Source organism: Kitasatospora sp. CB01950 (genome assembly GCF_001905465.1).
Lineage (GTDB): Bacteria > Actinomycetota > Actinomycetes > Streptomycetales > Streptomycetaceae > Kitasatospora.
On sequence record NZ_LISX01000003.1, the window covers coordinates 459,556 to 516,835 of the forward strand.

The following is a 57,280-nucleotide window of genomic DNA, read 5'->3' on the forward strand; positions in this document are numbered from 1 at the left end:
GCGTCGTCAACTCCGTTGAAGCGCGCCCGAGGTGGCGGACCGCTCGGCTAGGGTGGGGGGACGCGGGGTGGGGAGGGGCGACGGTGGTTCCGAGTACGGTGCAGCAGTTGGCCGTCCTGGTGGCGCTGGTGCTGCCGGGGATCTTCTACCAGGCCGTCTCCGACCGGCTGCGCGGGCCGCAGGCCGCCGAGCAGGAGCCGCAGAACCGGGCGCTGCGGGCGATCGCGATCAGCGGGCTGCTGGACGCCGTGTACGCGGTGGCCGCGGGGCCGTGGCTGGCGCGGCTGCTGGACGGCGGCGAGGGCGGACCGCTCGCCGGGGTGCTGCGGCACCCGCGGCAGGCGGGGCTGGCGGTGCTGCTGCTGGTCGTCGTGGTCCCGTCCTGGGCGGCGTGGGCGGCGGCGGTGGTGCGCCGTCGCCGGGAGCGGGCGCACTACGAGCCGACGCCGACGGCGTGGGACTTCCTGTTCGCCGACCGCGAGCCGTGCTTCGTCCGGATCAGGCTCAAGGGCGGCCTGTGGGTGGGCGGTTGGCTGGGATCGCGGTCGGCGGTGTCGGCGTTCCCGCAGCCGCAGGACATCTATCTGGAATCGCAGTGGCGCCTCGGCAGCGACGGGGCGTTCCTCGGCCGGATGCCGGGCACCTCCGGCGTGTACGTCAAGGGCAGCGAGATCGAGGTGCTGGAACTGCTGGCGGCGCCGGCGCCGGTGCCGGTGGCACGGAGGGAGCGGGACGATGACAGCACGGAGCGGTCGGAACGAGAAGGACGGTAGGGACAGCGATGACGGGCTGTCGCTGGAGAGCCTGATCGAGGAGCACCGCCCCCGGCGGATCTTCCGGATCGGCGGCGGAGCGTCCGAGCCCGAACAGGGCCCCGAGGGCGGATCCGGCACCGCGCAGAGCGAACCCGACACCTCGGCGGCCCCCGAGAACGGCGGCCCGGAAGGCCGTTAGGGCTGTCCGGATCAGGGCCCGATGTGGACGTGCGCCGCCCACAAGTGCGGTGCGGGCAGCAGGCGTTCGCGCAGTGGGCGGACGGCGTGGTGCAGGGCCAGTGCCGGGTCGAACGGTAGGCCCCGGGCGGCGTCCTCGCTCAGCGCGGTGTAGAACTCGCCGGTGACGTGGCGGGCGATCCGGTCGGAGACGCTCCACAGCGTGCCGATGACGTGGCGGAACCCGGCGAGCTGGAACGACGGCGCGAGGTGCACCGCCTCGTCCGGCAGGTCGAGGCCGCCCTGCGAGGTCGAACAGGCCGACAGGTAGGCGAGTTCGGCGTCGACCGGGCGGCGCGCCGACAGGTCGAGGGCGCTGAGCCGGCCGTCGTGGAGGATCAGCCCGCTGTTCGACGGACTGTCCGGGTCGGTGACGCCGTGGCAGCTGAAGTGCACCCACGCGTGGCCGTACAGCGCCCGGCGCACGCGTTCGACGGTGGCCTGTTCCCCGTCCAGCCGCAGCCCGTCCGGGAACAGCCCGGCCACCAGGTCGGCCTCCGGGCCCGCGCCGGGCAGCGGCGGGCCGCCCGGCGTGTGCGCGAGCGCCACCACCAGCGGCGCGGGCCGCCGGCGCGGCGTGTCGGGCGCGGCCGTGCGGCGGCGGGAGCGCAGCAGCGAACGCACGGTCGGCGTGTACGAGGAGACCACCCGGTCCATCACCCACGTGCCGGGAAGGGCCTGGCCCTTGCCCGCGGCGTGCAGCGGCAGGAACGCCAGCCGGCCGGTCGGGCACCACCACAGCCGCGGCCACTCCTCGCCGTCCAGCGGGGTGTGGCGCAGGCCCAGCCGGTCCAGCACGGGCGCGGCCACGACCTCCCACAGCCACGCCAGGAAGCCCTTGTGCGCGTCCATGACCTGCCTGGCCCGCGCCAGGCCCTCGTCCCCGTAGGCGAGATCGACCCATTTCTCGGTGAACGCCTGCGCGGCCACCGCCACCTCGGACGGCGTGAGGTCCGGCAGCGGCAGCACCTCGATGCGCGGCCCGCGGCCGGTCCGGTCGGCCAGCAGCAGCGCGTGCGAACCGAATTCGCTGACGTTGACCACCACCACCGGCCCGCGCTCCGCCACCGACAGCAGCTGCTCCGTGGTCGGCGGCCGCAGGAAGTCGTCCAGCTCCGGCAACGTGCGGATCTCGTCCAGGAGTTCGTCCCAGCGGCGGGACAGCGCATGGCGCTCCTCGGCGTCCCGCAGCGCACCCGCGGTCGCGCCCGCCGCGCCCTGCGCGAAGAACGCGTCGGACGCCGCCGACGACGCGAGCGGATGTTCCCGGCTCAGCCGGTCCCGGATCCGCTCGAACTCCGCCGCCCGCGCCGGGTCCAGCTCCCGCAGCCGCGACAGGTCGCCCCGGTTGTCCAGGCCCTGCGCCAGCAGCACGCCCCGGCCCTGCTCCAGCAGGGCCAGCGCCCGCGCCGGATCGCCCGCCCGGAGCGCCAGCGCCGCCGCCGCACTCGCCAACCCCTGGCCGAAACTCAGCCGGTCCTCCTGGTCCAGCCGCGCCAGGTGACGCGGCGCCACCACCGGCAGCAGACCCACCGCGTGCGAGAAACCCTCCAGCGCCTCCGCGTACCGGCCGGTGCGCGCCGCGATGGCGCCCCACAACCGGGCCGCCTCCAGCCGGTTGTGCGGCGGGAAGGCCGGATCCTCGGCGGTGCGCCGGATCAGCCGGACCGCCTCCGCCAGATCGACCTGCTCGCCGTCCGCGGCCCGCCGAAGCTGCACCGTCGCGAGCGTCCGCCGGGCCAGCGCATGCACCGGGTCCGAGCTGAGCGCCTCGACGGCCAGCGCCTCCCGGGCGGCCGCGGCGGCCTGCCGCAACGCCCACTGCGCCGACCGCGCGGACCGCACCGCCCGCACCGGACGCCCGGTCGGCAGCTCGGCCAGCCGCAGCGCCGCGTTGGCCAGCCGCGCCAGTGCGAGGGCGCGCAGCGGGTGCGGCGCGCGGAACTCGTCGGCCAGGTCCTCGAACCGGCGGAACGCCTCGGTCAGCGCGGCCGGGTCGCCGCTCTCGCGGGCCTGCCCGAACCGCAGCACCGCCAGGTTCAACGCGGCCCGCTCCCGCGCCAGCGACATCCCCGGGCCCGGGGCGGACGCCGTTTCGAGCAGGTCGAGCGCCTGCGCGCGCAGCGCGGGCTCGTTCGTGGTCGCGGCCAGGTCGATCAGGGCCGTCGCGAGGTTGTTCAGCACCACCGGGCGCTGTGCCGAGGACGGCCCGGTGTGGTCGAGGGCCGTGCGGAACACCGAGGTCGCCTGGATCTCCCAGCTGCGGTCGCCGGTCCGGCCCGCCCGGTCGAGCAGGGCGACGCCCAGGTTGGTCAGCGCCAGGCCCCGGTTGTCGTGGCCCTCCGGCGCGGCGTCCACGGCCGCCCACAACGTGCCCAGTGCGGCGTCCAGTTGCTCGGCCGAACCGGACTCGCCGGCCGCCGACCACTCCAGGTAGCCCAGGTCGGCCTGGAGCGAGGCGCGCTCGGGATGGTGCTTCGGCAGGCGGTCCAGCGCGGTGCGGCAGCACCGCATCGCCTCCTCGCGCAGCTGCCGGTCCGGCCGGAGGCCGTACAGGTTGGACAGGCAGGTGGCGAGGCCGCCGAGGGTCGCCGGGTCGGGCGTCGGTCCGGTCAGGTCGAGGGCCTCCTGGTGCCGGACGACGGCCTGCTCCAGGTGCGCCGGATCCCCGGTGAGGTGGTAGCGCAGCCGGAGGTTGCGGCCGAGGGACGCCAGGCACTCGGCCCGGTACGCGTCGTCCCCGCCGGGCACGGCCAGCGCCTCGGTGAGCAGGGCGGAGGCGCGGTCGAGGGCGGCGGTGTCGGAGCGCGCCCAGGCCGTCGAGTTGAGTGCACCGGCCAGCAGGCCGGCCGGGCCGAGCCGTCGCGGGTCGCCCGGCGGCAGCATGGCGAGGGCCTGTTCGAGGGGTGCGACCGCGTCGTCCACCAGGTCCTGCTCGCCGCTGTGATCGGACAGGCGCAGCACGGCGTCGCCCAGCAGCAGACGGTGGTCCACCCGGTCCGCGGACGCGCACCCCTGGTCCGCCGCGACGACCGCTGCCAGCAGCGCGACGCCCCTGCGGCAGGCCGCGGGATCGCCGGTCTCCTCGCCGCGCCGCACCCAGAGCGCGCCGATCCGGCACTCGACCTCCAACCGCCGCGGGTCGCCCGGCGGCAGCAGGTCGGCGGACCGGCCCAGCGAGGCGAGGGCCTGCTGCCAGCTGTCCCCGCCGGTCCGGCGGGCCAGCGCCGTTCCCAGGAGGGCGCGCACCTCGGCCTCGAACTCCGCTCCGGGGGACGGGAGTTCGAGGCACTCGCGGTAGCGCTCCAGGGCCTCGTCCGGCGCGGACCCGTGCAGGGCCTCGGCCAAGTGGCGCAGCGCCAGCGCGCGGTCGGGGGTGGGGTCCGGCAGCTCGTCGACCAGGCTCCGCAGCAGGGCGAGCGGCTCCGCCGACGGGTCGTCGCCGCCGGCGGCGCGCAGGCCCAGCAGGTTCGCCAGCGTGGCCCCCCGCTGGAGGCGGCGCGTCGGGAGGCCGGGCGGGGTCGCCTCGAAGCTCTCGGTGGCGCGGGCGATCGCCTCCGCGAGGTCCTCCGGGCGGCCGTCCGCGAGATAACGCCTGTTCAGCGCGAGGGCCAGCAGAATCCGGGCGTCGGCGAACAGCGCGCTGCCGGGCGGGGCGCCGTCGGCGGCCTCGCGGGCGGCGGCGAGCACGAGGGCCGTGGCCGCGGTGTCGTCGTCCGGCGAGTCGAGGAGGGCGACGCTCAGGTTGCAGAGGTACTGGAGCCGGGCCGCGGGGGTGGGTGCGGCCGCGACGGCCTGCCGGCACAGTGCGACGCCCTCGCCGTGCAGCGCGGGCCGGTCCTCCGCCCGGGCCTGGGCGATCAGCACCAGGCCCAGGTGGCAGAGCCGCTCGGCGTACCCGTCGGGGTCTGCGGGGTCGGCGGTGCGAACCGCCTCGCGGAGCAGCCCGGCGGCCTCGGGCGCCGCACGGAGATCGCCGAACAGGACGGCGGCCTGGGCCAGGTACATCCCCAACTCGACCGAGTACAACGCGTGTTGAGGGTCGCCCGGCGGGCCGATCCGCAACGCGGCGCGGGCCTCGGCGACGGCCTCCCGGTTCGCCTCGACGGACGCCGTCGTCTCCGCCCAGAACCGCAGCGCCTTCCCCAGGTTCGCGTGCCTGCGGGCCTGCTCGCCGTCCACGTCCGGCACGGCGGCGACGGCCTCCCGGCCGGCCCGCACGGACTCGGCGAGCGGGACCAGGTCGGTGCGGTCGAGATGGTCGGACAGCAACGCCACCCCGAGCGAGGACAACACCCTGCCCCGCAACGGCGATTCGGCCGGGCAGTCGGCCGCCGCCCGCCGCAGCAGCCGCACCGCGACGGCGGGCGCCCCGGTGTGCTCCCACCGCTGGAACGCCACCACCATCGCCTCCCCGGCCTGACACGCGTCCTGGACGGACAGGCCGTCGGGGGCCGGGCCTTGCGCCCTGGGTGGCCCGGTGGGGCCCTCGTCGGCCGGGGCCCGCTCGCCACGCGGGGCGTCCTCGCCCGCGGCCACCGCCAGCGCCGGGAGGAACCCCGGAGGGACCCGTTCCGGGAGGTCGCGGCGGACGACGAGCATGCAGAGCAGGGATTCGCCGAGGAGGGCCCGGTCCTGCCCGGCGCCGACGATGTAGGCGAACAGGTCGCTGTAGCCGAGGACGACGGCGTGGTCGACGGGGAGGTCGGTGGCGGGCGGGACGCCGCCGGCGCGGAGGACGGTGGCGGCGGCGGTGGCCTCGGGGGTGATGTACCAGGCCATCAGGGACGGGTCCTCGACCGCCGGGTCGAGGTGGGCGAGGAGCAGGTCGAGGGCCTCGTCGGGGGTCACAGGCGAGCGGTTTCGTCAGGGATGTCGTCGGCCAGCAGCAGGATCAGCTCCTCGCGGCTGGGCGTGCCGGAGCCGGCCAGCCGGGTGGCCTGGTGTTCGACCATCTCCTCCAGCAGCGTGCGGGCGTCGCGCGCGTTCGCCGGGTCGCCGCGCAGCTCGCGGCGGGTGAACCGTTCGAGGAGCCGGTCGGTGACGTCGGGCGCGAGTCGGTAGGTGTGGCGTTCGGCCTCGCGGGCGACGATCTCGGTGAGCTCGGCGGGCTCGTACGGGTCGAATTCGAGGATGCGGGAGAACCGGGAGCGCAGGCCGGGGTTGGAGTCGAGGAAGGCGCGCATCTCCTCGGTGTAGCCGGCCGCGATGACCACGATGTCGTCCCGGTGGTCCTCCATCAGCTTGGTGAGGACGTCGATGGCCTCCTGGCCGAAGTCGCTGTTCGCGCCGAAGCGCCGCGCCAGGCTGTACGCCTCGTCGATGAACAGCACGCCGCCGGAGGCGCGTTCGAAGGCCTGGCGGGTCTTCTGCGCGGTGTGGCCGAGGTACTCGCCGACCAGGTCGCCGCGCGCGACCTCCACCAGGTGGCCCTTCTTCAGCGCGCCGAGCGCCGCCAGGATCTGGCCGTACAACCGGGCGACGGTGGTCTTGCCGGTGCCGGGCGGGCCGGAGAAGACCAGGTGGTGGGCGCGCGGCGGCGGCGGGAGGCCGGTGTCGGAGCGCCAGCGGGCGAGCCGCAGCAGGTCGACCTGGACGTCGACCTGGCGCTTGGCCTCGGCGAGGCCGATCATGCGCTGGAGTTCGGTGATCGGGCCGGCCTCGGGCTGCAGGATGTCCTCGACGGTGGCGCCGGTGCGGACGTCCTCCAGCTGCACCCGGTCGTTGGAGACCACCGGCTCGCCCTCGCAGCCGGTGACCTCGCAGTCCGTCAGGCTGCCGTACACGTTGTCCTCGAAGCGGACGCCGTCGCTGCCCGCGCCGTGCACGCGGACCGCGGTGAGGACCACCTGGCTGTTGTTGCGCACCCACAGGGCCTTGTCGCGGCTGGCGGTGACCTCCAGCCGGTCGATCTCCACGCTGGTGCTGCCGATGGCCAGCAGCCCGGCCTCGCCGGCCTTCGTCACCGTGCAGTCGCGGGCCGTCAGCCGGCTGTCGTCGCGGCAGTTCAGGCCGAACAGGCCGGCCCGTTCGACGGTGACGTGCTCGACGGTGGCGCGCGCGGTGTTCTGCAGCAGCAGCCCGGACGCGACCATGTCGGCCATCACCGCGCCGACCAGCCGGATCGTCACCCCGGTGCCGCGGCCGCTCACCCCGTACTGGCAGCGTTCCAGGCGCAGTTCGGCGAGTTCCACCACCGAGCCCTCCTGCACCTCGACGGCGCTCTCGGCCTGGTCGTGGACCCGCAGCCGGGTGAAGTCGCCGCGCGCCTTGTGCACGGAGACGCCGGTGCCGCCGAACGCCACCGCGCAGTCCTCGACCACGGGGACGCCGCCGGAGGCGACGCCGATGCCGTGCCGGCCGGCGTTCTCGATCCGGCACTTCTCCAGCCGCCCGCGCCCCTGGTCCTCGACCAGCACGCCGGTGTCCCGGCAGTGCGCGAACAGGCAGTCCCGGACCTTGGGTTCGGCGCCGCGCGCCACGTACAGGCCGGTGGTGGCGCCGGAGACGGTGGTGTCCTGGACGGTGCCGTGCGCCTGCCGGTCGAAGGCCAGGCCGGTGGCGTGCACCTCGTCGATCCGGCAGCCCAGCACCTGCACCTCGGCGTGGTCGCCGGCCGCGACGGCGGCGTCGCCGGTGCCCCGGAACTCGCAGCCGCGGATCTCCGCCGTCGACGCGGTCACGTCGATGCCGCGCCCCCGGCTGTCCGTCACCGTGCAGTCGGTGACGACGACCTTCGCCCGTTCCCGCAGCACCAGCGCGTGCCCGCTCGCCCCGCGGAACGCGGTGCGCTCCAACGTGCCGGTCGCGCCGACGAGTTCGGTCCGGCCCGCGGTGATCTCGCAGTCCCGCACGATCAGTTCGGCGCCCTGCCCGGCGAGCAGCGCGTGCTCCCCGGGCCCGTCGATCCGGCACCGGCGCAGCTCCAGGCGGCCGGTGGCGAGGACGGCGACCGCGCCGCGGCCCTGCACCGTCAGCGAGTCGAGCGTGACGTCGCCCTCGCACTCCAGCGGGGACTGCTCGGGCGTCTCGATCACCACCTGTCCCTCGCCGCCCGCCGCCGCCAGCTCGACGGTGCCGGACAGCACCAGCGGCCCCGGCTCCCGGTAGCGGCCCGGCTCGATCAGCAGGCGCAGCGGCCGGTCGGGCGGCGCGGCGCGCAGCGCGGACGCCAGGCTCCGGTGCGCGGACCCCCGGCCCGGCCCCACCCGCAGAGTGACGGCCTCGCCCGCGACGGACTCGGCGCGCCGGGTGTGCCCGGCGAGCAGATCCGCGCCGTACGGGGCCAGCGCGTCCGCCAACTGGGCGGGGAACACGGTCAGTCCGTGCAGCAGGCCGTGCGCCGGGGAGTGCACCGGCAGCAGCTCGACGGTCTCCCCGTCGGCGCGGAACGGCCAGTGCGGCAGCGGCGCCGGGCGGCTCGCGCCCGCGTTGAGCCGGGCCAGCACCGTCACCACGTGGAAACGCTGCGCGGCGGCCGACACGGTGCGCTGCTCGACCCCGAGCGAGGCGACGTCCGACCAGGGCACCGTCCGCTCCAGGCCGCCGACCGTCACCACCACGCCCCGGCCCTCCACCCGCAGCTCGCAGGCCCGCGACAGCCCGAGGAGCGCCCGGCGGAAGCCGACCGTGCCGGACACGACCAGCGCGAGGACCACCAGCACCGGTTGGCCCGCGAACTCGTTGAAGAGGTGGATGGCGAACAGCGCGGCGACGGTCGTCACCAGCAGCAGGAAGCCGTGGATCCGCAGCAGCACCCGGCCCGGCCAGGACAGCAGCGCGCCAGAGGCGAACACCGAGGCCCCGCCCGGGCCGTCCGGCAACCGGTCGACGCCGCGCCAGCGGTCCGCCGCCCACGGCGCGAACACCTGGTCCAGGCGCTCCACCGAAGCCGCCAGCGGGGCCAGGTCCAGCAGGATGCCCTGCCAGGACGGCGACCAGCGCGGCGAGCCGCGCCCCGTCAACCCGGCGGGGCTGCCCTGCGAGGTCCGCACCAGCAGCGTGCCCCGGAACTGCGGCGCCCGGTAGGACGGCGGGCCGCCGCGCACCGGAAGCACGCACATCGCCTCGACCGCCTCCCACGGCAGCCGGACCCTGCGCAGACCGCCGCGCAGCTCCAGGAAACCGGGGTCGACCAGCACCGTCACCGGCGCGAACGCCGCCAGCGCCTGCTGGACCAGCACCACCGCCCACACCACGGCCGCCAGGCCCTCGATCAGCACCGACGCCGGCCGCGTCACCGCCCCGCCGAGCACCGGCAGCCCGCAGCCGACGAACGCGCCCGCCGCGAACACCGCGACGGACGCCCGCCGCCGCCGGAACTGCGGCGACGGCCGCAAACGCACCTGCCCACCCGCCTGCACCATCGCGCCCCCAAGCGACCCACGGCCGATTCCCCCAAGCTCCCATCAAATCAGCGAACTCACCGACCGGGCAGTCGGTTTGACGATATTCACGCGGGAGCCGCCGGATCGCCCGAACCCACCGCCCGCACCCGGCACCACCCCCACTTGGAGACTGGTCAACCTCCGCCCGAGTGGCCAGCATGGGTACCGCCCCGCACCGCCGCGCCCAGGAGGCCCCCGTGCCGCACGCCCCGAGCCAGCCGAGCCACGCCACCGGCCCGACCGACACCCCGCTGCTCGGCGACACCGTCGGAGCCAATCTCGTCCGGACCGTCCGGGCGTTCCCGGAACGCGAGGCCATGGTCGAGTGCACCACCGGCCGGCGCTGGACGTACGCCCAACTCCTCGCCGACGTCGACGCGGTGGCGCTCGGCCTGCGCGCCCGCGGCGTCGGCCGGGGCGACCGGGTCGGCATCTGGGCCCCCAACCGCGCCGAATGGACGCTCACCCAGTACGCCACCGCCCGGCTCGGCGCGATCCTGGTCACCGTCAACCCCGCCTACCGCTCGCACGAACTCGAGTACGTCCTCAACCAGGCAGGCGTCCGACTGCTGGTCGCCGCCCGGCAGTTCAAGAGCTCCGACTACGCGGCCATGATCGAGGAGGTCCGGCCGCGCTGCGCCGCGCTCACCGACGTGGTGCTGCTCGACGGCCCGGACTGGGACGGGCTGCTGACGGACGGCCGGCCGGGCGACCCGGCGGTGCTGGACGACATCGAGAGCGAGCTGGCCGCCGACGACCCGATCAACATCCAGTACACCTCCGGCACCACCGGGTTCCCCAAGGGCGCCACCCTCTCGCACCGCAACATCCTCAACAACGGTTATTTCGTCGGGGAGTTGTGCGGCTACACCGAGCAGGACCGGATCTGTCTGCCGGTGCCGTTCTACCACTGCTTCGGCATGGTGATGGGCAATCTCGCCGCCACCTCGCACGGCGCGTGCACCGTCATCCCCGCCCCCGCGTTCGACGCCGCCGCCACCCTGGCCGCCGTCGCCGCCGAGTCCTGCACCTCGCTGTACGGGGTGCCCACCATGTTCATCGCCGAACTCGCCGACCCGCGCTTCGACCAGTACGACCTGAGCAGCCTGCGCACCGGCATCATGGCGGGCGCTCCCTGCCCGATCGAGGTGATGAAGGACGTCATCGGCCGGATGGGCATGACCGAGGTGTCCATCTGCTACGGCATGACGGAGACCTCCCCGGTCTCCACCCAGACCCGCGCCGACGACTCGATCGAACGCCGCACCTCCACCGTCGGCCGGGTCGGCCCGCACCTGGAGGTCAAGGTCGTCGACCCGGCCACCGGCGCCACCGTCCCGCGCGGCGGGACCGGCGAACTGTGCACCCGCGGCTACTCGGTGATGATCGGCTACTGGGGGCAGCCCGAGCACACCGCGGAGGCGATCGACGCCGACGGCTGGATGCACACCGGCGACCTCGCCGTGATGGACCGGGACGGCTACCTGAGCATCACCGGCCGCAGCAAGGACATGGTGATCCGGGGCGGCGAGAACGTGTACCCCCGGGAGATCGAGGAGTTCCTGTACACCCACCCCGACGTGCTCGACGTCCAGGTGATCGGCGTCCCCGACGAGAAGTACGGCGAGGAGCTGATGGCCTGGGTCCGGATGCGCGAGGGCGCCCGCCCGCTCACCGTCGAGGCGGTGCGCGAGTACTGCGCCGGCCGGCTCGCCCACTTCAAGATCCCGCGCTACGTGCACGTGGTCGACGAGTTCCCGATGACCGTCACCGGCAAGATCCGCAAGGTCGAGATGCGCGAACAGGCCGCCGAACTGCTGAACACCGCGGACCGACACGCCGACCGACACACCGGCTGACGCGCCGTCCGACGCACCGGCGGCGGGGCAGCATGGGGGAGTGCCCGCCCTCGCCGTCCTGCTCGCCGTGCTCGGCGCCGCCTCCAACGCCGCCGGAACCGCCTTCCAGCGCAAGGCCGCCTCCGCCGTCCGCAGCGGCGGCGGCCTGCGCTTCCTGCTCACCCTGGCGCACGACCCGGCCTGGCTGGCCGGCATCGCCGGGGTGACCGGGGCGGCGCTGTTCCAGGCGCTGGCGCTGACCTTCGGTCCGCTCGCCCTGGTGCAGCCGGTGTTCGTCCTGGAACTGCCGTTCGCGCTGCTGATCGCCGCGCCGCTGCTGCACCGCCGCCTGCCCGCGGCCGGCTGGGCGGGGGTGGCGGCCGTGGTCGGCGGGCTGGCGCTGTTCCTCGGCAGCGCCGCGCCCACCGGGGCCACCGACCATGCCCCGATGAGCCGTTGGCTGCCCGTGCTGGTCGGCTGCCTCGGCGCGATGGCGGCCTGCGTGCTGGTCGCCCGACGTCGGCGCTCGTCGCTGTTCCGGGCCGCCGCGCTGGGCAGCGCCGCCGCCGTCGGCAACGCGCTGACGGCCGCTCTGCTGAAGTCCGCCACCGGCACCTTCGCCGACCACGGCCCCGCCGCGTTCTTCTCCGCCTGGCAGACCTACGGCTTCGCGCTCACCGGCATCGCCGCCGTCCTGCTGCTGGAGAACGCCCTGCAGGCCGGTTCGCTGGCCGCCTCGCAGCCCGCCCTCACCATCGGCGACGCCGGGGTGAGCCTGCTGCTCGGCGTGGTGCTGTTCGACGAGAGCGTGCGCACCGGCTGGTGGCTGCTGCCCGAACTGCTCGCCGTCGCCGTGGTGGTGGGCGGCGTGCTCACCCTGGTGCGGGCCGTCCCGCACGTCCAGGAGGTGATCCGGCCGGCGAAGTGAGCGGCGGTGGGCCCGGCCGAAACGTCCCGCACCCGGAAAGAGGTGATCCGGCCGGCGGAGGGAGTTCCCTCGCCGACCGGATCACCTCAGCGGTCAGTGCTCAGCGCCCAGTGTTCAGCGTTCGGCGCCCAGCGTGCCGGCGCTGTCAGAAGACGATCTTCCAGTTGTCGATGTAGCCGGTGTCGCCCCGGTACATGTCCTGGGCCCGGAGCCGCCAGAGGCCGTTCGCGGGCTGGGCGGAGGCGTCCACCGTGTAGGTCTCGATGATGTTGTCGGCCGAGTCGCCGAGGTTGGCCTTCTTCAGCGAGTACACCGTGCCGTCGGGGCCGACCAGGTCGAGGACGACGTCGCCGCGCCAGGTGTGCTTGATGTCCACGCCGACCTTGAGGTCGCTCGGCGCCTGGCCGGCCAGGCCGGTGACCTGGATGTCCGAGAAGATCGCGTCGCCCTTGTCGGGGATCGGCGTCTTGGTGGTGTTCGTCAGGATCGCCCGGGCGACCTTCCAGGTGAAGGTCGTGGTGACGCTGCTGTGGTGCGAGGCCTTCGCGAGGACGCTCACCGTGTAGGTGCCCGGCGTGGTCGGGGTGCCGGTGATGCGGCCGGTGACCGGGTGCAGCTTCAGGCCGTCGGGCAGGCCGGTCGCGTGGAAGGTGAGCTGGCCGGGGTTGAAGTTGGCGGCCTCCAACTGGAGTTCGGCCGGCGCGTTCACCGCGGTGAGCTGGTTGGCGATCGGGGTCACCATGATGCCGTCGACGACGCGGGCGCCGACGTTGATCGCGGCCCAGGCGTTGGCGGTGTTCATGTACGTCGCGCTGGTCTTCCCGTACAGGTCGGCGGCGGCCTGCAGGGTGGCGACCCGGGCGGCCGCGTAGTTCGTCGAGGAGGTCATGTAGGTGGTGAGGGCGCGGTACCAGATCTTGGCGGCGGCCTCCCGGCCGATCCCGGTGACCGGCAGGCCGTCGGAGGTCGGGGAGTCGTAGTTCACGCCGTTGACGGTCTTGGCGCCGCTGCCCTCGGAGGCCAGGTAGAACCAGTGGTTGGCCGGGCCGGAGGAGTAGTGGACGTCGATGCTCCCCAGGTCGGGCGACCAACTGTCCCTGGAACGAGTGTCCTTGGAGGGCTTGTCCATGTAGCGCAGCGGGGTGCCGTTGCTGTTGATGTCGATCTTCTCGCCGACCAGGTAGTCGCCCTTGTCCTCGGGGTTGTTCGCCCAGAACTCGATGGCGGCGGCCATGATGTCGGAGGTGGCCTCGTTCAGACCGCCCGACTCGCCGCTGTAGATCAGGTCGGCGGTGGCGGAGGTGACGCCGTGGGTCATCTCGTGCGCGCCGACGTCGATCGAGGTCAGCGGCTTGACGTTGCCCGCGCCGTCGCCGTACGTCATGCAGAAGCAGCTGTCGTCCCAGAAGGCGTTGACGTAGTTCTTGCCGTAGTGGACGCGGGTGTAGGCGCCGACGCCGTCGTCCTTGATGCCGTTGCGGCCGTGGACGGTCTTGTAGTAGTCCCAGGTCAACTGGGCGCCGTAGGCGGCGTCCACGGCGGCGGTCTGCCGGTTGCCGACGGTGCTGTCGCCCCAGGTGTCGGTCGGGTTGGTGAACAGCGACTTGGTGGAGCTGGTGCCGTTCAGGTCGTACGTGCTGTGGCCGCCACGCGTGGTGTCGGTCATCGCGAAGCCGCCGCCGGCGGCCGGCGAGGTGCCGATGGTGACCTGGCCGGAGTACCGGCTGTTGCCGACACCGGTCTCGATGCCCTGGTACTCGAAGATCTTCTTGCCGGTGTTGGCGTCGGTGATGACGTGCAGCTCGGACGGCGTGCCGTCCTCCTGCGTGCCGGTGACGATGGTCTCCCAGGCGAGGCGCGGGGCGCCGGACGCCGCCCAGACCACCTTGCGGGTGTTGTCGGCCGCGGGCTCCGCGACCTTCGCCTCCCCGGCGCTGTCCAGCGCGAGGCCCTTCGCCGCGTCCGAGCTCTCCTTGGCGCTGGTGTCGACGGCGATGTCCGCGTCGGTGGCCTTGGTGACGCCCTTCGCGGTGCCGTCCGCGGCAGTGTGCACGACCAGGTCGCCGCCCAGCACGGGCAGCCCGTCGAAGGTGCGCTCGTAGCGGGTGTGCAGGCTGCCGTCCGCGTCCTTGGTGACGGCCTTGACGACCAACTCCTCCTGCGAGCCCAGGTTCAGCGCCCTGGCGGTCTCCGCCTTGGTCGCGTCCGCGGCGGACAGCAGCTCGCCGCGCTGCGTCGCCGACAGCTCGACCGGCAGCGCGCCGGCGATGGCCCGGATCTCGGCGGGGGAGCCGGTGGGAGTGTCCTCGGCGGTGGCGACGCCGGACGTCAGAGCAGCCACGATCATTGCGGCGCTGGCGATCAACGCGCCTGCGGCGGTGGACTTTCGGGGGGATCGAGTCACACTGAACTCCTTCTGCGGCGGCCGCGTGGGTACGGCCGGAGTCAGCCGGGAGGGCAGGGATGGTGCCGCCCGGTAGAGCTGGTGGTTCGAGGGGTGGAACGGACTTCACGTGCACGCCGAAGCGGGTGGTGCGTGTGCGTCTGCAAGGACCTCTGCGGCGATGGGACGGTACAGTGCCAGCTTTGATAGGGACGCGTCACCTAGGCTGCGTCAACTTGGCCGAAATGATTCGTCGTCGATGAATAAACCGACCCATTACCAAAAAAAGGCGGGAGCCGGGGACGGCCCCACGCCGTCCCCGGCTCCTCTTCCGGCGCTCCCGGACGGACCCCCACGCCCGCCGAGAGCTCTTCCCGCCTCCGGCCAGACCCCCACGCCTGTTCCGGAGGCTCGCAACCGCTACGCGGCGGGCGTGATCAGCCCGTAGTGCCCGTCGTAGCGGTGGTACAGGACGTTGCCGCGGCCGGTCGCGGCATCGGTGTAGAACACGAACGGCAACCCGGTCAGATCCAGCCGCGCCCGGGCCTGAGCGGCCGTCAGGCACGGCACCGTCAGCCGGCTGGCCACCAGACCCGGCACCGGCGACGGGACCGGTCCGGTCGAGGCCAGGCGGTAGCCGCCCGCCGCGCCCCGGTACACCAGGCTGTCGCAGCCGGTCCCGGCGTCCGTGAACAACTGGAAGTCGTAGTCCATCGCCTCCAGTTCGAACACCGCGTCCAGCGCGCCCAGCCGCGCCCCGCTGTAGCTGCGGTGCCGCACCAGCCGACGGTCCTCCGGCGCGCGGTGGCGGCGCTGCGGTCGGTGCTCCGGGTCCAGGCCGTCCGCCCAGCCCAGCGGCGTCCGCGCCGGACGGCGGTGGTGGCGCAGCCGGGCGATGCGCGACACCAGTCGGTCCTGGAGCAGGTCGATCGCCTCGCGCATGGTCGCCGCGGCGACGTGCGCCCGCACCGGACGTCCGTTGACGTCCACGGTGACCTGGGCCATCGAGGGCCGCGCCACCGCGTGGTTGGGCTCCTGCACCAGCCGCACCCGGACCGCCAGCACCGGCTCCTCGAGCCGGTCCAGCACGGCCGCGATCTTCACCCGCGCATAGTCGGGGGCACCGGCCGAAACCTCGCCGCGGGTCTCGACCAGCACCTCGGCGTCCCTACGGGTCTGCAGACGATTCATCAGAAGCTCCTTTCCCGATGACTCCAGCCTGCTCCGGCAGCCCCGCCGAACCGAGGGCCGAACGGTCCACGTCCGAGGCCCGACGGGCCCTGCCGCGGTCGGGACGGTCGGCTCAGCCTGTGGTCGGGGCGGTCGGTTCAGCGCTCGGTCGGGGCGGTCGGCTCAGCCCGTGGCCGGGGCGGTCGGTTCAGCGCGCGCGGTCGGGGCGGTCGGCTCAGGCTGCGGACGGAGGCCCGCCGTTGTCGTCGTGCCGTTCACGGCGGCCGTCCCGGCGGCGGCTGCGGAAGTGCCACACCAGCAGGCCCACGACCACCAGCGCCGCCACCGCGATCGCCAGCGAACGCCCCACCGCCCCCTCCACCCGGGAGTACGCGGAGCCCGCGAAATACCCGAGCAGGGTGAACCCCACGCCCCACAGCACCCCGCCGACCGCGTTGAACAGCAGGAACCGCGGATACGGCATCCGCGACACCCCCGCCAGCGCCGGCATCAACGCCCGGAAGAACGCCACGAAACGCCCCAGCAGCACCGCCACCGGACCCCGACGGCGGATCAGATCCTGCGCCCCCTCGATCCGGTCCGCGTGCCGGCGCAACGCCTTCGTCCGCAGCACCGAAGGACCGAACCGCCGCCCCACCTCGTACCCCGTCGAGTCGCCGAGGATCGCCGCGGCCACCACCACCAGCACCATCAGGCCCAGCGACACCTTGCCCTGATGGGCCAGCAGCCCGCCCAACACCGCCGCCGTCTCGCCCGGCAGCACGAACCCGAAGAACAGCGCGTCCTCGGCGAACACCAAGGCCCCCACCACCGCGTACACCACCGGGCCGGACAGCCCGCGCAGCCAGTCGGTGACCGCGTGCACCCGGACCACCTCGCTCCCGGCTCGCCCGCGTCCGGCCCCCACCGTAGCGCCGGGCCCGCCGCCGCCCGCAGAACCCGCCCACAGGGGGGCGCGTCGCACGCCCCCGATGGGCCAGACTGTGGCAGTGACCGCGAGATCCCTGGCCAAAGGCAGCAACCTCCCGATCGACGTGCCCGCCGTGCACGCCGACCTCAGCTGGACACCCGCACCCGGCGTCCCCGACCTCACCGCGGCCGCACTGCTGCTGACCGCCGACGGACAGGCCCGCGACGCGCACGACCTGATCCGGGGTCACCGGCCGCCGCACCGCAGTGGCGCCGTCCTGCACCGCGGCCGCACCGGCGGGCCCGAGACGCCCGTCGAACGGGTCGAGGCCGACCTCGCGGCGCTCGACGTCCGCGACGACGCCGTGCACCGCATCCTGCTGCTCGCCCTCATCGACGGCGACGGCCTCTTCGCCCAGGTCCCCGACCTGACGCTGGTGATCTCCGACGCCCGCACCGGACTGCCGCTCGCCCGCTTCCCCGTCGAGGCCGGCCGCGAGACCGCGCTGATCGGCGGCGAGCTCTACCGCCGCAACGGCCAGTGGAAGTTCCGCGCCGTCGCCCAGGGCTGGGCCAATGGCCTCGCGGGACTGGCTGAGGCGTACGGGTTCGAGCCGCCGGCCGGGCCCGAGGCGGACGCCGCCGAGGAGCAGGGTGCGGCGGAGGCGGAGGCGGTGGCGGAGGTCGCGAGCGAGCCGGCCGCCGGGTTCCTGCCGGAGCCGAGGCGCGCCCAGGAGCCGGCGCCCGAGCCCGAGCTTGAGTCGGAGCCCGAGCCGGAGTCGCCGGCGGAGGCCGTGCTGCCGGACCTGCTGCAAGAGCCGCTGCCCGCAGGGGAGTTCCAGCCCGCGCAGGAAGCGCCTTTGCCTGCGCAGGAGTTGACGCCCGAGCCGGAACGTCCGGTGTCCGCAGCCGACTTCGCTCCTGCGCCGGAACAGCCGGTGTCCGCAGCCGACTTCGCTCCTGCGCCGGAACGTCCGGTGTCCGCAGCCGACTTCGCTCCTGCGCCGGAACAGCCGGTGTCCGCAGCCGACTTCGCGCCCGCGCCGCCGGAGCCGGTGTCCGCAGCCGACTTCGCGCCCGCGCCGCCGGAGCCGGTGTCCGCAGCCGACTTCGCGCCCGCGCCGCCGGAGCCGGTGTCCGCAGCCGACTTCGAGCTAACGCCGCAAGAGCCATTGCCCGCACCGGAGTTCACCCCCGCGCCGCCGGACGCCACCCGGGAGCTCCGGCTGCGGCTTCCGGCCGATCCGTCGCCGTCCTCGCAGTCCTCGCCGCCGTCGCCCGAGCCCGAGTACGAGCTGCGCCCGCCGTCCGCGCCCTCGCTCGAACCCGAACCCGGAGCCGACGCCACCCGTGAGCTGCGGCTGCGCCCGCTGCCCGGGCCGCCGCTCCCGGAGACCACTCACCTCCCGCTTCCCCCCATGCCGTTGGCCCCACCCCCGGTCCCGCCGCGGCCCGCCCACGCGCCCGGGGGATCCGCCGCCGAGCAGGCGCTGCCCGTCGACATGCGCAAGCGCCTCTCGCTGCGCAAGGAGCAGGTCGCCGTCAGCCTGCGCAAGCACGGCGCGCAGGGCGTGGTGGCGCGGATCCTGCTGGTGCTGGACGCGTCCGGGTCGATGACGAAGCTGTACGAGCGGGGCGTGGTCGCGGACGTGGTGGAGCGGATGGCCGCCGTCGCCGCGCAGTTGGACGACGACGGGGTGATGCAGGCGTGGACGTTCGCCACCCGCCCCGCCCGGCTGCCGGACCTCGGCCTGCCGCACTTGCCCGAGTGGCTGCGGCTGCACGTCCGGCCGGGCGAGGCGAACCTGTCGCTGTTCGGCCGCCGGAAGCTGCGGCCGCCGACGATGGACGGGCGGGTGGACATGAAGGCGGTGGGCATCCAGAACGAGGAGCAGAAGGTGATCGCCGAGGTGCGCGCCTTCGTCCACGCGTACCCGTCGCCGCTGCCCACCCTGGTGCTGTTCTTCTCCGACGGCGGCATCTACCGCAACTCCGAGATCGAGGCGCAGCTGCGGGCCTCCGTCGAGGAGCCGATCTTCTGGCAGTTCGTGGGCCTGGGCCGCTCCAACTACGGCGTGCTGGAACGCTTCGACCAACTGCCGGGCCGCCGGGTCGACAACGTCGGCTTCTTCGCGGTGGACGACATCAGCACCCTGCCCGACCCGGAGCTGTACGACCGCCTGCTGTCCGAGTTCCCGCAGTGGATCACAGCCGCCCGCCGCGCCGGAATCCTCCGCCAGGGCTGACGACGGCTCGGGCCCTCTCGTCCGGCGGATTCCGGAAGGGAGGGCCTAGGTCGTGTCTCATAATTGATCTTGTGGTGGGTCGTGGAGAGATAACGGATGCTGCGTGGGCCCGGATTGAGCCTTTGCTGCCGCAGCGTGATGGCGCCGGTCGTCCTTGGCGGGATCACCGGCAGGTGGTGAACGGGGTGTTGTGGCGGCTGCGCACGGGTGCCCCGTGGCGGGATCTTCCCGAACGCTACGGCCCGTGGCAGACCGTCTACCGGCGCTTCGCCCGGTGGGAGAAGGACGGCACCTGGGCCGCGCTCCTGCGCGAGGTCCAGGTCCGCAACGACGCCGTGGGGACCGTGGAGTGGACGGTGTCGATCGACTCCACCGTCGCGCGGGCTCACCAGCACGCCGCCGGGGCCCGCAAAAAGGGGATCGGTCCGAGGACGAATCGGATGATCCGGCAGCAGTTGCGCGCCGCGAGGCGCTCGGCCGCTCCCGGGGCGGACTGACCACCAAAATCCACCTCGCCGTCGACGGACGGGGCCTGCCACTGTCAATCGTCCTCAGCACCGGCAACACTGCCGACTGCACGATGCTGCCCGCCGTCCTCGACGCCATCCGCGTTCCGCGCGCCGGGAGCGGGCGGCCGAGGACCAGGCCCGACCGGGTCGTGGCCGACAAGGCCTACTCCTCCCGCAAGATCCGCCGCCTGCTGCGGCGCCGCGGCGTCAGGGCGACCATCCCCGAACGCCGCGACCAGATCGCCGGACGCATCCGCCGCGCGAGCCGGGGCGGCCGGCCGCCGGCCTTCGACAAGGCCGCCTACAAGGGGCGGAACGTCATCGAGCGGTGCTTCGCCAAACTGAAGCAATTCCGGGCAGTGGCAACCAGGTTCGACAAACTGGCCAACCGCTACCGGGCCGGCGTCGTCCTCGCCTCGCTGATCCTCTGGCTCCGAGCAGAGGAACAATGACCACAGCCAAGATCAATTACGAGACAGAGCCTAGACGGCGCGCGGAGTGCGCACATTTCGGAAGTCCGACCAGGTGGCCGACCATCGCGAACGGGGCAAGTGCGGTGGTCGACCACCCGGGATCGACAAGGGCCGGTGCAAGAAGCGCAATGTCATCGAGCGAGCGATCAACACGTTGAAGAACTATCGGGCTGTCGCGACACGCTCTGACAAGCGCGCCTCCGTCGTCCTCGGCACAGCCACGGCCGCCGCCCTCGTCATCCAGCTCCGCTCATGATCGGGCGGACAGAACTCATCAGACGCAGTTGTACCAGAGGCTGAAGGTGTTCGACCCGGGGGAGACCGGGGTGCCACCCCACCACCAGCAGCCGTTGCCCTTGGCGACCCAGCCGGTCGAGGCGTACTGGGAGTACCAGCCGTAATCCTTCGCCGCGTCGGGACCGCCGACCTGCTTCGTGATGACCGCCTGCGTCCAGGCATAGCCGCCGGTCTGGTTCCAGGTGTTGACGCAGAGGCTGTTGCCGTCGTAGGACCGGACCAGACGGGAGCTCATGCCGTTGTAGTTATTCGTGAGAAGAACGGTCCCATCGCAGTACCCGGCCGCGTGGGCTGCGGTCGGCAGACCCAGCAGCAGCGCAGAGCTCATCGCCGCCGCCGCACCGAGTCCGGCCAGGCGTCGTATCGTGGTCGTGGCCATAACCATTCCCCTTCGTCGAAAGTGGAGAACGGGGCAGCCCTGGCCGCTACTCGCCGGCCGAACACCCCCCCGTCGTCGCCCATTCACCCCCATTGGTGGGGCGTCCACCGCGTGGTGAGGAATCTAGTGGGCGGCGACCGCCCGGCAGGCCGCTCGAACCGGACGAACAGCTGCAACTTTCGTACACTCAGAAAGCGCTGTTCAAGGGGTAGTTGGCGATGCGGGGCGCTGTGTTTCGAATGTTTCCTTCGTGCAGATCCGATGCTGGCGGAGCGTTCGACCCCGGGCCGCGCGGGGGAGGGTGCGATGGCCGGTTCGGTGCTTGCCGGGCCGGGTGGGCGGCGTTAGGCCGTGTCGTGATCGACCGAGCTAAGCCGCGGCGCGCGTGGTGCGGTCGGTGACCGAGACCACGCCGTCGACGGCGGCGCAGAGGCGGCGCAGGGTGCCGGTGGGGCAGTGCGGGCCGGTGGTGCCGCTGAGGGTGACTTCGCCTTGGACGACGTCGACGGCGATGGATGCGGGGCTGGCGTCCTGGAGGGTGGTCAGGACGTCCTCGACGATTTCACGGCGGATCGCCAGGTCGTCGCGGAGGAAGACGCGGAGCAGGTCGCCGCGGCTGACGGTGCCGATCAGGCGGCCGTCCTCGAGGGAGACCACGGGCAGGCGTTTGACCCGGCGGCGGGTCATCAGGCGGGCGGCGGCGACCACGGTGGAGTCGGGGGTGGTGCACACCGCGGGCGAGGTCATCAGGTCGGCGGCGGTGGTGCCGGTGCCGCGCAGGTGTACGGGGGCGGGCAGCAGGGACGCCGGGTCGTACTGGGCGAGTTGGGTGCGCAGCAGGTCGGCCTCGGAGACCACGCCGAGCGGCCGGTGGTCGGTGTCGACCACCGGCACGGCGGTGATGTCGTACTCGGCGAGCAGGGCGACGATCTCGCGGAAGCCCGTGCCGGGGCTGACGGTGACCACTTGACGGGTCATCATCGCTCCGACGGTGCAGTGCCGCATCGCCCTTCGCCTCCTCGGTCCGCGCCGGTCCGGTGCCGGGTGCGGTCCCACTCTGCGGGGCGGGCGCCGTCGGGCGCGAGGGCCGGAGGTCCCGTTCGGCGGGGCCGCTCGGCGGGCCGGGGCGGCAGCAGCCGCAGGCCGGACACCCATTCGGGGCGGATCCGGACGGACACCGCGGGCGGCCCGGTCGCGGCGGCCGGGTGCACGGCGTCGGCGTGGCCGAGCACGGTGACCGTCCAGCCGCTGCCGTCGGCCGGGTCGACCTCGTCGGCCTGGAAGGCGACGACGGTGCCGGCGACGGCGCGCAGCAGTTCCTCGTCGGGCCGCTCGACCAGCACGTTGCCGTCGTCGACCAGGCGGTAGCGGACGGGCAGGACGGCGGGCAGCGCGTGCCGGGTGTAGACGAGTCGGCCCACCGAGTGACGGGCCATCAGGCGCAGGCACTGGTGGTGGTCGAGGCTGACGCCGTCGGCGGCGGGAACGGGTTCGATGGTCATGCTCCGATCCTGGGCGGTCCGGGCCGCGCGGCGGGAGGGCCTTTGGTCGTTCCCGCCCCGGTCGAGCGGCCCCCCGCACGGGTGGTTCCGGTCGCCGGGATACGAACAGGTCACGGTCATTAACTGTTCATAGAACTGTTTGTGTGTTCACCGTCAGGCTGTCAGTCGGCCAGCCCCCAGCTACCCGACTGGAGTCACGAGTGAGCCCCTCCTCCTCCGCCCGCCGCCGCACCCTCACCGCCGGCGCCCTCGCGGCGAGCGCCGCCCTGCTCGTCGCCGCCGTCCAGGTCGACACCGCCTCCGCCGCCCCGGGCCGCGACGCGGCGGTCGCCCGCGCGGAGGCCAACGTCTCCCGGCACGCCGACCTGTTCGGCTTCGGGCCCGGCCAGGGTCTGAAGGTCAAGGACGTGATCATCGACGCGAACGGCGCGCAGCACGTCCGCTTCGACCGCACCTACCGCGGACTGCCGGTGGTCGGCGGCGACCTGGTGGTCCACCAGGACGCCCGCGGCAAGCTCACCGACTCCTCGCGCGCCAAGGGCCACGACGCCGCGGTGGCGTCCGTGGTGCCCGCCGTGCCCGCGCAGCACGGCGCGGCCGCCGCGCTCGGCCAGGTGCAGGGCATGTCCGGCGCGGTCGCCACCCCCGAACTGGTCGTCTGGGCCGCCGACGGCACCCCCCGGCTGGCCTGGCAGACCACCGTCAGCGGCGAGGGCAAGCAGGGCCAGCCGGCCGGCCGGGTCGTCGTCACCGACGCCACCACCGGTGCGGCGATCGAGAGTTGGGACTCCGAGCAGTCCGTCGCCGGCACCGGCCACTCCGAGTACACCGGCGACGTCCGGATCGACACCACCCAGCAGTCCGACGGCAGCTACGCGCTGATCGACCCCGTCCGCGGCCACAGCACCCGGGACGCCAAGAACATCGGCGCGAGCAGCGTCAAGGCCACCTCCGGGACGCTGGTCACCGACGCCGACAACATCTGGGGCGACGGCAAGAAGTTCTCCAAGGACCGGGCCACCGCCGCCGTCGACGCGCACTCCAACACCGCCTGGACGTACGACTACTACAAGAACACCTTCGGCCGGAACGGCATCAAGAACGACGGCAAGGGCGCCACCGTCTTCGTCCACGTCGGCACCAACTGGGACAACGCCCAGTGGGTCGACAGCTGCTTCTGCATGATGACCGGCGACGGCAACGGCAGCACCGACCCCGAGCAGGTCGACCTCGACACCATGGGCCACGAGATGACCCACGGCGTCACCAGCGCCACCGCCAACCTGCGCTACAGCGGCGAGTCCGGCGGCCTCAACGAGGCCACCAGCGACATCTTCGGCACCATGGTCGAGTGGTACGCCAACAACGCCGTCGACACCCCCGACTACCTGTTCAGCGACCAGTCCACCCCGCCGTGGCTGCGCCGCTTCGACAAGCCCTCGCTGGACGGCGCCTCCGCCGACTGCTGGAGCAAGTCGGTCGGCAAGCTGGACGTGCACTACTCCTCGGGCGTCGCCAACCACTGGTTCTACCTGGCCAGTGAGGGCAGCGGCAGCAAGACGATCAACGGCTACACCTACAACAGCCCGACCTGCAACAACTCCACCGTCACCGGCATCGGCAACCAGAAGGTCGCCGCCGTCTGGTACCGGGCGCTGACCGTCTACATGACCTCCACCACCAACTACGCCGGCGCCCGCACCGCCTCGCTGAACGCGGCGAAGGACCTGTACGGCACGAGCTCCACCGAGTACAACGCGGTCGCCGCCGCGTGGAGCGCGGTCAGCGTCAGCTGATCACGCACGCGTTCGGAGGCCGATATCCTGGCGCAATGAGCGACAACCTGCCCCCCTGCCCCAGCTGCGCCGGCCAGTACACCTACGAGCTGGACGCCCTGATGGTCTGCCCCGAGTGCGGCCACGAGTGGGCCCCCGCCGAGGAGGCCCCGGCGCAGCAGGCGGGGGAGCGGGAGATCCGGGACGCCGTCGGCAACGTGCTGGCCGACGGCGACACCGTCACCGTGGTCAAGGCTCTGAAGGTGAAGGGCAGCGTCTCCGGCATCAAGGCCGGCACCAAGGTGCGCAACATCCGCCTGGTCGATGGCGTCGACGGCCACGACATCGACTGCCGGATCGAGGGATTCGGCGCCATGCAGCTCAAGTCGAGCGTGGTCAAGAAGGCCTGACCCGCGCCGTCCCGTACAGTGACGCGCCCGGATCGCTCGGGCGCCGTGCGAGTAGGAGACGTGTGCCCGTGGAGAGCTACCGGCCGTCGATGACGGCCGACCCCGTGCCCGCCCCGCGCCGGCCGAGGCGCGGGCCGGACCGCGAACTGGCGTCCGTGATCGGCGTGGTGGCCTTCGGCGGCGTGCTCGGCGCCTGCGCCCGGTACGCGATCACGCTGGCGTGGCCGCCGACCCCCGACGGCTTCCCCTGGGCGACGCTGCTGATCAACGTGGTCGGCTGCGCGGTCATCGGGGCGTTCATGACGGTGCTCACCGAGGCCTGGCGCGCCCACCGCCTGGTGCGCCCGTTCTTCGGCACCGGCGTGCTCGGCGGGTTCACCACCTTCTCCACCTACGCGGTCGACATCCAGCGCCTGGTGCTGGCCGGCCACGCCCCGGCGGCCCTCGGCTACCTGGCCGCCACCCTGTTCGCCGCGATGGTCGCGGTCTGGGCCGGCGCGGCCACCGCCCGCCGGGTGATCGGACGGAGGACGCGATGACCCCGCACACCGTACCCGCGCTGCGGCTGACGGCGCTGACCGGCGAGGACCAGCGCTGGCACCATCGCCCGCTGTACGCCGAGATCGTGCACCGCGCGCACGCCGCCGGGCTGGCCGGCGCCAGCGTGTTCCGCGGCATCGAGGGCTTCGGCGCGTCCGCGCTGGTGCACACTTCCCGGCTGCTGTCGGTCGGCGACGACCTGCCGGTCGCGATCGTGGTCGTCGACCGCGAGGACCGGATCCGGGCGTTTCTGCCGCAGCTGGACGAGCTGCTCGACCGCTGCCTGGTGACGCTGGACGCCTGCGAGGTGCTGCGGCCCGCCGACCCGCCGCAGGAGGAACGGTGAACTGGCTGCTGGTGATCGTCGGCGCGGCCGTCGGCGCGCCGCTGCGGTACCTGACGGACCGGGCGGTGCAGGCCAGGCACGACACGGTCTTCCCGTGGGGGACGTTCGCCGTCAACGTGGCCGGCTCCCTGGTGCTCGGCCTGCTGACCGGCGCGGTCGCCGCCGGCGTGGCCTCCTCGCAGCTCCAACTGCTGCTCGGCACCGGCTTCTGCGGCGCGCTGACCACGTACTCGACGTTCTCCTGGGAGACGCTGCGGCTGGCCGAGAGCGGGGCCCGGTTCTACGCGGTGATGAATGTGGCGGGCAGCGTGGTGGCCGGTCTCGGCTCGGCGTTCACCGGGTGGGCGATCGCCCAGGCGCTGTGGGTGTGAGGTCGTGGCCCGTTCTCGATCGGCCGTAAGGATGATCCCTCGACCCTGACGGGCATGGACATGGCTGGTGGGCGGGCCTGCCGACCCCCATGGGAACGCACGTGCGTCGCCGGAATCCGGACAGAATGCCCGCGCCGGGCCGGATCGCCTTTCCGTGGCCACGGACCGCGAGTTAGCGTGACGTTGAGTTAGTTGCCCGAGGCATTCAATTGCCCGGGCCGCGCGCAGTCGCAGGCCCACCCGCCGACGCCACCGCCGACGCCACCGCCGACGCCACCGCCGGCCCAGCTCCGGAAGGGAGCACCAGATGGCCACCGTCGCCGACACCTCCCCCAGCAGCCACCCCGCCCCGCGCGGGACCTGTCCCTTCGCCCCGCCGCCCGTCTACCAACAAGCCCGGCACGAAGAACCGATCAGCCGCATCGCCCTCTACGACGGCACCCCCGCCTGGCTGATCACCCGGCACGAGGACGTCCGCGCCGTCCTCGCCGACAACCGGTTCAGCTCCGACCCCGAGAACCCCGGCTTCCCGTTCCTCACCGAGGCCGCCCGCGAGTTCGTCACCGTCCGGCCCACCTTCATCCGGCTCGACGACCCCGAGCACGGCCGGCTGCGCCGCATGCTCACCGGCGACTTCACCGTCCGCCGCACCGCCACCATGCGCCCCGAGATCCAGCGGATCACCGACGAACTCATCGACAAGATGATCGACGGACGCCAACAGGCCGACCTGGTCAGCGAGTTCGCACTGCCGCTGCCCTCCCTGGTGATCTGCCTGCTGCTCGGCGTGCCCTACGAGGACCACGACTTCTTCCAGGAGTGCAGCCGCGTCCTGCTGCACCGCGGCTCCACCACCGAGGCCGTCGTCGACGCCAACGCCCGCCTCACCGAATACATCGACGCCCTGGCCGAGTCCAAGCGCGACAACCCCGACGACGGCATCCTCAGCCGCCTGGTCGCCCGCGGCGAACTCGACATCGAGGACATCGGCGCGATGGGCCGACTGCTGCTGATCGCCGGACACGAGACCACCGCCAACATGACCTCGCTGTCGGTGCTCGCCCTGCTGCGCAACCCCGAGCAGCTCGCCCACCTGCGCGCCCACCCCGAGGCCGTGCCCGCCGCCGTCGAGGAACTGCTGCGCTACCTCTCCATCGTCCAGACCGGCCTGGTCCGCACCGCCGTCGCCGACGCCGAGATCGGCGGCACCGAGATCCGGGCCGGCGAGGGCGTCGTCCTCCAGATCAACACCGCCAACTGGGACGACGACCGCTACCCCGGCGCCGACACCCTCGACCTCACCCGCGACACCCGCCAGCACCTCGCCTTCGGCTTCGGCGTCCACCAGTGCCTCGGCCAGCCGCTCGCCCGGATGGAACTGGAGATCGCCCTGGAGACCCTGCTGCGCCGGCTGCCGGACCTGAAGCTCGCCATGCCGTTCGAGGACGTGCCGTTCCGGGACGACATGCTGATCTACGGCGTCCACGAACTCCAGGTCGCCTGGTGACCGTCGCCCCGCCCGCCCGCGCCGGCGCCCCCGTGAAAGAAGGAACCGTGACCGTCACCGTCGACCAGGACCGCTGCTGCGGCGCCGGGCAGTGCGTCCGCAACGCCCCCGAGGTGTTCGACCAGCGCGAGGAGGACGGCATCGTCCTGCTGCTCGACCCCCGCCCGCCGGCCGAACTGCGCTCCGCCGTCGAGGACGCCGTGGTGGCCTGCCCCTCGGGCGCCGTCCGGATCGTCGAGGACTGACCCCGACACCCTTCGCTAGGCTGCCGAACCGTTCCGCCGTGACCCACGGCGGGACGGTTTCGCGTCGAGGAGGGGACATGGAGCTCGTCGCGCGCGGCGTGCACGACCTGCGCGGGCAGGACGGACCGCCGCTGACGGTCCGCTACGGGCCGGACGCCGCCGTGGTGGTGGCCGGACTGCCCGGCAGCGGCAAGAGCACCCTGCTGCACCGCTGGGACGGCCCCGCCCCCGTCCTCGACCCGCGCACCAGCCGACTCGCCGCCCGGGCAACCGTGCCCGACCGGCTCCCGTACCCCGTCTACCGGCCCGTCGTGCGCACCCTGCACCTGCTGCGCATCCGCGCCGCGCTGCGCCGGCCCGGGCCGCTGCTGGTGCACGACTGCGGCAGCCGCCGCTGGATGCGCCGCGCCCTCGCCCGCTGGGCCCGGCAGGGCGGGCGCGAGCTGCACGTGGTGCTGCTCGCAGTCCGCCCCGAACAGGCCCTGGCCGGCCAGCACGCCCGCGCCCGCACCGCCGCGCCCGGCGTCTTCCGCCACCACGTGCGCGGCCTGACCGCGCTGGTCGCGGCCGTCGAACGCGAGGGCCTCACGGCGTTCCCGGGTGCGGCGTCGGTGCTGCTCGCCGACGGAACCTCGCGCGGGCGGCTGGCCGGCGTCCGCTTTCAGTGACCGCGGGCGATCCACTCCGCCAGGTGCGGGGCCTCCGCGCCGATCGTGGTGGTGTCGCCGTGGCCGGTGCGCACCACCGTCTCCGCGGGGAGCGTCAGCAGCCGGTCGCGGATCGAGTCGACGATGGTCGGGAAGTCGGAGAACGACCGCCCGGTCGCGCCCGGACCGCCCGCGAACAGGGTGTCGCCGGTGAAGACGGTGCCCAGCGCCGGCGCGTACAGGCTGACCGCGCCCGGGCTGTGGCCCGGCGTGTGCAGCACCGTCAGCTCGACGCCCGCGACGGTCAGCCGCTGTCCGTCGGCGAGCGCCCCGTCGGGCTTGCGGTCCGGGTGGGTCTGCTGCCACAGCACCTGGTCGTCCGGGTGCAGCAGGATCGGGGCGCCGGTGCGGGCGGCCAGCTCCGGCGCGGCGTCGATGTGGTCGTTGTGCGCGTGCGTGGAGACGATCGCCACCAGCGTGCGCCCGGCCACCGCCGAGGCGATCGCGTCCGCGTCGTGCGCGGCGTCGATCACGACCACCTCGCGGTCGTCGCCGACCAGCCACACGTTGTTGTCGACCTGCCAGGTGCCGCCGTCCAGGCTGAACTCGCCCGAGGTGACCAGGAGTTCGATGCGGGCCGCCATCAGAACACCACCACCGAGCGGAGCACCTCGCCGCGGTGCATCCGGGCGAACGCCTCCTCGACGCCGTCCAGCGGGATGGTCTCGCTGACGAACGCGTCCAGGTCGAGCCGGCCCTGCCGGTACAGGTCGATCAGCATCGGGAAGTCCCGCTCCGGCAGGCAGTCGCCGTACCAGGAGGACTTCAGCGACCCGCCCCGGCCGAACACGTCCAGCAGCGGCAGTTCAATGGTCATCTCCGGGGTCGGCACGCCGACCAGGACGACGGTGCCCGCCAGGTCGCGGGCGTAGAACGCCTGCTTGTACGTCTCCGGGCGGCCGACCGCGTCGATCACCACGTCCGCGCCGTTGCCGCCGGTCAGCTCGCGGATCGCCTCGACCGGGTCGGTCTCGCGCGAGTTGACGGTGTGGGTGGCGCCCAGGCTGCGGGCCGTGACCAGCTTGCGGTCGTCCACGTCCACCGCGATGATCCGCGACGCGCCCGCCAGCAGGGAGCCCACCACCGCGGCGTTGCCGACGCCGCCGCAGCCGATCACCGCGACGCTGTCGCCGCGGCCCACCTGGCCGGTGTTGATCGCCGCGCCCAGACCGGCCATCACGCCGCAGCCCAGCAGGCCCGCCGCGGCCGGAGAGGCCGCCGGGTCCACCTTGGTGCACTGGCCCGCCGCGACCAGGGTCTTCTCGGCGAACGCGCCGATGCCCAGGGCCGGCGACAGCTCGGTGCCGTCCTCCAGCGTCATCTTCTGCTTCGCGTTGTGAGTGGCGAAGCAGTACTGCGGCCGGCCCCGTCGACACGCCCGGCAACGGCCGCACACCGCACGCCAGTTGAGGATCACGAAGTCGCCCGGCACGACATTGTCGACGCCCTCGCCGACGGACTCCACCACGCCCGCCGCCTCGTGGCCCAGCAGGAACGGGAACTCGTCGTTGATCCCGCCCTCCCGGTAGTGCAGGTCGGTGTGGCACACGCCGCACGCCTGCACCCGCACCACGGCCTCGCCCGGCCCCGGATCGGGCACCACGATCGGCACCACCTCCACCGGCGCACCCTTCGCCCGCGCGATCACACCCCGCACAACCTGAGCCATTCCGAAACCCTTCTCCCTGAACGCAAATGTCACGGCGCGGACGGTCGGTCCCGGCGCCCGCCCGGTCGGCGTTCCAGCAGCACAGCGCCACTTTCGCCATCCTGACGTGCCAGCAGCGTACCCAGCGCCAGCCACCCCGCCGCCAGCAGCCAGCCGCCCAGCACGTCGAGTGCCCAGTGCACCCCCAGATACACCCGGCTCGCACCGACCGCCCCCGCGAACACCAGCGCGCCCACCGCGGCGGCGCGGGCCGCAGCCGGACGGGCCAGCGCCACCGCGAGCGCCAGCAGCCCCGCGGCGGCCGCCGCCGTGAACGCGTGACCCGACGGGAACGAGAACCCCGACGCGTGCACCGCCCGGTCGGCCACCGGCGGCCGGGGCCGCCCGAAGCCGTGCATCAGCAGCTGACGCAGCCCCTGGCCCAGCAGCAGCCACACCGTCGGCGCGAACAGCACCAGCGCCACCGGGCGGCGCACCCGGCGCACCGCCAGCGCGCCCGCCGCCAGCGTCAGCAGGTACGGCAGCGGCGCCGAGCCGCAGGCCGTCACCACCGTCGCCACCGAGACCGCGAAGCCCGGCCGGTGGCTCGTGCACCAGTCCAGCACGGCCTGTTCGAATGCGAACGGGCCCCAGCCGTGCGCCGCCAGCAGCCCCGCCAGCACGCCGAAGACGGCCCAGCAGCCGAGCAGCGCCGTCCAACTCCTGGTGGCACGGCCAGGCGTCATCGCGGAACCTCCCTCGCAGCGGCGGCGCCACCCGGAACGCGCGCGCCGCAGCAGACATCGTACGGGCCCGAACAACGGCCGCCGCAATCCGCTCGCAATCGCTAGGATGCGGCGGTCGAACAGCAGGTGAAGGAGTGTCAACAATGGCCGAGCAGGCAGCGGCCGGGGAACTCGCCGAGCAGTACGTCGGCATGCTTGCCGAAGTGTCTCGCTCCGGACGGCGGCTGACCCGGGTCGAGGTCGAATCACTGCGGGAACTCGGCGAACGCGGCGCCGAGGCCGGGCACGGGCTGCGCGAACTGATAGCCCACTGCATGGGGGCCGGACGCAAGGCCTGGACCCGACTCCCCGGCGTCGCCGGAGCCGACAGCGCAGGCGAACTCCGGCAGGTCGGCGAAGCGCTGCTGATCGCCGCCGAGACCGCCCTCGCCGCCCTCGGCGAAGGCCACGAACGAGCCCAACGACTGGCCGTCCGCCAGGAGGAGGCCGCCCGCCGCGAGTTCATCGACGACCTGCTGTACGGCCGCAGCGACCTCGGCACCCTCGCCGCCCGCGCCGAACGCTTCGGCCTGCGCCTCGCCCGCACCCACGCCGTCGCGGTCGCCGTCACCCCGCAGCCCTACGGGCACGTCGACCCCGTCGTGCGGCGCGTCGAACGCGAACTCACCGGACGCTTCGGCGAACGCGACGTCCTGCTCGCCACCAAGGACGGCCGGCTGGTCTGCGTCGCCCCCGAGAGCGAACACGCGGTCCTCGACGCCTTCGCCCGCCTCGCCCTGCAGCCCGGCCCCGGCTACCCGCCCGCCCGCCGGGTCGCCATCGGGCGGCGGCACTCCGGCGCGGGCGGCGTCGTCCGCAGCTTCGAGGAAGCACTCGACGCGCTCGACTTCGCCGACCGGCTCGACCTGCCCGCCGAACTGCTGAACGCCGAGGAACTGCTCGTCTTCCCCGTCCTGATGCGCGACCGTGCCGCGATGGCGGACCTGGTCCGCACGGTCCTCGGCCCGCTGGCCGCCGCGCGCGGCGGGGCCGGACCGCTCCTGGACACCATCGCCGTCCAGGCCGAGGCCGGCTACGTCAACGCGGAGGCCGCCCGCCGCCTCGGCGTCAGCGTCCGCACCCTCGGCTACCGCACCGAACGCATCAAGGCCCTCACCGGCTACGACCCGGCGGACGCGCTGCACCGCTACACCCTTGAGACCGCCGCGATGGGCGCCCGCCTGCTGGGCTGGCCGGGGCAGCCGCTGTAGGCGCGTCTCGCGCGGTGCGGGGATAGGGCGGTGCACGGATCGGGCGGTGCACGGATCGGGCGGTGCACGGATCGGGCGTCAAGAGGCCGACAAGATTGCCGGATCCTGGCAATGTGCACACCCCCGCGACCTGCGACGATCTTCCTGTCGCCGGGAGACCGGCGCAGCAGGGCCACCGGGGACGGGGGGAACGCCTCCCGATGGCCCGGGTGCCGATGTCCCGAACCGGGGGGTGAGGGCGTCGGCGCCCGAGGGGGGAGGTCGACGTCCTGAGCCGGGGGGTGAAGGGCGTTGACAGGAGGGGGAGTTGACGTCCTGAGCCGGGGGGTGCGGGACGTTGACAGTGAGGGGAGCCGATGGCCCGAACCGGGGGGTGAAGGTGTCGGCGCCCGAGGGGGAAGTCGACGTGCCGAGCCGGGGGGGTGAGGGGCGTTGACAGGAGGGGGGAAGGTGTCGACGCCCGGAGTCGGGGGATGCGGGCGTCGGCACCCGAGGGGGAAGGACGCCGCCTTGTTCGAACGGGCGAAGCGAGGGCAGGTCGGGGGACAGCCCTCGTGGGGCCCACTTCGAGGAAGGCGGCGCGACCCACTGCGGCACCCTCGCACTCCAGTACCTCGGCAAGCACCTGATGGAGCGTGGCGACCTCACCGCCGCCCTCGACCGGGTCGAGGCGCTGAGGGCTGGCCCGGCCCCAACGGTCTGAACCACACTCGGACTTGACCTCTCCCGCCACGCCGGGTCGTCCGGGCCCCACCGGGAAGGGGAGGACGCACCAGCCCCGGGGATCGGGCACGGCTACGTCACAACCGGTAGAGGGCGCTCCGTCGGTTGGCTCGGCCGGGTGTTGTGCGAACGGCTGGGGGGTGTCGGGCGGAGGTACGGGTTCGGGTCGAGGTGCTGGGCCGGTGGTCGGTGGCGCGCCTAGGGTTTGTGGCCACCGGATTCCCGGCGACACCACATGTCCTCACCACTCTGGGGGTTGATCGCCCGTGAAGGAAAGATCCGATGTGAAGAAGCCCGCCCGGGCCGTGCTGCTGGTGCTGGCGCTGCTGGTCGGGCTGCTCGCCGCCGCCGTTCCGGCCGCGGGGCCCGCACAGGCCGCGGTGCCCGACCGGTGGGGGTTCGCGTTCCTGGACAACCCGACGCCGCCGACCGGGTACGTGCCCGATCCGTCGCGGCAGTGGGGGAGTTGGGCGTCCCCGGCGAGCAACCCGGTCACCGTGGACCAGACCGGGCCGGGGGCGTACGTGGTGCACTTCCCGCTGATCGCCGGGCCCGGGGGCGTCGCGCACGTCACCGCCGTGAACCGGACCGGCACCTGGTGCCAGCTGACCGGCTGGGGCCCCGTCGGCAGCGGGATCGACGTCAAGGTGGCCTGCTACCGGCCGACCGGCGCGCCCGACAACTCGCCGTTCACGGTGCTGTACACCAGCAGCAGCGGCACGCCCGCGCCGCCCGGCGGGGACTACGCGTACCTGCACTCCACCGTGAGCGGCGCGCTGGTCACCCAGTACAACTCCTCGGGCGGCAGCAACGTCTCCGGCCACGGCTCCACCGGCATCTGGAAGGCGTGGCTGCCCGGCGTCGGCGGCTCCGGCAACCTCGGCAACGTCGAGGTCACCGCCGTCGACCCGATCCAGGGCGCGCGCTGCAAGGTCGCCGACTGGGCGCCGTCCGGCACCGGGCAGACCTTCGTGGTGGCCTGCTTCGACGCGTCCAACGCCCCCTACGACACCCAGTGGACGCTGAGCTACTCGGTCAAGCGCGCCGTGCACGGGCCGGCGATCCCGCCGAAGTCGTTCGGCTACCTCTGGTACAACGGCTCGGTGCCGGGCGGCACCAACTTCAACTCGGCGGGCGGCAGCAACAGCCTGGCCGTCGGCATCCCGTTCAACGTCACCCTGCCGGCCATCGCCGTGCCCTCCGACCACGCGCAGGTCACCGCGTACGGCAGCGGCCCCGGCTGGTGCCAGCTCGCCCTGCCGTGGGCGCGGAGCTCCGGCACCGTGCAGCTGTACCCGATCTGCTTCGGCCCCGGCGGGTCGCCCGTGGCCGCGCCGTTCCTGACGGCGTACACCTCCGCGTTCTGACGGCCTACGCGTCCGCGTTCTGACGGGCCGTCGGCGCCCCGCTCCGAGTCCTCGGGGGCGGGGCGCCGTGCGTCACTCCGCCGGGCGGTCGGCCGTCACTCCGCCGCCGCGCGGTCGGCCGCCGGGCGGCGCAGGGCGGACGGGGCGAGGCCGGGGGAGGTCCAGACGCCGTCCGGGTGGTACAGGTTGGTGCCGGGCGGGACGATCGCGTCGATGCGGTCGAGGGCCGCGTCGTCCAGGGTCAGCGAAGCGCCCTTCAGCAGGCCCTCCAGCTGCTCGACGGTGCGCGGGCCGATGATCACGGAGGTCACCGCCGGGTGGGCCAGCGGGAAGGCCACCGCCAGCTCCGGCAGCGTGCAGCCCAACTCGTCGGCCAGCGTGACGAGTTGCTCGACCGCTTCGAGCTTGCGGGCGGTCACGGGCAGCGCCGGGTCGAAGCGGTGCGGCGTCAGCGCCGCCCGGCCCGAGGACAGGTCGATCGCCCCGCCCTTGCGGTAACGGCCGGTCAGGAAGCCGGACGCCAGCGGGCTCCAGGTCAGCACGCCCATGGTGTAGCGCTGCGCCACCGGCAGCACCGAGGACTCGATGCCGCGCGCCAGGATCGAGTACGGCGGCTGCTCGGTGCGGAAACGCGGCAGCGCCCGGCGCTCCGCCACCCAGTGCGACTCGACGATCTCCTCCGCCGGGAAGGTCGAGCAGCCGAACGCCCGGATCTTGCCCTGCCGCACCAGGTCGCCGAGCGCCGACAGCGTCTCCTCGACATCGGTGCGGCCGTCCGGCCGGTGCACCTGGTACAGGTCGATCCAGTCGGTGCGCAGCCGCCGCAGACTGTTCTCCACCTCCTGCACGATCCACCGCCGCGAGTTGCCGCCCCGGTTGGGGCCCGGGCCCATCGGGAAGTGCACCTTGGTGGCCAGCACCACGTCCTCGCGCCGGCCCTCCAGCGCCTTGCCGACGATCTCCTCCGACTCGCCGGCCGAGTACATGTCGGCGGTATCCACGAAGTTGATGCCGTGGTCCAGCGCGGCATGGATCAGGCGGATGCCCTCCTGGTGGTCCGGATTGCCGACCGAGCCCAGCATCATGGTGCCCAGACAGTGCGCGCTGACCTCGATGCCGGTGCCGCCGAGCGTGCGGTAACGCATGGTCAATTCCCTTGTCCCCGTTGGATGTTCAGGCGTGGTGCGGTGGTCACTGTAGGAGTTGGAGTGCGCTCTAGATCAACTCCTGTGCTGATCCGATGGACACCACGGCTGCCCCGGACAACGGTCGTTGGACATCGTCGGGTACAAGGTCGCGGTCTACGAGGACTACCTCGAACAGCAGGCCTGAAAGGACCGGCGGCTTGTGAAGGTTTGGGGTGCGAGGCGCTGGGAGCGGCTCCGCGGGGTAACCGTCCGCAGCCAGTGCCGAAGCGTCGCCGAGGACAAGGAGTGCGCCCCGCATGCCCGTCTCCGCCGCCTGGACCACCCGGGTCACCCTGCCGCACAGCCCCTACCCCGAGACCGCCGTCGAAGCCCGGCTGCGCTTCGATTCCACCGAGCCGTACGCCGTCTGCCTGGTCTTTCCGCCGATGCAGCCCGGCGACGAGCCCGTCGAGTGGTGCTTCGCCCGCGAGCTGCTCAACGAGGGACGGCACGCCCCCGCCGGCCGGGGCGACGTGGCCGTCGCGCCCGGCCCCGACGGCACCGTGCACATCACGCTGCGCAGCCGCACCGGGCAGGCCGTGATCAGCGTCCCCGGCGAGGCCGTCACCGGGTTCCTGCTCGACTCCTTCGCGCTGATCCCGGCCGGAACGGAGACCGCGCACCTCGACCTCGACGGCGAACTCGCCCGCCTGCGCGACTGAGCACGGGGACCGGTCGCGGCCGGCCGCGGCGCGTGATCACTGCGCCCGATCACTGCGCCCGATCACGCAGGTCCGGACGGTTCTCAAACCGCATGACACTCCATCGGATGGCTGTCGCCCCTGCCCGGGCGTGTCGGGTCCGGCCGCTGCCAACCTTGCCGACAGCCGGACAGGTGCGCGCCCCGCACCCACCGGCAGCCTCGTTCGATCCGCCGGCATCCGCCGGTGCACTCACGGAGGTACGTCATGTCCCGTTCCACCACCGCGTTCACGGCCCTGGCCGCCGCCGGGCTGCTCGCCCTGGCGGCGCCCGCGACCGCCGTCACCACGCCCCGCGCGGCCGCCCACCCGATGTGCGTGGACGTGGGCGGCTCGCGGAACAACGGCGACTGGACGAAGATCTGGCAGTGTCTCAGTCCCGGGTTCGGGAACCAGGACTTCGTGATCGACCGGGGTCAGATCAAGGTCAAGGACACCATCGGCTCCGGCCGGGAGATGTGCCTGGACGTGGGCGGCGGCCGCAACGACGGCGACCGGGTGAAGATCTGGCAGTGTCTCAGTCCCGGGTTCGGGAACCAGGACTTCGTGATCGACCGGGGCCAGATCAAGGTCAAGGACACCATCGGCAGCGGCCGCGTGATGTGCCTGGACGTCGGCGGCGCCCGCAACAACGGCGACCGGGTGAAGATCTGGCAGTGCCTGAACCCCGCGTTCGGCAACCAGGACTTCGTGATCGACAGCGGCCAGATCAAGGTCAAGGACACCATCTGACTCCCCGGAGCCCCCAGCGACGGCCCGGCCGGGACGCGGAATGCGCCCGGCCGGGCGTCGTGTGACAGACTCGCCCGCATGGTCTCGGTAGTGCAGAACGTGGCGATCGACTGCGCCGACGCGTACGGACTGGCCCGGTTCTGGGCCGAGGCGACGGGCCGCCCGCTCGACCCGGACGCGACGCCGGGCGACCGGGAGACCCAAGTGGAGCTGGCCGACGGCGGGTTGACGCTGTACTTCAACCAGGTGCCCGAACCGAAGACCGTCAAGAACCGCGTCCACCTCTGCCTGCGCCCCGACACCGCCCGGGACACCGAGGTACAACGGCTACTGGCCCTCGGCGCCACCCTGGTCGGCGACCACCGCAACACCGACGGCACCGGCTGGGCGGTCCTCGCCGACCCCAACACACGTGACTACCAGTTCTGTGCAGCTTAGCCGCAGGTCAGCACCAACGACAGAGCCCCGCCCGGCGCTTGGCCGAACGGGGCGTTCTACTGTCTGGCGAGGCTCACTCGGAGGAGCGAACGGGGTGATGCGGCACTGCCCAGCAGTCGCGCGACCAGAACCGGGTAACCCCGTCTGTCCACGGTCGGCAGTCGTTCACCGTACGGGGCTCGTAGCGGGCTTCGTGGCGGTCCGGGGTGAGGATCTGCCACCCATCCCGCGCGCACTGCCGTAGGCCCCGCGTGTTGCCCCTGCGGGTGCCGTCCGGAAGCGGTCTGATGAACACCCGAGCCATCACGCTCCCCGACCAGCGAGAGCGTGCGCCCCGGGGTAGGTGTACCCGGGGTCAGGGAGACCCAGAACCACCGCACGGAGTGCCGCGCGCCGCTCACGCTGGCGCTGCCTCTCGTCGTACTCGCGCCGCATCTCGTCCTGCTCACCGAGCCACGCGCCGTGGTCTATGTACGGGCGAACCACTGTGCCCGTGTACAGCTCCTGCGGCTCGACCCACGGTCCCCGCAGGTGACCCCGAGGGACCTCGGCCATCGGGGCCGGAGTGGCGGCAGAAACGGATGCGGCATGGCGCCGACCGTGAGCCGGAAGGATGAGAACCAGGGCTCGGAGTAGGGCCAAAACGATAAGATGACGCACGTCGGCAGCTCCCTAATAGCTGTGCGGACGAATGGCCCCGGTGACTGGTCGCACAGTCCCGGGGCTCTTTGGTTGGTGGTGCGGATTTCGACCGTACCCAACTCCTATAGATACGTCTAGATACGTTCATGCTCGTAGCGAAACGCGCGAGGTCGTTTGGGTAGTCCTACGCTTTTGGGTATGGATGTAACCCCCATCGACCCGGACGCCGAAGCGCACCCGTATCAGCAGATTGCGGCGGACATCATCCGGGCCATTCGGTCCGGGGAACTGCGAGTCGGGGCCCGAGTGCCGTCCGAGAGCACGCTGATCCAGGCATACGGCGTTGCCCGGAACACTGCCCGCCATGCTGTCGAGCACCTGCGCTCAGAAGGGTGGGTCCGGACCCTTCCGCAGCGCGGCACGTTCGTGGCGGACCGCACCGGCCAGACCGCCGGAGACCAGCAGGCCCCGCCCGCCGGAGTTGACCAGTAAGGCGGGGCCGGATGGCTGCGGGTCAGGCTCGGACGAGTTCGGCAGCGCGCTGCCCCAGGTCTGCGGCGCCGGGGATTCCGCGCCGGGACCAACTCGTCATTGTGGTACGGACTTTGTGAAGGTCCTTCTTGTGCCGGTCCGAGACGACTCCGTCCATGAAATCCAGGGACTGACCCCAAATCCCCACGGCTTCGTCGTGGCGGCGCTGGGCGGCAACGGAACGGGCCAGGTTCCCGAGCGTCAGGGCGTGAATGCGCCGGAACGCCTCGGGGTCACGCCCGGCGAGGGCTGCGCGATGGTGGCGTTCGGCCGCCTGGTGGTCTTTCAGCTCGGCCAGGGTCTTCGCGGTGTGAGAGGCGACGGTTGCCGCCACCGGCCCGGTAGCCGCCGTGAAGGACGCGGGCGGCGTCGCGGTGTCGAGCATGGCGTCCTCGGCTGCGAGAAGCGCCGCTGCGGCCTTCCGTCCACTCCCCACGGCCCCGTACGCCCTGGCGCTCGTGATCAGCAGCAGGGCCTCAGTCTGCGGGTCCACCTTCCCGCGCGCTCGCCGTAGGGACTCCTCCGCCAGTTCGACGCAGAATTCCGGCTGCTTGAGGTTGAGGGCCTGATGGGCGAGAGCGCGCATCATCCAGGCTCCGTGTCCTGTTGGGTCGCTCTCGCAGGCGAGTTGGTAGCCGAGAAGGTAGTACCGCTGTGCGGCACCTTCCCGGCCCAGGTCGTGGTACTTCCACGCGGCGAGGTACGACAGTTCGGCCGCCACGCCATAGGCGTCCCGACGAACCCCTTCGGAGGGATACACGGCTTGGAGCATCGGCACCACCGTGTCGGTCAGGTAGGTGGTCACGGCACTCAGCCCGTGCCCACCGCCGAGACGCTCGTCAGCGGCGGTGAACACGCTGGTGATGTGCCGGACAGTGGCCACCTCGCCGACGCCCACTCGGCCGCCGGTCTTTCCCGCTCGCAGGGTGGCGGCGACGGCTTGGTGATCGTAGGTCAGGGGCAGCGCCACGGCGGCGGTGGCGAACGCACTGGCGAGGAAGTCACGGCGGGACTGCATCACGGCTCTCCCGAGGTCGGCGGCGGTGGCCAGCGGGTCGGCGCTCATAACCTCCCCGATCGCTTCCGACCCTAGTCCGATCTCCGCCACGGTCACCTTGCGACGCGTCCTCCGGGTAAGGGCCTCGGCAAGATACTGCGGCGTGCGCCCGGTGGGGGTACCGCCGGCCACCCAGTGAGCGACGGCCGAGGGCGCCGTTGCCAGATGCTCCCCTGCCTCGGAAGCGACCGCGCGCACTGTCGTCGCCAGCGCCTGGTACGTGCATCCGGCCTCGGCGATAGCACGGGCAAGTGCCTCGTTTGGTGCCTTAGTGTCCGTCAACTGTCGCCCCTTATTGCGATCTTGAACGGGTTGAACGGGATCGGTGTGCTCACACCGTACCCCCGGAGCGTGACTGGCTGTTCACTGATTGCACCGGCAGGCCAGGGGTTCCCGCCCGGCTGACGCGGCAATGGCGACATCGGCCGCAAGCCACGCGGTGAACCCGCCAGCGGTCCGCAGGCTCCTCCCCGGACCTCGGGGAGGTGCACCAATCCGCAGTAGTTCCCATGGAAGGAGCAGGACTATGCCCGCCAACATCGAGGTCAGCAACCTGACGCGGCGCCTGGACCACTCGGTGCCGGACGGCGACTTCGCGCCCGTGGGCGTCGAGGCCCTGACGCGGCGCCTGGACCACATGGTCCCGGACGGCGACTTCGCGCCCGTGACCGTCGAGGTCTGACAGCAATTCCCAGTTAATGCCGGTTAGTTGACGGCATGGCGGGTCGGCTCGGGTGACCACCGGGCCGACCCGCCGCACGAGTCGCCACACAGTCCCAAGCAAGGAGAGTCCGCAGTGAACACCACCATCGCCACCAGCGTCCCGGTCGGCTCCTTCTTCGACCTCAGCCGGAAGGACCCGGAACTTCTCCGCCTGCGCGAGGAGGGCGCTGAGAGTGCTCTGCCGTTCGCCCTCATGGAACGCCTGCTCAAGTCCGGCACGCCCTACGCACAGCACGCCCGCTCCCTGCGCAGCGAGAACGTGACCGTGGCCGGAGTGGCCTTCGACTGGTTCGACGCCCAGCTTCCCGGCGAGATCGCCAACGAGATCAACCTGACGAACTACGAGATCGCCGAGCACACCGACGCCCGCCGCGAGGCACTGTCCGAGGCGCTGGACCGCCTGTCGCTGGTCCACCCCGAGGGATTCGCCCGAGTGCGCGAGTTCGTGCGCGGGCTGCTGTGGGTCGAGCTCAAGCCCGGTGTCCGCGCTTCTTCGCTGACCAGCTCCAGTGACCCGGCGCTCCCGTACATCGTCCTGTTCTCCGACAAGGCTCGGCACCACATCCCGCCGAACACGGTCAGCCCGGAGCCGTCCCCCCGCTTCCTGGCGGAGAACCTGCTCCACGAGGGGACGCACCAGTCGATCAGCTTCCACGTCCTTCAGCACCAGGTCTTCGCCGACGGGTACTCGTCCAAGGAGTCCCCGAAGATCGAGATCAAGTGGCGAGCGAGTCAAGGCGTCGCGCGCAACCAGTTCTGGGAGGTGGACCGGGCCTTCCACGCGACCTGTGTCTACAACCAGCTGTTGAGGTTCCGCCGAACCGAGCTGGACCGCAACGACCTGACCGCCAACGAGCGCGCGTGCTTCCAGGCCGCTTATGACGAGGGCCTGCCCGCCGTCCGCTACCTCATGCGCGAACTCGAACTCCTGAGTGAGCACTTCACCCCGCACGGGGTGGAGCTGCTGGCCGATCTGCGCCAGCAGACCGACCACCTGTAGTGCCACCCTGAGCAGAACCGAACGAGGAGGGTCCGGTGCTCCAGCACCTCATCACACAAGACGCCGGCCTGCGAATGGTCCCGACCGACCGGGGCAAGTTGACCACTGCGGTTGGCCAACTCCAGGACGATCTAAGGGCTTTGCCCGAGGGGGCCGACCCCGCTCGCACCCGGGCCCTGACTCGGTGGATCGGCGTCGGGCAGATGTGCTTGGGCCGCCACGAGGAGGCCCTGACGTTCTTGCGGCAGTCGCTCGACTTGGCCGCAGCGAGCGGGAACACCCGAGCGGTCGTCGCCACCAGCCTCAACCTCGGCGACGCCCACCGCTACGCCGGTGACATGCGGGCAGCGGACGCGCTCTACCGCAGCGCCCTGGGCACCGCGCGGAGCCACCAGCCGGAACTGGTGGACTTCGCGCTCCAGCACACCGGTAAGTACCTGATGGAGCGCGGTGACCTCGCGGGCGCGGAGGCCCATCTCCGGGAAGCGCTGCGGCTGCGGATCGCCAAGGGTGACACCGAGCTGATCGGGTCCACACAGGCAGCGCTCTCGCGGGTGGAACTGCTGATCGACCAAGCCGCCGCGCCGGGCACGGGGACCGCCGTGCCCCACCAGTGGAGCGGTCAGTGGACTTCGTGGCTCCAGTCCAACACCACGGCCCGGACCCCGGACCGGTGGGCAGAGGACTTCCCCGCCGTCCGGGGCGCCGTACGAGGGCTGACCGCGCATCAGCGGGTGCAGCCGCGACACCTGCGCGACCAGCCGTTCCCGGCTGAGCTGATCTCCGCCATGGCGCAGGAGGCCGAGGAAGCCCTGACCGCCAACGGATACCTTCACAACGGCAAGTGGAACGCGGCCGTTGGCGACGCAGCGAACCGCTTCGCCGGGCAAGTCGATCTCGCCGCAGTCGTCACGGAGTCCACCGGGCTGGAGGTCGAGCAGCCGCACAACGGCGTCTACATCGCCTATCTGGAGGAGGGGCAGTTCCTCGACTTCCACATTGACGAGTTCGGGTTCGGTGAGGCCAACCTGATCCTGTGTCTCAAGCACGAGCGTTCCGCTGCAACTCCGACCGTGAGCGCTACCGTCTTCATCGGCGCTGACGGCTACCGTGCGTGCGATCTCGCGGCGGGCGAATGCGTCGTGTTCGATGGAGCGATCACCCCGCACGGAAGGACGCCCCTCGGTGCCGGAGAACGCGTGACCCTCATCAGCTTCGGATTCCGTGCGCGTGACGTGGCGAAGCGTTCGGCCGCTCACCTCCCGGCGGCCCCGAGCTGAGCACGGCTGGAGCCTGCGTTTTGAGTTGACGCCGAAGCGGTTTCACCAGACGCAGAAAGGCCCCGCCCTGACCTCCGCTGAAGGAGAACAGGACGGGGCCTCTGCAATTTCTGCCAACGGACTCGCCGTCATCACTTGGCGGGGTGATCAATCCCAGATATCGGAATCGTCGTCAGGCTCCGGCGGGGCAATGGCCACTCGCGCACTCGGCGAGAGACCCAATTCCCTGATGTAACGAGCAAGTTGGGATCGATACTGTGCCGCGATGGTGGCAGCGCCGTTCTTCACCGTGCCACGCTCAGCGGTGACCATGAGCCCGCGTTCCGACAAGTCCCGCTCGGCTTGGTCAATGCGGGCCACGCAGACGCACAGATCCTTGACGGTCGAGTGGTCCACCTCGCCGAGCCCTGCGGCCACTTCGAGAATCGGCACAATGCGTTGCCACTCGGCCGAGGCCATTTCCCGACAGCGGATATTTGCCTCTTGGATCTCGGCGGCCGGCGAGTCCTTGAACACGCCTCGCCAATCGGGCTCAGCAAGAACGGCGCGGGGAACAATAACCCCCTCTCTGATCTCAGCCTTGGACGGGTTTCCTTCGCGGACCCGTATTGCCGCTGGCTTGGGTCGATATCGGTCGGCCATTGGTCTCCTTTCTCGCTCGCTGTGAGGGTGCCCGGAGCTTCCAAGAATGGCCACAGCCCCGGTGCGAGTTTCTTCCCTCCCTGCCGATCACCCTTGGGCGTAGAGGGGAGTACCCCCCTGGGGCGCAGGCTGCTCAGGTGCCTTGTGCGGCCACGTAATCCTCACGCTGGCCCACGAGACTCTGACTGAATTCGTCGCCAAGCCGCGCCGACTCCTTCTCAAGACGATCAACGATTTCATCGAGGATCTGCGCCCCGTAATACCGCTGCTCGGGCACGGTCACGACTTCGCCGATAGTCCGCTGTGCGCGCTGCGCTTCGTTCAGAACGTGCCCGCGCTTGTACCGAGCAGCCCGGTACTCAACATATGCCGCGAACCACGGCTCCGCCGACAGGGCGTCATAGAATCGCTGTCGGGCCTCGTCACCGGAATTCGCCGCCTCGCTGGCCCGCTCCGGCCAGTTCCTGGCGAACTCGCGGCTATACTCGATCTCTCGTTCCGCGCGGCGGGCCTTCTCGGCATCCTCGGCGGCACGCAACTGCGCCTCGGCATCGGCCAGCGGGCCGGAAACCTTGTCGATCTGTGCGCGCAGCTTGGCGACGCGCTCGGTGGCCTTCTCGATTTCGGCGCTCATATCAGTTGCCGCCCTTCGTGGTGTCGCGCCCGAACTGTGCTGCAATCTTCTTCGCGTTCTCGTAGTAGCCGAGCATGATGTGGGCCGTGGCGCCCATGCGGTCGTACACCTCGGGGTTCGAGTCCCGCAGCGCGGTCAGCTGCTCCATGCGCTCGTCTCGCTGCCACTCGGCAGCGCGGGCCGCATCCTTGTCCCGGAAGCCGTCCAGATAGCCAACCCGATTCAGGGTGTCGCTCACGATCTTCTCCGTCCTTCACGGGCCGCAGGTTGTTGCGGCCCTCTACTGGTTACGGGGAGCAGACCTTGCCGGGCTCCTCACTGGGCGTACGGTCGTGGCCTTTCCCGGTTTGTGTGGGGAGCGGACCTTGCCCGCTCTGCCCGCGCTCATGTGAAGGGCGGCGGGTTCCGGCTCTCAGTGGCGAGGTGGCGAGAGTGGTCCTGTTTCTTGTTTTTCTTAGTTTTTTCTATGCAATCAAAAAAATAGGTAAGAACCACCACCCATCACCCCTCTTGCGCTGTCGGCCGGTCCGGGGCCGGCGGGAGCCGAGGCCACAGGTGCCCGTCTGCGGGCACGAGAGAGCCCCGGCCGACCACGGGGGCCGACCAGGGCTATTCGGGGCTCTATGGGGCCGCTACGCGGCTGCGGGCACCAGCTCGGGACCTGTGGCGGTATCCCATGCGGAAAGCTCCTCGGCGGCCGGGTCGAGTTCGCCGTTCATGGTGAAGTCCACCCGCCGTGTGTCGAGCTTGCGCCATCCGCCACGGGTGCCCCGGCGGACGTTCAGGCGGACTCCGGCGTCAACGAGCATGCCGCGCCGCTTCGCCGTGTTGGCGGCGCTCCAGTCGTCGGCGAAGGTGCGCCCGGTGGCCGTGGTGATGCGCTGCGGCTCGGTCTTCTCGCGGGACTCCAAGTCGGCTATGCGGCTGTCCAGCGCATTGTGTCGCCGCTGCCACTCCTGCGCGGCGTGCCTGGACTTCTGCTGTCCCTGGATTTCCAGGTGCGCGGTGAACTCGGCCACGGTGGCGTTCAACTCCGGCTCGGGGTCGTACCCGGGGAAGACCATGGTCGTTCGGGTCTGGATACCGCCGACCAGGCGCAGGAACTCGGCCATCACGTACTCGTCCACCCAGTCTCCCCGGATGTTCGCGGGTGCTTCGCACTTGTCGCCCCGGGCGTGGTAATTGCACTTGTAGACAGGCGCCTGATTCTTCTTGCTCTCCTGCCTGTTGAGGTACATGCGCCCGCCGCACGAATCGCAGTGGATGACGCGCAGCAACAGCGCTTCCGTGTCGGACCGCTCGCCGTTGTTGATGCTGCGTTCGTCCAACACGGCGCCGATCTGGTCGAACTCCTCGCGGGTGAGAATCGGCGTCTCGCTGCACATGACGGGGTTCCCCTGGTCGTCGCGCACGGGCACGCCGTTGTGCATCTTCCAGCCCAACAGGACCTCATTGCGGAGCATCCGGGTAATGACCGCCGGAGTCCACTGGAACGACTCCCGCACGACGTGCGAGCCCTTCGTCCCACCGGTCTTGCCGCCCCGCTCGCGGCCCATCTTGTCGGCCCAGTAGTCACGCGGGCTCAGCACACCATCGGCGTTTAGCCCCGCAGCGATGGCGGACACCGTGGCACCCTCCAGCAGCTCCCGGACGATGCGCTCGATGACCGCCACGGCGTCCGGATCGGGCACCAGCGTCCAGCCCTTGCCGCCGAACTCCTCGGGCATCGGGGCGGGCATGTAGCCGTACGGCGGACGACCCCCGCCGCGCCAGCGAAGCGGCATCTTGCGCATGGCGGCCTGCGCACCGCTGACGCGGTCGCTGATGGACTGCGACTCGAACTGTGCGGCGAAAGCCAGCATGAACAGTTGGAGTTCTGCCATGGGGTCCATGGGGTTGCGGAAGTCGAACACCTGCCGCCCCCCGCCCAGCCCCTCGGCGAAGATGAGCACCTTCCGGTGCTCGCGCGCCCAGTTGGCGAGGGCGTACATGTGCCCCATGGACCGGATTGCGCGATCGAACCGCCAAAAGCACAGCGCGTCGTAGGCATCCGGGTTGTTCAGCCAGCGAACAAGCTGCGGGCGCTCCCACGGGGACGTCTTGGACGCGCTGACGTCAAGGTCCACCGCTTCGCGCAGCGCGTCACCCTCGCCGAACGTGACCCGCAGTTCTCCGGCTACGTGGTCGCACGCTTCCCGCTGGCGCTCGGGGCTGGTGGTCTCGTCCGTGAGGACGGACAGTCGGATGCACCGGACGCCCCGAAGGGTCTCGGTGAACACGGTGCCGGACAGTGGGTTTCGAGCATCATTCATGCTCTGTGTGGGGAGCGAAGGTTGCCCGCTACCCGCTTCCGAGCCCCTGACCAGCACAGATGCCGCTGCCATCTCTCACACTCCAGAACATCCAGTTCTGTGTGTTGGGAGACCCGGAGGGCAACGAATTCTGCGTCCTGCGCAGCACCGCCGAACGGTGCGTTCCCGCCGGCTGACCACCCATCAGGGCGGTGCGCGGCGATGACCGACGGGCCCGCGTGCGTCAGATCGGCAGGTTCCACCCGGGGCCGTCCTCGGTGCCGAGCCACACGCGCTGACCGGCGGCCGAGACCGTGATCCCGAACCGTTCCTGATGGGGTTCGTCGGCGGCCTGCCAGAGCTGCACGGCGTGTTCCACCCGATCCCACAGCCGGACGGGGCCGCGTTGGACGGCGGTCCACCCGCCTTTGGGGTTCGGGGCCGTCCGGGCCTGCGAACCGGCGGACACGTCCCAGAGGATCTGTTCCGGCCCCGCCCCCATGCGTTCGGCCGAGGGTGCCGCGAGTCGCGCGACCCAACCGCCGGTCCAGTCGTCGAGCTTGGCGGGGTCGATCAGGCTCGGACGCTCCTCCCCGGGCAGCAGGGCCAGGGTCGGGCGGGGCGGCCGGTCGTGCGGACGGGCGATCATGAAACTGGTGCAGCCGGGGAGGAACCGACCCGTGGCCTCTCCCGGGCCGGTCACGTCGAGCAGCGCCAGAGCGTCGGCGTAGCTCCAGCCGGAGAGGTGGCCAGGATCCTCCCGCCCGGCTTCACCTGGTGCAGCCAGGGGAGGGGGATGTACCGGACCGAACAGGTGGCGACGAGCCGGTCGTACTGCCCGCCCTGCGGGTCGCCGCGCAGCCCGTCACCGATGATCAACCGGGGCTCGAACCCGGCCGCCTTGAGCGCCGTGGCAGCCGCCCCGCCGACCACCGGGTCGTACTCGATGCTGGTCAGGTTGGCGTCGCCGAGGCGGTGCGCACCGAGGGCGGTCGAGTACCCGGTTCCGGTACCGATCTCCAACACCCGCTGACCCGCCTCCGCGCCGAGCTGCCGCCACATCCGCAGCACCAGGGACTCGGTCAGGCGGCAAGCCCGGTGGCGGATGCGAGGTCACGGGCGGCAGTTCGCACAGACGGCGGGCCGGCCAGCAGGCCCCTGACCAGGTCATGAGTTTCGTGGTTCCACCGGGGCGTGTCGGGCACCGCCGCCACGGCATCGGTGAGCAGCGACGCCACCCAATCCGGTTCGCCCCGCAGCGCGTATGCCCGTGCGACCTCGATCAAGTGCCGTACCCGCCTCGGCCGTGCGGGAAGTTCTGCCGGTGCCGGCCGGTCGGCCCAGCGCAAGGCGGTGCCGACCTGTCGCAGCTCGACAGCGACCGTCACGGCGTGCACCGGGACCACCCGCGCGGATGCGGAGGTCGGCGAGTGCCAGAAGTCGGCCGGCAGCCCTTGGGGCCTCAAGGTGGACGTGCGCACCGCGTTGCGGGCCGTCGGTGAGCGGGACTGCGCGTCGGGTGCCGGGGGCTCGCTTCCGGGCCGCGCGGCGGGCCGCCCATTCGGCGAGCGGTTCGTCAGCCATGCCGGTACCTTTCCTGCGACGACCCGCCCAGTGTGCCGCCCGCCGGCGGTGTGTGCGGTAGTGGCGGCGTTCGGAGCGTCGCGCTCCAGCTGCTCCGGCTGAACCTGGTGGCACCGTCCGGGGTGATCTCGACGCGGGCACCGCAGACGGGCAGCGAACCGTCTCGGAGCCATCGGCGGCGGAACCGGTCGAGTTCGCCTGGCCGGCGGCGGAGGCCGCGAGCCGGACGGCGGGGAGGTGGTTCACCCGGCGTTCGACGCGGGTTCGCCCGAGGTGGTAGCCGCATTGGCCCAGCCGGGCGGATTTACGTCACCCAGGATGCACTTTCAGACGGGCTGGCACTTCGAAGGCAGGAATGGGCCTGAGCCTTGGAAACGCATGGCAGAGTTGGGGTCATGGCACACGTGAAATGTCACATGGCTAACAGTGCCTGTCTCCGAACGGTTTCTCACATCGTCTGAAGGAGAAGACCATGAACCGCATCACCCGCATCGCGATGGGCGCCGCCGGTGCCGCCGCCCTGCTCACGGTGCCCGTGCCGGCCTTCGCCGCCGCGACCGGCGCTGACACCGCCACCGACACGGTCACGACTTGCAAGTCCAGTCTCCAGGCCGGGCTGGCGACCTACGCCTGCGCAGACGTCACCGGCAGCAGCATCGTGATCTACGGGAAGATCGGCCTTGCCGGCCCGCCCGACGGGCCGGTGTCGTGGCAGACCCTGTACACCAACCTGTCGGCCGAGGTGGTCGGCGGCAACTCGCTCGGCTCCGTGAGCGGGAGCACGCCGTTCCACTCCACCACGGTGCAGGTGAACGGCTTCACCGCCACTGCCCCGTGCGGCTCGACAGTGCGTGCGACCTTCTCGGTGCAGGGAAGCGGCCCCTACGGCACTCGGCCGGTGGTGGAAGTTCCGGTGACCTGCTGACGCCTCATCAATGTGCGCGCCGAGCCAGGTAGTTGTCTGCATCCCGGGCTCGGCCGCCGTGGCGGCCTGCATGGACCTCGTCCGCCGCAGAGGCCCACATGGATGCCCGGGTCTCACGCATCCCCGGGGATGCGTGAGACCCGGGCATCCGGGCTCACGCCCCGGTCAGTACTGGGTGGTGACGGTGACGCCGCTGAAGGCGGTCCTGCCGTAGAGGGTGATGTAGCGGTAGCCGGCCGTGGTGTTGGTGACGGTCACGGTCTGGGTGGTGCCGCTGTTCGTGGAGGAGGCGGCGTAGTCCGTGTTGGAGGCCCAGCGGTCCGGGCTGTAGTAGAGGTAGGCGGTCCCGGTGCCGCCGGTGGTGGAGACGGTCAGCGTGGTGGTGCCGGCCGGCATGTAGATGTACATCTGGTCCGAGCTTCCGGCGTCGGCGGCGCGGCCGGTCCGGAAGCAGTTGTAGTCCATCTTCCGGGCGTCGGTCCCGGTGCAGGCCGCCGGTGCGGCCGGGGCGGTGACGGTGACGGTCCGGGTCGTGGTGGCCGTCTTGCCGTTGCTGTCGGTGACGGTGAGGGTGACGGTGTAGGTACCGGCAGCGCGGTAGGACTTCGACGGGGAGGCCGCGGTGCCGGTGGTGCCGTCGCCGAAGTTCCAGGCCCAGCCGGTGATGCTGCCCTTGCCGGCGGTCTCGGTGGAGCGGTCGGTCAGCTGGACGTTCAGGTCCCGTACCGCGGCGTCGAAGGCCGCCTTCGGGGTGCCCGCGGTGAGGCAGGTGTCGGTGGCGCAGGTGTCGACCCACCTGGTGAAGTCGGCGTCGTAGGCGGTGCCGATGCCGTTGTAGTACGCGTAGGCGCGGGCGTAGTCGCCGGTGCGGAAGAGGCCGAGCATGGTCTGGACGACGCCCGGGGAGCGCTCGATCATGTAGCGGGCGGCCAGGTAGCCCCAGTGGTAGGTGCGGACGACGTCGCTGTTCTGGTAGGTGCTCTGGAGCAGGGTGCTGAGCCCGTAGGTGTGCTTGGGGGCCAGGGAGACCGCGTTGACGTCGGTGACACCGCGGTAGGTGTAGGAGACGTACTCGGCGACGCCCTCGATCCACCACAGGTCGGGCACGCTGGTCTGCTGGTAGAAGTCGCCCTTCATGTCGTAGCGGGCGTCCAGGACGTGGGCGTACTCGTGGTTGAGGTTCCAGATCCGGGCGGTGAAGCCGTTCTCGTTCGGGTGCCGGTACATGAGGGAGACCGGCTGGTTGGCCGGGTCGCTCGGAGTCCCGGTCAGGGTGACCCCGCCGTTGTTGGTGTTCGCCCCGTACATCGCGCCGGCGTAGGTCTGGTAGTCGCCCTGGCTCGCGAAGACCACGAGCTGCACGGACGACTCGTACTGGCCGGGGATGGGGCCGTTGTCGCGGACGAGGTTGTGGAAGTACGCGTCCTCACCCTTGAGGTCGGCGCAGACGGCGGCGAGTTCGGCCGCGGTGAGGTCCTGGGCGAGGACGGTGAGGGTGGCGTTGCAGGTCTGCCTCATCGGCAGCACGGCCTTGGTCAGCCGCTGCTTCAGGTCGCAGACGCCGTAGTAGGAGCACTGGTCCTTGTCGAACAAGGTGGCCGTGTTGGCCGTGCCGACCCACAGCGCGGCGGTGGGGCCGGTCATCGACGAGCTGTCGAGCAGGGCCTTGGCCAGCGGGCGGATCCTGGCCTGGAACGCCGGGTACGTGACGAACCGGGTCAGCTCGATGCCGGCGTTGGAGACCAGGAAGCCGGGGTAGGTGCCGAGCAGGTCGCGGTGGGTGCGGGTGAACGCGTCGAGGGTGTCGACGATGCCCGGGTCCGCGGTCACGGCGTCGACGAAGGCCTTGTTCTGATGGCCGCGGTCCACCGCGGAGAGGGCGCTGTTGACGTACGTGAGCAGGTTCTTCGAGCTGTCGTACGTGCTGGTGTAGCCGTTCAGCACCTGCCGGTAGGTGTTCAGGTAGCGGCCCTGCTGCCCGGCGCTGTCGGTGAGGATGATGACGTCGTTGGCGACCTGGCCGTTCGCGTCGGTGGCGTCCGCGGCGTGCGGGCCGGCCAGGAAGGCGTCGATGCCGCGCGTCACGGCGGCGGTCAGCGTCGCGTCGTAGGGCCCGACGTGCGCGAGGTCGTTGTCCTGCACGTAGTAGCCGGCGCGCAGGTACAGGACGACCTGCCAGGTCGCGGTGGAGTTGTCGCCGGAGTAGGAGGCGGCGGCGCTCTGGAAGGCGTCGGCCATCGTCGCCATCTGGCTCTGGCGGAACAGCGCCGAGGCGTACGGGCTTCCCGCGGTGTAGAACAGCGAGCCGATGCACTCGGGGGTCGAGGCCTTGACGTAGGACACCAGGGCGGCCCCGGTCCGGCCGGCGAAGTCGGCCGGGGTGCACGACTGGGCGGCGACCGGCTCCGCCGCGAGCGCGCGCGGTGCGGCCTTGGCCAGGCCCTTGTCCGCGCCGGTCTCCGCCGGCGCCGTGACGGACAGCGGGTTGACCAGCGGCAGCTGCGCGGCAGTGAGCCGACCGGACTGCGGCGCGCCCGGGCTCTCGGGATCGGCGAACGGACTGCCGGGAACCTTCGACGAACTGCCGGAAGGCTGATGCGGGCCACCAGCGACCGGTGCGGGGGTGACCGGCGTGGGGGCGGCCTGGCTCGGTCCGGCGGATATGCCGAGCAGGACGGTGCCTGCCGCGGCAGCTGAGGCCAGCAGCCTGGACATGCGTGAGAGCTGACGCATCGTCTATTCCTTTGTGGGGGAAGCGCGAACGGAGCGCCACGGACGTCGGAATGTGGGAGGCATCCGAAGCGCGTGACGCACCGTCTCACAAGACCGGCGGGGCGATCAATAGGGTGTGACATGTCACCTTTCGCAGGTTCACCTCTGCCGAAGACGGCGGCTCTGGCACGCCAGGGTCTGGCCGGCGAAGCGGTGCACCCGCAGGGCAACCGTCACGGGCCGGCCGCAGCTGGGCAGATCCGACGGATGGCGCAGGTGGGAGCCGTGGACCCGCTCCCACCACGTCCCGCAGTCCGGGCATGGCGCACCGGGCGGCGATCCGCACCACCGCCCGGCCCGAAGCCGAGAGTTGGTCGACCTGACCGTCCCGGAAATCCGCCGCTTGATCGGCGCGCTGTTCAGCCCCGCCATGTCCCTGCGTGCACTCCTGCGCTGGTCGAACTGGCGCAGAAGCCACCGAGCTTCGGCACGTCGCAGCCACTACCGGCGGCGGCTCTCCGTCCCCGCAGGCACCTGGATCGCGAAGTCGCACTGGAGTATGGGCTGCCCCGGTCGTGGGGCAGGGCGTTGTGCCGGTTGAATGTTTTGATGGTCAGTCAATTCCTGGGGTGGGAGCCGAATTCCTGGAAGGCGTCGATCCTTTCCGGGGCGTAGGGCGGTTCCTCGGGGGCGGTGCCCGTTCCGCGGCGGGGTGTGGTGCGCAGGGGCCACCACAGGGCGCGGCCGAGGACGGCGGCGACGGCGGGGACGAGGGCCAGGGAGAGGACGCAGGCGGAGAGCAGGATGCCGAGGGTCAGGGCGAAGGCGATCTGTTCGGTGCCGGGTGTCGCGGCGAGGGTGGCGAAGGAGCCGGCCAGCACCAGGCCCGCGGTGGCGATGGTGGGGGTGGTGTGGCGGACGGCGCGGGCCACGGCGGCGCGGGCCGGGCCGGGACGGTGCATCTCCTCGCGGATCCGGTCGGTGATCAGGATGTTGTAGTCGGTGCCGAGCGCCACCACGAACAGGAACAGCACCAGCGGCAGGGTGAAGTTGACGCCGGGTTCGTTCCGCACGTGCTGGAAGACCAGGGTGGCCGCGCCCAGCGTGGCCACGAAGCCCGCGCCGACCGCGAGCATCAGCACCACCGGCGCCAGCAGGCTGCGCAGGAGCAGCAGCAGGATGAGCGCGATGAGCCCGGCCGCGACCGGGAAGACCAGTCGCAGGTCGTGGTCGACGGCCGTGGAGACGTCCGCGAAGATCGCCGCCGTGCCGCCGACGTGGGCGGTCGTCCCGGTGGGCGTGTGCGCGGCGACGGCGGACCGGACGGGTCCGGCGACCAGGTCGCGGGCCTGCTTGCTCTGCGGGTCGACGGTCGGGTACAGGTCGATCCGCGCGGCCAGGCCGTCAGGGCTGACGACCGTCCGGCCGACCTGGCCGATGCCGTCCACCCGTCCCAACTGGACTGCGAGTTCGGAGAATTGATCGACCTTGACGGCTCCGCCGCCGTTCGCGACGAGGTACACGGAGGTCGGGTCGGAGACGCCCGCCGGGAGCGCCCGGGAGATCTCCGCCGCGGTGGCGGCGGCCGGGGTGTCGGTGGACGGCGCGCCCTGGCCGTAGTCCATCCGGATGCCGGCGACGCCCGCCGTCAGCGCGCCGAGGAGCGCGACGGACGCGACCAGCAGCAGCATCGGCCGCCGGGCGACCAGTTCGCCGTACCGGCCCGCGACGCCCTCCCGGGGGGTGCGGCGCAGCGCCCGGGACGGCCAGAACATGCCGCGGCCGCAGGCGGCGAGCAGGGCGGGCATCAGGGTGAGGCTGCCCAGCAGCATGACCAGCACGGCGACGGCGACGGCCGGGCCGAGCGAACGGAACTGCCCGAAGCTCGCCACGCCCAGGGTGGCGAACGCGGCGACGATGGTCAGCGCGGCCGAGGTGATCGCGGTGCCGACCCGGGCCGACACCTCGGCGGCGACCTCCCGGACGGGCTGCCCGGGCCGGGCCACCCGCAGCTGCTCGCGGAACCGGAACAGCAGGAACAGCAGGTAGTCGATGCCGATGCCGAGCAGCACCACCGAGATCAGGCTCTGCGTGGACGGCGCCAGCTTCAGACCGGTGAGCGCCGCCGCCCCGGCCACCGCCCCGCCGGCCGCGCCGCCGACGATCGCCACGGCGAGCAGCGGCAGCACCGCCGCCAGCACGCTGCGGAACACCAGCACGTTGAGCAGCACGATCAGACCCATGAGCAGCGCGCTGCCGACCGTCGCGGCCGTCCGGTTGGCGTCCGCCGTGTCGGTGGCATCGGCCAGGCCGCCGGTGAAGCCGGTGCGCATCCCAGCCTGGGCGAACTCGGCGCGGGCGGAGTCCCGGAACGCCTTGTAGACCTTCTGCACGCCCTGGTCGCCGGCGTCGCCGGTCATCTCCACGGCCAGCAGCTCGAAACTGCGGTCGGGGGCGAGCATCGCCGGGGCGACCCGCGGCGTCTGCGAGTGGTCGGGCACCAGGAACGCCGGCTCGTCGGGCAGCCTCGGCATGGCGACGCGGTTCTCGCCCAGCCGGGCCGCCCCCGCCTCGACCCGCTGCTGGTCGGCCTCGGAGAGCGCCCGCCCGTCGGTGCGGGCGACCAGGACGGTGACCACGGTGGCGTTCGGGTCCAGGCCGAAGTGGTCCTCGGCGATCCGCAGCGCGGCCGCCGAATCGTAGCTGTGGGGCAGGAAGTCGCCGGACTGCGACTGGGTGACCCGGGCGAACATCATCGGGGCGAGCGCCGTCAGCCCGAGCCCGACCACTGCCCACAGGGCGATGACCTTCCAAGCGTGTCTGGTGGCGAAACCGGTCAGTGCGCGGATCACGAAACCCCTCCCGCGGACGGACGTCCGGGCCGTCGTCGGCTGCGAACGTCGTTGCTGGTGCCGGGAGTTCCCGGCCTGCTCACAGCTCATCAGGCGAGAAGGGGCCGGGGCGTCGGGGCGGCGGACGATCCGCACCGGGGCCCCGGCTCCCGCCGCCCGCCCCGACCCGGGACCCTGCTCCCAGTGCGCGCAGCCCCCGGGGACCATGTCCGGGCCCTCGGCGCGGTGCGAGAATGGCGGCATCACTGCTGATCAGCGACCCGGGGCCGACCGGGCAACGGGGAGACGGGACATGGGCGGGCACCGGGGAGACGCGGATCGGGGAGGCGTGGCCACGGTCATGGGCACGGGCATGGCCACGGGCACGGGCACGGGCACGGGCACGGGTCGGCGTCGCGGACCGGACGGCCTGCCGTGGAGCCAGGCCGACGCCCTGGTGGCCGTCGGCGCGGGCCTGCTGGACCTGGTCGGCCACCTGCTGTTCACGGCAGTCGTCGACGGCGGCAGCAGTGTGCTCGGCTTCCTGTTCGCCCTGTTCTCCGGGCTGCCGCTGCTGGTACGGCGCACCCGCCCGGTGGCGATGTTCGCCGCCGTCCTGGTGTTCCAGGTGGGTGCCAACCTGACCGAGCCGGTCGCCATCCACTTCGGCGCCGTCCTGACGGTGGCGCTGTACTCGCTCGCCCGGCAGTGCCGGATCCGGGTGACCGCCGTGGCCGTCCTCGTCACCGCGGTGGTGACGGTCGTGACCCAGAGCCACTTCAGGATGCCCACCTGGGACGCCCTGCTCGCCGCCCCGGCCTCCGGCGTACTGGTCGCGGGCGCGGGCCTGGCGGTCGCCCGCTGGCAGCGCGAGGTCGCCGCCAACCGCCAACTCCTCGCCGACCGCGCGGTCGCCGAGGAACGGCGGCGCATCGCCCGGGAGTTGCACGACATCGTGGCCCACCACATCACGACCATGCAGCTGATGGCCGGCGGCGCCCGCGCCAACCTCGCCGACCCCGAGGTCGTCCGGGAGGCCCTGGTCACCCTGGAGTCCTCCGGTCGGCTCGCGCTGCGCGAGATGCGCCAACTCCTGGACGTCCTGCGGGCCGGCGACGAACCCGACACCGCGCCGCCCGCCCCCCAGCCCGGTACGGACGACCTCGCCCGCCTGGTCGAGGACTCCCGCCGGGCCGGCCTGCCCACCGGGCTCACCGTCCACGGCGCCCCGCGCCCGCTGCCGCCGACCCTCGGCCTGACGGTCTTCCGGATCGTGCAGGAGGCCCTGACCAACGCCCGCAAGTACGCGGGCCCGGCGGCCACTGCGACCGTCCGCCTGACGTACGGGCCGGACGCCGTCGTGGTGTCGGTCCGCGACGACGGCGCGGGCGGCGCGGGCAGCTCGGGCGGTGGGAGCGCGGTGGGCGGCTCGGGGGCCGGTTCCGTGGGCGGTGACAGCGGTGGGCACGGGCTGATCGGCATGCGCGAACGCGTCGCCCTGCACGGCGGCACCCTGACCTGCGGCCCGCACCTCGACGGCGGCTTCGCCGTCCTCGCCGAACTCCCCCTGACCGCCGAGGAGACGGCCGAGGCCGGACTCCACCACGGAGAGGTACCCGCATGAGCGCCGCCCCCGCGATCCGCGTCCTCGTCGTCGACGACCAGCCCCTGGTCCGCCGCGGACTGACGCTGATCCTCGCCCCGAACCCGTCCCTGGAGGTGGTCGGCGAGGCCGAGAACGGCGAACAGGCCGTCGCCCTCGCCCACCGCCTGCGGCCCGACGTGGTGGTGATGGACCTCCGCATGCCCGTCCTGGACGGCGTCGCCGCCACCGAACAGCTCGCCGCCACCCTCCCCGACTGCCGGGTGCTGGCGCTGTCCACCTTCGACCTGGACGAGTACGTGGTCGCCGCGCTGCGGGCCGGCGCGCACGGCTTCCTACCCAAGGACGTCTCCCCGGAGGACCTCGCCGCCGCGATCCGCACAGTGCACGCCGGCGAGGCCGTCGTCGCGCCCCGCCTGCTCACCCGCCTCATCGCCACCCACGTCCGCGCCACGCAACCCGCCCCCGCGACGGCCGTCGCGCCGACCGACGTCGACCTCACGCCGCGCGAACGCGAGGTCTGGCGGCTGATGGCCACCGGCCTCGACAACGCCGCGATCGCCGACGCCATGGAGATCAGCCCGTCCACGGTGAAGAACCACATCACCGGACTGTTCGCCAAACTCGATGTCCGCGACCGCGCCCAGGCCGTCATCGCCGCCTACGAGAGCGGGCTGATCACGCCCAGCCGGTCCTGAGCCTGCCGGTCCTGAGCCTGCCGGGCAGCGAGCAAGCGGCGGGCGGCGGGCGGTTCGGTCCGGGTTGGGCTTCGGTCAGGAATCGAGAGGCCCCAGGCGGGCGGCCGCGCCTACCGTCGAGGGCATGGCAACCATCGACACCCTCACCCTCGACGTGGCCGACCCCGAGGCCGCCGCCCGCTTCTACGCCGACGCCTTCGACCTGGACGAGACCCGGCTGCAGCTGCGCGCCGCGACCGAGCCGTCCACCGGCTTCCGCGGCTTCACCCTGGCGCTCACCGTCCCCCGTCCCGCCGACGTGGACAGCTTCGCGACGTCCGCGACGGCCGCCGGCGCGACCGTGCTCAAGCCCGCCGCGAAGTCGCTGTGGGGCTACGGCGCAGTCGTCCAGGCCCCCGACGGCGCGATCTGGAAGCTCGCCACCTCCGCCAAGAAGGACCCCGGCCCCGCCACCCGGCGCATCGACGACTTCGTGCTGCTGCTCGGCGTCGCCGACTTCGCCGCCACCAAGCGCTTCTACGTCGACCAGGGCCTCACCGTCGCCAAGAGCTTCGGCCGCACCTACGCCGAGTTCGACGCCGGGACCGGCCCCGTCAAGCTCGCCCTCTACCGCCGCCGCGCCCTCGCCAAGGACCTCGGCGTCGCCCCCGACGGCAGCGGCTCGCACCGGCTCACCGTCAACAGCACCGGTACGGCGGCCTTCACCGACCTCGACGGGTTCCGGTGGGACGCGGCGGCCTGAGCGTCGCCCGAGCTCAACTCGCCCGCAGTGAGCTGTGGTTGAACGGTCCGGCGGGGCCGAACGCGTGCCGGGCGAAGAGTTCGCCGATCCGGCGGTGCGCCGCCGCGTCCGGGTGCAGGCCGTCCGGGAGCGGGAGTTCGGCGAACTCGCGTTCGCCGTACAGCTCGCGGCCGTCCAGGTAGTGCAGGTGCGGGTCGTCCACCGCCCGCAGCCCGACGATCCGGGCCAGCTCCTCGCGGATCACCGTCAGCGTCAACCGGCCGGCGGCGCGCTCGGCCGGGTCGCCGGTGGCCCGGAACCGCAGCGTGCCGCCGGAGAAGTCCGGCATCAGCGGGCCCGGCGTGTCCTCGTGCATCGGACACAGCACCGGGGAGACCACCAGCAGCGGGGTGTGCGGATGGCCCTCGCGGACGGTGTCCAGGAACCCGTGCACCGCCGGGCCGAAGGCGCGCAGGCGCATCGCGTCGGTGTTCACGATGTTGATGCCGATCTTCAGACTGATCAGGTCGGCCGGAGCGTCGCGGACCGCGCGGGCCGTGAACGGGTCGAGCAGCGCGCCGCCGCCGAAGCCCAGGTTGACCAGCTCCACGCGGCCCTTCGCCGCCGCGACCGCCGGCCATGTCCCGGTCGGGCTGGTCGCGTTGGAGCCGTGGCTGAT

General features: G+C 72.3%; 50 protein-coding genes and 2 pseudogenes (2 of these 52 running past the window's edge). 29 read left to right on the top strand and 23 right to left on the bottom strand.

Annotation, left to right across the window (positions count from 1 at the left end):
• The 3 genes from AMK19_RS10495 to AMK19_RS10505 all read left to right on the top strand — a co-directional run.
• Positions 1-19 carry the final stretch of an Imm32 family immunity protein gene (locus AMK19_RS10495; RefSeq protein ID WP_073810326.1) on the top strand. It extends 365 nt beyond the left edge of the window, so the window shows 19 of its 384 coding nt (coding positions 366-384); the start codon falls outside the window, past its left edge; the stop codon is at positions 17-19.
• Between the two features lie 64 nt (positions 20-83).
• Entirely contained in the window at positions 84-773 is a 690-nt protein-coding gene (locus AMK19_RS10500) for a DUF6338 family protein (RefSeq protein WP_073810328.1), read from the top strand.
• On the top strand, positions 736-954 hold the full coding sequence (locus AMK19_RS10505; protein ID WP_073810330.1) for a hypothetical protein: 219 nt from the start codon (positions 736-738) through the stop codon (positions 952-954). The genes AMK19_RS10500 and AMK19_RS10505 overlap by 38 nt, the downstream gene beginning before the upstream one ends.
• Before the next feature lie 11 nt (positions 955-965).
• Here AMK19_RS10505 and AMK19_RS10510 read toward each other — a convergent pair whose 3' ends face one another.
• Positions 966-5,843 (bottom strand): CHAT domain-containing protein, encoded by a 4,878-nt coding sequence (locus tag AMK19_RS10510; RefSeq protein ID WP_083646639.1) that lies wholly within the window; start codon positions 5,841-5,843, stop codon positions 966-968.
• Positions 5,840-9,337 (bottom strand): right-handed parallel beta-helix repeat-containing protein, encoded by a 3,498-nt coding sequence (locus tag AMK19_RS10515; protein ID WP_143200142.1) that lies wholly within the window; start codon positions 9,335-9,337, stop codon positions 5,840-5,842. Before AMK19_RS10515 ends, AMK19_RS10510 begins: the two co-directional genes overlap by 4 nt.
• A 200-nt stretch (positions 9,338-9,537) precedes the next feature.
• Between AMK19_RS10515 and AMK19_RS10520 the strand changes: the two genes are divergently transcribed.
• Both AMK19_RS10520 and AMK19_RS10525 read left to right on the top strand, forming a co-directional pair.
• Entirely contained in the window at positions 9,538-11,238 is a 1,701-nt protein-coding gene (locus AMK19_RS10520) for an AMP-binding protein (protein WP_073810334.1), read from the top strand.
• Between the two features lie 40 nt (positions 11,239-11,278).
• Positions 11,279-12,145, top strand: coding sequence for a DMT family transporter (locus AMK19_RS10525; RefSeq protein ID WP_073810336.1), 867 nt, complete (start codon positions 11,279-11,281; stop codon positions 12,143-12,145).
• 145 nt (positions 12,146-12,290) lie between these two features.
• Here the strand turns inward: AMK19_RS10525 and AMK19_RS10530 are convergent, their stop codons facing one another.
• The 3 genes from AMK19_RS10530 to AMK19_RS10540 all read right to left on the bottom strand — a co-directional run bounded on the left by AMK19_RS10530 (position 12,291) and on the right by AMK19_RS10540 (position 16,584).
• Positions 12,291-14,492, bottom strand: a complete 2,202-nt coding sequence (locus AMK19_RS10530; protein ID WP_198953297.1) for a M4 family metallopeptidase — start codon at positions 14,490-14,492, stop codon at positions 12,291-12,293.
• Between the two features lie 456 nt (positions 14,493-14,948).
• Complete coding sequence (locus AMK19_RS10535; RefSeq protein WP_073810340.1) at positions 14,949-15,719, bottom strand: sigma 54 modulation/S30EA ribosomal C-terminal domain-containing protein; 771 nt, start codon at positions 15,717-15,719, stop codon at positions 14,949-14,951.
• 214 nt (positions 15,720-15,933) lie between these two features.
• On the bottom strand, positions 15,934-16,584 hold the full coding sequence (locus AMK19_RS10540; protein WP_073810859.1) for a DedA family protein: 651 nt from the start codon (positions 16,582-16,584) through the stop codon (positions 15,934-15,936).
• A gap of 106 nt (positions 16,585-16,690) precedes the next feature.
• On the opposite strand from AMK19_RS10540, the pseudogene AMK19_RS37100 reads away from it, so the two are divergent.
• From AMK19_RS37100 to AMK19_RS10560, 3 genes and pseudogenes are all read left to right on the top strand, one after another.
• Positions 16,691-17,221, top strand: a pseudogene (locus AMK19_RS37100) (TerD family protein); the annotation flags it as partial.
• Between the two features lie 720 nt (positions 17,222-17,941).
• Positions 17,942-18,874, top strand: a pseudogene (locus AMK19_RS37105) (vWA domain-containing protein); the annotation flags it as partial.
• Between the two features lie 74 nt (positions 18,875-18,948).
• A protein-coding gene (locus AMK19_RS10560; RefSeq protein ID WP_443135002.1) for an IS5 family transposase occupies positions 18,949-19,835 on the top strand; the annotation gives its coding sequence in 2 pieces (ribosomal slippage) (positions 18,949-19,294 and positions 19,294-19,835; 888 coding nt in all).
• A gap of 295 nt (positions 19,836-20,130) precedes the next feature.
• Here the strand turns inward: AMK19_RS10560 and AMK19_RS35130 are convergent.
• The 3 genes from AMK19_RS35130 to AMK19_RS10580 form a co-directional block, all read right to left on the bottom strand.
• Entirely contained in the window at positions 20,131-20,532 is a 402-nt protein-coding gene (locus AMK19_RS35130) for a hypothetical protein (protein WP_143200143.1), read from the bottom strand.
• A gap of 369 nt (positions 20,533-20,901) precedes the next feature.
• The gene (locus AMK19_RS10575) at positions 20,902-21,513 is read right to left on the bottom strand and encodes a CBS domain-containing protein (RefSeq protein WP_241844330.1); all 612 of its coding nucleotides are present in this window, start codon (positions 21,511-21,513) and stop codon (positions 20,902-20,904) included.
• The gene (locus tag AMK19_RS10580; RefSeq protein ID WP_073810348.1) at positions 21,510-22,034 is read right to left on the bottom strand and encodes a pyridoxamine 5'-phosphate oxidase family protein; all 525 of its coding nucleotides are present in this window, start codon (positions 22,032-22,034) and stop codon (positions 21,510-21,512) included. Before AMK19_RS10580 ends, AMK19_RS10575 begins: the two co-directional genes overlap by 4 nt.
• A 200-nt stretch (positions 22,035-22,234) precedes the next feature.
• Here AMK19_RS10580 and AMK19_RS10585 point away from each other — a divergent pair, with 200 nt between their 5' ends.
• The 8 genes from AMK19_RS10585 to AMK19_RS10620 all read left to right on the top strand — a co-directional run bounded on the left by AMK19_RS10585 (position 22,235) and on the right by AMK19_RS10620 (position 27,896).
• Positions 22,235-23,830 carry a M4 family metallopeptidase gene (locus AMK19_RS10585; RefSeq protein ID WP_073810350.1) on the top strand — a complete coding sequence of 532 codons (1,596 nt, stop codon included), beginning with the start codon at positions 22,235-22,237 and terminating at the stop codon, positions 23,828-23,830.
• A gap of 35 nt (positions 23,831-23,865) precedes the next feature.
• Complete coding sequence (locus tag AMK19_RS10590; protein ID WP_073810352.1) at positions 23,866-24,219, top strand: zinc ribbon domain-containing protein YjdM; 354 nt, start codon at positions 23,866-23,868, stop codon at positions 24,217-24,219.
• 89 nt (positions 24,220-24,308) lie between these two features.
• Positions 24,309-24,758 carry a fluoride efflux transporter CrcB gene (gene crcB, locus AMK19_RS10595; protein ID WP_073810861.1) on the top strand — a complete coding sequence of 150 codons (450 nt, stop codon included), beginning with the start codon at positions 24,309-24,311 and terminating at the stop codon, positions 24,756-24,758.
• Positions 24,755-25,105 carry a DUF190 domain-containing protein gene (locus tag AMK19_RS10600; protein WP_073810354.1) on the top strand — a complete coding sequence of 117 codons (351 nt, stop codon included), beginning with the start codon at positions 24,755-24,757 and terminating at the stop codon, positions 25,103-25,105. The genes crcB (AMK19_RS10595) and AMK19_RS10600 overlap by 4 nt, the downstream gene beginning before the upstream one ends.
• Entirely contained in the window at positions 25,102-25,476 is a 375-nt protein-coding gene (gene crcB / locus AMK19_RS10605; protein ID WP_073810356.1) for a fluoride efflux transporter CrcB, read from the top strand. The genes AMK19_RS10600 and crcB (AMK19_RS10605) overlap by 4 nt, the downstream gene beginning before the upstream one ends.
• A gap of 307 nt (positions 25,477-25,783) precedes the next feature.
• Positions 25,784-26,983, top strand: coding sequence for a cytochrome P450 (locus AMK19_RS10610; protein WP_073810358.1), 1,200 nt, complete (start codon positions 25,784-25,786; stop codon positions 26,981-26,983).
• Between the two features lie 47 nt (positions 26,984-27,030).
• On the top strand, positions 27,031-27,228 hold the full coding sequence (locus AMK19_RS10615) for a ferredoxin (protein ID WP_083646701.1): 198 nt from the start codon (positions 27,031-27,033) through the stop codon (positions 27,226-27,228).
• A gap of 77 nt (positions 27,229-27,305) precedes the next feature.
• Positions 27,306-27,896, top strand: a complete 591-nt coding sequence (locus AMK19_RS10620) for an AAA family ATPase (protein ID WP_073810362.1) — start codon at positions 27,306-27,308, stop codon at positions 27,894-27,896.
• Here AMK19_RS10620 and AMK19_RS10625 read toward each other — a convergent pair.
• The 3 genes from AMK19_RS10625 to AMK19_RS10635 are packed head-to-tail and all read right to left on the bottom strand — an operon-like array spanning position 27,890 to position 30,329.
• Positions 27,890-28,519, bottom strand: coding sequence for an MBL fold metallo-hydrolase (locus tag AMK19_RS10625; protein ID WP_073810364.1), 630 nt, complete (start codon positions 28,517-28,519; stop codon positions 27,890-27,892). The two genes, AMK19_RS10620 and AMK19_RS10625, sit on opposite strands and share 7 nt — an antisense overlap.
• Entirely contained in the window at positions 28,519-29,604 is a 1,086-nt protein-coding gene (locus tag AMK19_RS10630) for an S-(hydroxymethyl)mycothiol dehydrogenase (RefSeq protein ID WP_073810366.1), read from the bottom strand. Before AMK19_RS10630 ends, AMK19_RS10625 begins: the two co-directional genes overlap by 1 nt.
• A gap of 29 nt (positions 29,605-29,633) precedes the next feature.
• Positions 29,634-30,329 (bottom strand): phosphatase PAP2 family protein, encoded by a 696-nt coding sequence (locus AMK19_RS10635; RefSeq protein ID WP_073810378.1) that lies wholly within the window; start codon positions 30,327-30,329, stop codon positions 29,634-29,636.
• A 143-nt stretch (positions 30,330-30,472) separates the two neighbouring features.
• On the opposite strand from AMK19_RS10635, the gene AMK19_RS10640 reads away from it, so the two are divergent.
• On the top strand, positions 30,473-31,579 hold the full coding sequence (locus AMK19_RS10640) for a PucR family transcriptional regulator (RefSeq protein ID WP_073810380.1): 1,107 nt from the start codon (positions 30,473-30,475) through the stop codon (positions 31,577-31,579).
• Between the two features lie 1,007 nt (positions 31,580-32,586).
• Positions 32,587-33,669 (top strand): hypothetical protein, encoded by a 1,083-nt coding sequence (locus AMK19_RS10645; RefSeq protein ID WP_241844331.1) that lies wholly within the window; start codon positions 32,587-32,589, stop codon positions 33,667-33,669.
• A gap of 95 nt (positions 33,670-33,764) precedes the next feature.
• On the opposite strand, the gene AMK19_RS10650 is transcribed toward AMK19_RS10645, so the two are convergent.
• Positions 33,765-34,814 (bottom strand): aldo/keto reductase, encoded by a 1,050-nt coding sequence (locus tag AMK19_RS10650; protein ID WP_073810384.1) that lies wholly within the window; start codon positions 34,812-34,814, stop codon positions 33,765-33,767.
• A 299-nt stretch (positions 34,815-35,113) separates the two neighbouring features.
• Between AMK19_RS10650 and AMK19_RS10655 the strand changes: the two genes are divergently transcribed.
• From AMK19_RS10655 to AMK19_RS10675, 4 genes are all read left to right on the top strand, one after another.
• Positions 35,114-35,518 carry an SsgA family sporulation/cell division regulator gene (locus AMK19_RS10655; RefSeq protein ID WP_083646642.1) on the top strand — a complete coding sequence of 135 codons (405 nt, stop codon included), beginning with the start codon at positions 35,114-35,116 and terminating at the stop codon, positions 35,516-35,518.
• 246 nt (positions 35,519-35,764) lie between these two features.
• The gene (locus tag AMK19_RS10660; protein WP_073810387.1) at positions 35,765-36,289 is read left to right on the top strand and encodes a ricin-type beta-trefoil lectin domain protein; all 525 of its coding nucleotides are present in this window, start codon (positions 35,765-35,767) and stop codon (positions 36,287-36,289) included.
• 78 nt (positions 36,290-36,367) lie between these two features.
• A complete protein-coding gene (locus AMK19_RS10665; protein WP_073810389.1) occupies positions 36,368-36,727 on the top strand; it encodes a VOC family protein in 360 nt (119 codons plus the stop codon).
• 840 nt (positions 36,728-37,567) lie between these two features.
• Positions 37,568-37,861 (top strand): winged helix-turn-helix domain-containing protein, encoded by a 294-nt coding sequence (locus AMK19_RS10675; protein WP_073810395.1) that lies wholly within the window; start codon positions 37,568-37,570, stop codon positions 37,859-37,861.
• Positions 37,862-37,883: 22 nt separating this feature from the next.
• Here AMK19_RS10675 and AMK19_RS10680 read toward each other — a convergent pair whose 3' ends face one another.
• On the bottom strand, positions 37,884-39,239 hold the full coding sequence (locus AMK19_RS10680) for a transcriptional regulator (protein WP_073810397.1): 1,356 nt from the start codon (positions 39,237-39,239) through the stop codon (positions 37,884-37,886).
• A 244-nt stretch (positions 39,240-39,483) separates the two neighbouring features.
• Here AMK19_RS10680 and AMK19_RS35915 point away from each other — a divergent pair, with 244 nt between their 5' ends.
• The 3 genes from AMK19_RS35915 (at position 39,484) to AMK19_RS10690 (ending at position 41,960) form a co-directional block, all read left to right on the top strand.
• Positions 39,484-39,639, top strand: coding sequence for a hypothetical protein (locus AMK19_RS35915; RefSeq protein ID WP_158071887.1), 156 nt, complete (start codon positions 39,484-39,486; stop codon positions 39,637-39,639).
• Positions 39,640-39,753: 114 nt separating this feature from the next.
• Complete coding sequence (locus AMK19_RS10685; RefSeq protein ID WP_073810398.1) at positions 39,754-40,680, top strand: hypothetical protein; 927 nt, start codon at positions 39,754-39,756, stop codon at positions 40,678-40,680.
• A 35-nt stretch (positions 40,681-40,715) separates the two neighbouring features.
• Complete coding sequence (locus AMK19_RS10690; protein ID WP_073810400.1) at positions 40,716-41,960, top strand: tetratricopeptide repeat protein; 1,245 nt, start codon at positions 40,716-40,718, stop codon at positions 41,958-41,960.
• Between the two features lie 147 nt (positions 41,961-42,107).
• Here the strand turns inward: AMK19_RS10690 and AMK19_RS10695 are convergent, their stop codons facing one another.
• The 7 genes from AMK19_RS10695 to AMK19_RS37120 form a co-directional block, all read right to left on the bottom strand.
• Entirely contained in the window at positions 42,108-42,602 is a 495-nt protein-coding gene (locus tag AMK19_RS10695) for a phage terminase small subunit P27 family (protein WP_083646643.1), read from the bottom strand.
• A 133-nt stretch (positions 42,603-42,735) separates the two neighbouring features.
• Complete coding sequence (locus AMK19_RS10700; protein WP_073810401.1) at positions 42,736-43,236, bottom strand: hypothetical protein; 501 nt, start codon at positions 43,234-43,236, stop codon at positions 42,736-42,738.
• A gap of 1 nt (position 43,237) precedes the next feature.
• On the bottom strand, positions 43,238-43,474 hold the full coding sequence (locus AMK19_RS10705; RefSeq protein WP_241844332.1) for a hypothetical protein: 237 nt from the start codon (positions 43,472-43,474) through the stop codon (positions 43,238-43,240).
• A 394-nt stretch (positions 43,475-43,868) separates the two neighbouring features.
• Positions 43,869-45,548, bottom strand: a complete 1,680-nt coding sequence (locus AMK19_RS10710; RefSeq protein WP_073810866.1) for a recombinase family protein — start codon at positions 45,546-45,548, stop codon at positions 43,869-43,871.
• Positions 45,549-45,771: 223 nt separating this feature from the next.
• The gene (locus tag AMK19_RS37110) at positions 45,772-46,176 is read right to left on the bottom strand and encodes a hypothetical protein (RefSeq protein ID WP_241844333.1); all 405 of its coding nucleotides are present in this window, start codon (positions 46,174-46,176) and stop codon (positions 45,772-45,774) included.
• A gap of 50 nt (positions 46,177-46,226) precedes the next feature.
• Complete coding sequence (locus AMK19_RS37115; RefSeq protein WP_241844364.1) at positions 46,227-46,589, bottom strand: methyltransferase domain-containing protein; 363 nt, start codon at positions 46,587-46,589, stop codon at positions 46,227-46,229.
• A 105-nt stretch (positions 46,590-46,694) separates the two neighbouring features.
• Positions 46,695-47,111 (bottom strand): DUF6087 family protein, encoded by a 417-nt coding sequence (locus tag AMK19_RS37120; RefSeq protein ID WP_241844334.1) that lies wholly within the window; start codon positions 47,109-47,111, stop codon positions 46,695-46,697.
• A gap of 472 nt (positions 47,112-47,583) precedes the next feature.
• On the opposite strand from AMK19_RS37120, the gene AMK19_RS35920 reads away from it, so the two are divergent.
• On the top strand, positions 47,584-48,036 hold the full coding sequence (locus tag AMK19_RS35920) for a hypothetical protein (RefSeq protein ID WP_073810409.1): 453 nt from the start codon (positions 47,584-47,586) through the stop codon (positions 48,034-48,036).
• Positions 48,037-48,201: 165 nt separating this feature from the next.
• On the opposite strand, the gene AMK19_RS10725 is transcribed toward AMK19_RS35920, so the two are convergent.
• Complete coding sequence (locus tag AMK19_RS10725) at positions 48,202-50,769, bottom strand: collagenase (RefSeq protein WP_083646644.1); 2,568 nt, start codon at positions 50,767-50,769, stop codon at positions 48,202-48,204.
• A gap of 596 nt (positions 50,770-51,365) precedes the next feature.
• On the bottom strand, positions 51,366-53,600 hold the full coding sequence (locus tag AMK19_RS10730; RefSeq protein ID WP_073810418.1) for an MMPL family transporter: 2,235 nt from the start codon (positions 53,598-53,600) through the stop codon (positions 51,366-51,368).
• Between the two features lie 352 nt (positions 53,601-53,952).
• On the opposite strand from AMK19_RS10730, the gene AMK19_RS10735 reads away from it, so the two are divergent.
• From AMK19_RS10735 to AMK19_RS10745, 3 genes are all read left to right on the top strand, one after another.
• On the top strand, positions 53,953-55,203 hold the full coding sequence (locus tag AMK19_RS10735; RefSeq protein WP_073810867.1) for a sensor histidine kinase: 1,251 nt from the start codon (positions 53,953-53,955) through the stop codon (positions 55,201-55,203).
• The gene (locus AMK19_RS10740; protein ID WP_073810419.1) at positions 55,200-55,880 is read left to right on the top strand and encodes a response regulator; all 681 of its coding nucleotides are present in this window, start codon (positions 55,200-55,202) and stop codon (positions 55,878-55,880) included. The genes AMK19_RS10735 and AMK19_RS10740 overlap by 4 nt, the downstream gene beginning before the upstream one ends.
• 124 nt (positions 55,881-56,004) lie before the next feature.
• Positions 56,005-56,622 carry a VOC family protein gene (locus AMK19_RS10745; RefSeq protein ID WP_073810420.1) on the top strand — a complete coding sequence of 206 codons (618 nt, stop codon included), beginning with the start codon at positions 56,005-56,007 and terminating at the stop codon, positions 56,620-56,622.
• A gap of 13 nt (positions 56,623-56,635) precedes the next feature.
• Here AMK19_RS10745 and AMK19_RS10750 read toward each other — a convergent pair whose 3' ends face one another.
• Positions 56,636-57,280, bottom strand: partial view of a GDSL-type esterase/lipase family protein gene (locus AMK19_RS10750; protein ID WP_073810422.1) — the 3' portion only. Its footprint extends 549 nt past the window's final position; the window shows 645 of its 1,194 coding nt (coding positions 550-1,194); its start codon lies beyond the right edge, outside the window; its stop codon occupies positions 56,636-56,638.

Coding starts and splice junctions, on each gene's coding strand:
- AMK19_RS10700 (WP_073810401.1), bottom strand. CDS start 43,236: ATGAGCGCCGAAATCGAGAAGGCCACCGAGCGCGTCGCCAAGCTGCGC.
- AMK19_RS10640 (WP_073810380.1), top strand. CDS start 30,473: ATGGCCGAGCAGGCAGCGGCCGGGGAACTCGCCGAGCAGTACGTCGGC.
- AMK19_RS10695 (WP_083646643.1), bottom strand. CDS start 42,602: ATGGCCGACCGATATCGACCCAAGCCAGCGGCAATACGGGTCCGCGAA.
- AMK19_RS10575 (WP_241844330.1), bottom strand. CDS start 21,513: ATGATGACCCGTCAAGTGGTCACCGTCAGCCCCGGCACGGGCTTCCGC.
- AMK19_RS10635 (WP_073810378.1), bottom strand. CDS start 30,329: ATGACGCCTGGCCGTGCCACCAGGAGTTGGACGGCGCTGCTCGGCTGC.
- AMK19_RS37115 (WP_241844364.1), bottom strand. CDS start 46,589: ATGTGGCGGCAGCTCGGCGCGGAGGCGGGTCAGCGGGTGTTGGAGATC.
- AMK19_RS10740 (WP_073810419.1), top strand. CDS start 55,200: ATGAGCGCCGCCCCCGCGATCCGCGTCCTCGTCGTCGACGACCAGCCC.
- AMK19_RS10520 (WP_073810334.1), top strand. CDS start 9,538: ATGGGTACCGCCCCGCACCGCCGCGCCCAGGAGGCCCCCGTGCCGCAC.
- AMK19_RS10620 (WP_073810362.1), top strand. CDS start 27,306: ATGGAGCTCGTCGCGCGCGGCGTGCACGACCTGCGCGGGCAGGACGGA.
- AMK19_RS10600 (WP_073810354.1), top strand. CDS start 24,755: ATGACCCCGCACACCGTACCCGCGCTGCGGCTGACGGCGCTGACCGGC.
- AMK19_RS37120 (WP_241844334.1), bottom strand. CDS start 47,111: ATGGCTGACGAACCGCTCGCCGAATGGGCGGCCCGCCGCGCGGCCCGG.
- AMK19_RS10665 (WP_073810389.1), top strand. CDS start 36,368: ATGGTCTCGGTAGTGCAGAACGTGGCGATCGACTGCGCCGACGCGTAC.
- AMK19_RS10535 (WP_073810340.1), bottom strand. CDS start 15,719: ATGAATCGTCTGCAGACCCGTAGGGACGCCGAGGTGCTGGTCGAGACC.
- AMK19_RS10660 (WP_073810387.1), top strand. CDS start 35,765: ATGTCCCGTTCCACCACCGCGTTCACGGCCCTGGCCGCCGCCGGGCTG.
- AMK19_RS10650 (WP_073810384.1), bottom strand. CDS start 34,814: ATGCGTTACCGCACGCTCGGCGGCACCGGCATCGAGGTCAGCGCGCAC.
- AMK19_RS10675 (WP_073810395.1), top strand. CDS start 37,568: ATGGATGTAACCCCCATCGACCCGGACGCCGAAGCGCACCCGTATCAG.
- AMK19_RS35920 (WP_073810409.1), top strand. CDS start 47,584: ATGAACCGCATCACCCGCATCGCGATGGGCGCCGCCGGTGCCGCCGCC.
- crcB (WP_073810861.1), top strand. CDS start 24,309: ATGACGGCCGACCCCGTGCCCGCCCCGCGCCGGCCGAGGCGCGGGCCG.
- AMK19_RS10610 (WP_073810358.1), top strand. CDS start 25,784: ATGGCCACCGTCGCCGACACCTCCCCCAGCAGCCACCCCGCCCCGCGC.
- AMK19_RS37110 (WP_241844333.1), bottom strand. CDS start 46,176: ATGATCGCCCGTCCGCACGACCGGCCGCCCCGCCCGACCCTGGCCCTG.
- AMK19_RS35915 (WP_158071887.1), top strand. CDS start 39,484: ATGCCCGCCAACATCGAGGTCAGCAACCTGACGCGGCGCCTGGACCAC.
- AMK19_RS10590 (WP_073810352.1), top strand. CDS start 23,866: ATGAGCGACAACCTGCCCCCCTGCCCCAGCTGCGCCGGCCAGTACACC.
- AMK19_RS10710 (WP_073810866.1), bottom strand. CDS start 45,548: ATGAATGATGCTCGAAACCCACTGTCCGGCACCGTGTTCACCGAGACC.
- AMK19_RS10530 (WP_198953297.1), bottom strand. CDS start 14,492: ATGATCGTGGCTGCTCTGACGTCCGGCGTCGCCACCGCCGAGGACACT.
- AMK19_RS10505 (WP_073810330.1), top strand. CDS start 736: ATGACAGCACGGAGCGGTCGGAACGAGAAGGACGGTAGGGACAGCGAT.
- AMK19_RS10655 (WP_083646642.1), top strand. CDS start 35,114: ATGCCCGTCTCCGCCGCCTGGACCACCCGGGTCACCCTGCCGCACAGC.
- AMK19_RS10625 (WP_073810364.1), bottom strand. CDS start 28,519: ATGGCGGCCCGCATCGAACTCCTGGTCACCTCGGGCGAGTTCAGCCTG.
- AMK19_RS35130 (WP_143200143.1), bottom strand. CDS start 20,532: ATGGCCACGACCACGATACGACGCCTGGCCGGACTCGGTGCGGCGGCG.
- AMK19_RS10745 (WP_073810420.1), top strand. CDS start 56,005: ATGGCAACCATCGACACCCTCACCCTCGACGTGGCCGACCCCGAGGCC.
- AMK19_RS10725 (WP_083646644.1), bottom strand. CDS start 50,769: ATGCGTCAGCTCTCACGCATGTCCAGGCTGCTGGCCTCAGCTGCCGCG.
- AMK19_RS10735 (WP_073810867.1), top strand. CDS start 53,953: ATGGCCACGGGCACGGGCACGGGCACGGGCACGGGTCGGCGTCGCGGA.
- AMK19_RS10580 (WP_073810348.1), bottom strand. CDS start 22,034: ATGACCATCGAACCCGTTCCCGCCGCCGACGGCGTCAGCCTCGACCAC.
- AMK19_RS10630 (WP_073810366.1), bottom strand. CDS start 29,604: ATGGCTCAGGTTGTGCGGGGTGTGATCGCGCGGGCGAAGGGTGCGCCG.